Consider the following 57,671-nt stretch of genomic DNA (forward strand, 5'->3'; position numbering starts at 1 on the left):
CGTGCCCGCGGAAAGCATCCGCCCAGAGCGATCCCGGACGGCAGCAGATGCACATATTCCCGGAAATAAATCTAAATTACTTCGCAGTTTACACATATTGCGCTCATAACGACAATTTTGTTCTGGGGACGTGTTCGCAGTCCGAATTTTTTAGAAATGGCCATCACAATGTTTATAAATCTATTTGAAATTCAAATAAATTTTTAATCCAAAAGAAGTAACCGCTCTCCAGGACTAATTGGAGTTTAACGGTTACTTCTTTTGTCTAAACAACTTTTTCATTTTGATCAACCATTGTTAAAGTGGTTTGCAGTGGTTGTTTCTACTCGATATTTTAGTAGATACATGATATATTTTATTTCCAAGTGATGCAGTTAGTAAATAAGGTAATCCTTACGAACCGTCTCGAAAGCTTTCAATTCATCTTTCCATTCCTTCTCCATATCTTTAACGGAATCTCCGTTTTCAATTGCCTCACGAATCCATCCATTGCCGATAAGATTGTCGAAGAAGGATATACCTGCACTGTTTTCTGCCCGGAATTCAAAGTCTTCCGGATACATATCATGGAGTGTTTTTACGATATGCAGCCCCGTCTCGACAGGTTTATAGGACTTTTTGTTTGTCACATGAATTTGGATACCATGACTGAGTGTTCCGGCATGTTTGGAAATGGAAGGTGTGAATGATGCAGCCCGGAATGTCACCCCAGGTAACTCCAAGTCATTTAATGCTGCTGCGAGTTCTGTACTGTTAACAAAAGGTGCACCGATAAACTCGAATGGCTTTGTTGTACCTCGTCCTTCCGATACGTTTGTACCTTCAATTAAAGCTGCACCTGGATATACAAGTGCTGTGTCAAGTGTAGGCATATTTGGTGATGGCAGAACGAATTCCAAATTTGTATCATCATAGTACATATTGCGGTTCCATCCGTCCATTTCCACAACGGTTAAATCTGAATTAATTTCAAACTCTTCATTGAAAAACGTCGCCAGTTCTCCGACAGTCATCCCGTGTCGTAATGGAATAGGATAGTTTCCAACAAAAGAGGCGTATTCCGGTTCAAGCACCGGTCCCTGTACCTTTTGTCCGCCAAGTGGGTTCGGTCGGTCAAGCGCGATAAATTCCTTTCCGTTTTCCTGTGCTGCTTCCATTGCATATGCCATCGTATAAATATACGTATAGAAGCGAGTTCCGACATCCTGAATGTCAAATATCAGTACATCAACTTCTTCCAGCATTTCAGGGGTAGGTTTTCTTGTTTGGCCATATAAGCTGTATACCGGCAATCCTGTTGTCTCATCGATATAAAATTCTACATATTCTCCTGCCTGAGCATCCCCGCGCACCCCATGCTCCGGACCATAAAGGGCGGTCAACTCAACATCTGGATCATTATGAAGCAAATCTACTATACTGTTTAATTCCTGATCGACACCGGTAGGGTTCGTAATTAAACCTACTCGTTTTCCTTCAATAAGGTCTTTCTGCTCGTTCAATAAAACGTCGACACCTAATTGGACTTCTTTACCATTATCTTTTTCCTTGTCATTTCCGTTGTTTCCCTTATCTGCAAATGCTGCAGTAAGGGAGGTTAGAACCATAATGGCTGTTAACAACAGTATTAGCGATTTTTTCATTTCATCCACACTCCTTTTATTTAGTAGGTTAGACCGAAACCAAATTCATACAGTACATCTTCATCTGCGCCTGGAATCGTGACGGGCAGCAATCCTGCAGGGTTATTTTCTCCAAAAATGATTGCGGCTGTTGCCTCAAAGCTGGCTGGTCTGAATCCATATTGTGCAAGATAACCATCTATCTCTGGAAAGGCCATAATATCGTACGGATTTCGGATGCCTACTCCAACAACAGGTGCTTCCACGTGTTCAATAAGCTGATTGATCATACGCATTTGTGTGCTGTCTGATGATCTGCCAGCTACATTAAACGTATAGGAACCGACAAGAACGGCACTTGCATCCTCTAGCTGAGCCAGCTGATCGTCATTTAATGGGCCGGAAGCTACCAAAAGGTCCGTATTTTCATGATAATTAGTTACTGCATCATATAAACTGCTAATAAACGTATTTCCGATAACAACGATTTTTTCTTCGCTGGAAAAATCAAATGGTAAAACGTCATCATTTTTTAGAAGGGTAATGGACTGGTTTGCAGCCTCTGCCTCCACTTGCTTATGTGCATCAGAACCGACAACTTCCTCGGCATTTGCAATGACTTCCTCAATTGGTTGAGGGGTTTCTGATTTTATGATGCCTCGTTCCATTTTTAACGTTAAGATCCTTTCCACCGATTCCTCAATACGTTCTTCCGTTATTTCTCCTGTTTCCACTGCCTCTAGCAATCCTTCAGCAACTTCCTCAAGACCGACAGGCATTAAAATAATATCTGTTCCTGCTTTAACGGAGCGGAGAACTGCGTCGACCGGACCAAAATGTTCAGCAATGGCTGCCATGTTAAGGGCATCGGTGATAATAATACCATCATATTCCATTTCTTCACGCATCAAGCCAGTCAATACTTTATGCGAAAGGGTGGCAGGCAAAGAAATCTCTGTGCCATCTTTTTGGGAAATCACTTTTGTATCATCGATTTTAGGAAAGGTAACATGTGCAGTCATTACTGCGTCAATATCTTCCTCCATTGCTTGTTGGAAAGGGAACAGCTCGACTTCCAACAGACGTTCCTTATCATGTGGCACTTCCGGTAAACCAAGATGCGAATCGACTGCCGTATCGCCATGCCCAGGGAAATGCTTTGCTGTTGCTGCGACACCAGTAGTTTGTAATCCTCTAATGTATGCGGTTCCCATTTCGGCTACAAGTTCCGGTGATTCACCGAAGGAACGAACCCCGATAACCGGATTATCCGGATTATTATTCACATCGAGAACTGGTGCAAGGTTCATGTTGATGCCTAGCGAGTTTAACTCTTCCCCAATTGCTTGTCCGACATTTTCGGCAGTTTCTGCTGAACGAGTTGCACCGAGTGCCATGTTCCCGGGCATATGTGTTCCTGACTGCAGGCGGGTAACAATACCGCCCTCCTGGTCAATTGCCAACAGGAGTCCATATTTTTCACTTGCCTCCTGATAGGCAGCTGCCAATAGAGCTGTCTGTTCCGTCGTAACGACATTTTCGGCAAATAAGATTACACCACCGAGATGATATTGCTCTACAAGCTGTTCAATTTCGGGTAGCATTTCAGTTACATTTTCACCGTTCCACTTTCTGAAATCAGGCATCAGCATTTGGCCGACTTTTTCATTAAGTGTCATGCCTTCGATTGCATTTCCAATGACATCGTAGCGAACGCCTTCTTCCTTAATAACGAGATACTCGGAAGATTTCTTGTGTACGGCGATTTTGTCTGTTGAAATACCGTCAGTAACGGTAATGAAAGCACGGCCGTTCTGTCCCGAAAAAGTGACCACTCCGTCTTGATCAACAGTAGCAACGTTTTTATTTTTTGAGGACCATGTCAATCCTTCAGCTGTCATCTTAAAATGACCATCTGGATAGACATTCATTGCTTGTAAAGCAATTTGAGTATCTTTTATTTCAATTGCAGCTTCGGGAACGTTTTGAAAGATGATTAAATCCTCCGATACATTCTCCGCTGCAACTGCTGATTCTGACATGTTGAAAAGACTCAGTAATAATACAAAAATCGTTGTGATAATAAATGGGACTTTGCGGAAAAACTTCATTAAAATCCTCCTTGTAAAACGATTAGTAGTTACGTTCCATCCATCCATTACTGGTAATATCAAATGGCAGGCTGCCGATAGTTGAATGGCTTAGTTTAAGATTAGTCACGTACCATCCTCGTTCATTGCCGGCAACATCGGTACTGTAACGAAAGCGAATATGAGTCGTATCTGCAGGAATTGTAAGTTCTTCACTAATCCAGTCGCCGCTGCTTCCGGAGTAGGCGTCTTTTACAGTATTCCAGTTATCCCCATCATTTGATACCTCTACATAGCCAAAATCCCAGTAATTTTCAATTCTGTACCATGTATCGTAAGTCAGTATGGCATCTTCTTCCAGGGATACTTCGAGGGTCAAGGAGCGGTTATCCAGATGATCACCATGCCCTGCATACCATGCATCGGTATCCCCCGGAACAGCGACTGGGATTGCATTTGCTGTAAGTCTTGCCAGTTCTCTGCGTGCAATATTGGTTGTTACCGTTTCACGTGTTGGGTGCACACGGTTTGTCAATAAAATAGCGATTGTATCATTTTCCAAATTGACTACGAGTGATGTACCTGTATAACCTGTATGGCCTATGGACGCAGAACCTGATAGTCCATCCATATACCATGCTTGTGAAAGTTCCCATCCTAAACCATGATCATTTCCAGGGAATTCAGGAATTTGGTTTTCGACCAACAATGCAACTGTTTCCGGCTGAAGAATCTGTTTTCCGCCGTAGCCTCCGTCATTAATAAACATATGTGCAAGTTTTCCAAGGTCACTCGCAGTGGAAAAAACTCCTGCGTGTCCCGCCACTCCATCAAGGGACCATGCGCTTTCATCATGCACTTCACCCCAGACAAGACCTCTGTTCGTCCATGGCTGATATTCGGTAGCGGCAATCCTGTCCTTTAATGCCTCTGGTGGGTTGTACATCGTATCGTTCATCTGCAGCGGAACTGTGATATTTTCATATACAAATTCATCAAGACGCTGACCTGATAGTCGTTCAATAAGAGCACCGAGTGTAATCATATTTAAATCACTGTATGTGTATGTAGATCCTGGTGAATTGTCGAGTGGATATTGATAAACGTATTGCAGTCTTTCTTCCCGATTGTCTCCAATCGTGTATAGCGGAATCCATGAGGTGAATCCTGATGTGTGGGTCATAAGTTGTTTAATGGTTACATTTTCTTTTCCATTTTTTGCAAATTCCGGAATATAAGCGGAAACAGGATCATCAAGGTCGAAAAGGCCCTGTTCGTATAAAATCATCGCAGCCGTCGATGTGAATATTTTACTGATGGAAGCAAGGTCGAAAATAGTATCCTCGCTCATTGCAATAGGGTCATCAGTCAGATTACCCTGATCATCTTCGTACAAAAAAGCATTCCCATATGCTTCATGTTGGACAATATGGCCTTTTCTTGCCACGAATGTAACCGCACCCGGAAATGTTCCGTTTTCAATCATCTCTTCCATTAATGGATTAATTTGCTGTAAAGGCTCTTCCATCATTCCAGCACCTTTTGCGGAACCGGGGTGCAATACTGGGGATGCAGGACCTGGGTTACCCCACGAAAAACTAGCATTCAAACCATTTTTGGCAATTGCAGGTACACTTGTAAAGATAATGATAGTAACGACAAGGAAGCCTGTAATACCCATAAAAACAAAGAATTTTTGCATCATTTCCCTCCTTTTTGTTTAATTCTCAGAATTCAGATATTTTATTCTGTGAATACCCTTTCATATTATAAATTATAGCAGTCTATTAAAATTGTCTATCACTCTATATTACTATATTATGAAATTAAATTTTAGAAGATAGTTCTATTTATCTGTGCCAAAAGATACTGGTACATATGGACATGATGATGACTTGTCATATTGCCCATATAAAAACATAACATTATTTATATAGAACTTAATATTTTGATTTAATTAAATTTTCAGGTTTAGACACTTCTGGTTTAGGTAATAGGAAAAAAGAGGCGGTTTGAAAAAATAAAATAGGGGGATTTTAATGAGAGAGTTTATTGTAGACGGTTGGACTTTATTCTGGTTTGCTGTTCCAATGCCGCTATTAGTCGTATGGGCGATTATCACTTTCTTTACCGATAAGGAGAGTGATGAGACATGAATCCTACACTGATTACCTTCATTGCTTATTTGATATTAATGATAACCATCGGAATCATTACCTACAGAATGACAAATACGTTATCGGATTATATTCTTGGCGGTCGTAAGCTGAATAGTTGGGTCACGGCATTTTCTGCATCTGCAAGTGATTTTAGTGGCTGGTTATTAATCGGCTTACCAGGTGCTGCTTATGCTGCAGGTCTTGGACAATGGAGTTTATGGATAGCGGTTGGTCTGGCAGTTGGTGCGATGATCAACTGGCAGTATGTTGCCAAAAGGCTGCGTGTCTATACGGAGTATACGAATGATTCCATTACACTGCCACAGTTTTTTGAAAACCGGTTTCGGGATAACTCGCATCTGTTAAGGGTCATTTCGGCGTTGTTTATTTTGGCCTTCTTCTTATTTTATACAGCATCAGGTCTTGTGGCAGGTGCAAAATTATTCCAGGGGACATTTGGTGTTGATTATCATTTCGCTCTTACAATGGGAGCGGTTATCATTGTAGCCTATACATTTTTAGGTGGCTTTTTGGCAGTTAGTTATACTGACTTTATTCAGGGTGTATTAATGTCGGCAGCCTTACTGTTTACCTCTATTTATGGTCTGATTCAAATTGGTGGATTTGGGGAACTATTTAATCAGTTGGGTTCGATTAACACGAGCCTGATAGATGCTTTTGCTGCTACTACGTATGATCAGGAAGCAGGGATATTATGGGAATCTGCAGGTGCGATTGGAGCTGTGGGTATCATTTCGGCACTTGCCTGGGGGCTTGGTTATTTTGGACAGCCTCATATCCTGGCAAGGTTTATGGCGATACGTTCTCATAAAGAAGTAAGAAAAGCCCGATTGATAAGTGTTTCTTTTGGGTTGGTTATCCCTTTGTATGGAGCTTTGATTGTAGGTATGCTGGGAATTGTGACATTTGATCAGCCTTTGGCGGATTCGGAACAGGTTTTTATTCAGCTCGTTCAGGTTGTATATAACCCGTGGGTTGCAGGGTTCTTGCTTGCTGCAGTATTGGCGGCAATTATGAGTACCGTTGATTCGCAGCTGCTTGTATCTTCCAGTGCCCTATCAGAGGATTTTTACCGCAGATACTTACGCAAAGAGGCAAGCAATAAGGAACTCGTTTGGGTTGGCAGGATTTCCGTTCTTGTTATTGCATTGATTGCATTGATCCTCGCATGGAATGAGTCCAGCTCCGTGCTTGATCTCGTATCCTATGCATGGGCAGGATTTGGTGCTACATTTGGACCGGCCATCTTGTTCTCCCTATTCTGGAGAAAAACAAGCAGAAATGGAGTTTTGGCCGGAATCATTCTCGGTGGGATCACCATATTCGTATGGCCGCTTACAGGCTCCGAGCTGTATGAAATGGTACCGGGCTTTATTTTGTCCAGTATTGCAATCGTTGTTTTTAGTCTCATCGGAAAAGGGCCGACAAAAGAAATGCAGGAAGAATACGATAAAGTTGCAGGTGTTAAATAAACTAGGAGTGATGTGAATATGACAGAGAATTTATATGGAAATACACCTTGCTATTTAGGTGGAAAGAAAGTTAGCCTAAAAGAAAAAAATTACAGTGATAGAGATGTACTCGTTTATGGAGTTCCATGGGAAGGTGCGGTAACCTGGGGTGATTATACAGGCTGTGAGCTAGGTCCAAAAGTCATCCGCCTGAATTCAGCGCGTTACTCCGGTTATTTACCAGAGCTGAATCATATGGATGTGCTTCAGCACTACACGATTGGTGACTTGGGAGATATCGATGTTGTTCCAGCTGACACGTTGGAAACGATGTCTCGTATTGAGGATTTTTCTTCTGAGGTCTGGAAAACCGGAAAATTCCCAGTTGCATTTGGTGGTGACCATGGCATAACCTATCCGATTGTAAAAGCATTAAGCGAAGTAGTTGATGGAAAAGTCGGGATCATTCATCTGGATGCCCATTATGATAACCATCCAGATTATGATGGGGATAAATTTGCACGCAGCACACCATTCCATCGGATTTATGAAAGTGAAAGTGTCCGAAATGAAAGTATTGTACACATGGGAATCCATGGTCCGCGCAACAAACCGGAGACAGGAAAATATGCAGATGAAGTCGGTGCAACGACGGTATCTGTAAGGGAAATCAGAAAAGCAGGAACAGATCTGACAGAGCTTGCAAGAAAAGTATATGATATAGCGAGCGAAGGAACAGAAGCGGTCTACTTAAGTATTTGCAGTGACGTACTGGATTTTGCATTCAATCCAGGCGGGCCGGTAGATGGAAATGGTTTAACGTCCTATGAACTTCTGGAGCTTGTCCATGAATTTGCAAAGCTTGGGATACGTGGGATGGATTATGTAGAAGTGTACCCGCAACAGGATACAAATGATAATTCTTCCCATTTTGTAACCTATGCTGTTCTTTATGCTTTAGCAGGAAATATTTTGAAGGATCAGGCGGAAAATTAGTAAGTTGAGCCGCTTCCATACAGGGAGCGGCTTTTCCATTTCAGAGTAATCGTTATTAAGCAAGATCATTGTAATTTTACAGAACTATTTCTCAGATGTATACAGATAATAAGACCTATAATCTATCTTAATTTCATACTATATACACTTGTGAATTGCTGCACGGTTACACTATTATATGGGTATAGGAGGGGAAGTGTTGACTCAAGAGATAATTGACGAGTTGCTGGAAGCCATCACGTTATTATTGGATGATCTGAAAGATATACAGGAAAACAGCTATCATATGGATGAATTAATTAGTCAGCTGGAATCGCGTGTAAATGATGTGGAAGGTAATATAGTTGGATTGGAACAAAACGCGCAGAGCCTCAATGATAAACTATCTCAAGTATTGGAATGTGTCATGAGCCGGGCAAAAGAAGAGATCACAGATTATAAGGTAATCAGCTAAGCGTGCCATGGCAGGCTTATTTTTTTTGCCTTTTATCCGAATAAATCCAGATGAGATAAGCTGGTTTGAGGTGGGGAGTAGCAATGTCAAATCAAGAATATTCTTTTGTGTGGAATAGGAAATTGCCTTTTCAACATTCCGGTTCAGTGTGGGTACAGAAGCTTTTTTGTTCATTTTATCGCTTTCGAAAATTGGGCTTCCTCCTAAAGAAACGTGGAACATTGATTATAATCGGCTTTCTGCAAAAAGTCATCATAGCCGTCACTATCAAAGCTTAAATAAAAATTCCCCGATTCAGGCTAAACACATCGGGGACAAACCAGATCAGAAGAATAATAGTCCAACAGATATCGGGATAAAGCTGAAGAAAAGCATCATGACACAAAATCCCATTATGTCCCGAACCTTCAGCCCGGCAATTGCCAGAGCAGGCAGCGCCCAAAATGGCTGAATCATATTTGTCCACGCATCTCCCCACGCAACGGCCATCGCGGTTTTTGCTGTATCTGCCCCGATTGCAAGAGCCGCTTCAATCATAATAGGACCCTGTACGGCCCATTGGCCACCACCGGATGGCACAAAAAAGTTGACAATACCAGCACTGATGAAGGAGAAAAGTGGCAGCGTAAATTCAGTAGAAAAGCTGACAAACCATAGGGACATTTGTTCCGAAAGGCCCGAAGCAACCATCATTCCCATAATCCCTGCGTAAAATGGGAATTGGATAATAATTCCCCCTGCATTTTTAACCCCACTACTTACCGTATCAAGAAAACGTCTTGGAGTCTTATGAAGGAGAATACCAAGGAACAGAAGGATGAAGTTTACAATATTGATATTTAGATCAAAGCCATTTAAGACAAAGTGATAGACGATGAATGCAAGCCCCATCATTCCGATAATCAGGGACACAATTCGACTGTTTTCCAGTTTTTCAGCTGGTGTTTCAGGTTGTACCATTTCCGATTCTGTTTCCACATCGTTTTCCGTATTCAATAAGGAAGTATCTGTATTGTTCAGCGGATCTGTACCTATCAATAGGTAACGGTTAAAGAAAGGTAATGTAATAACTAAAATGAGCACAGTAAGAATGTTAAAAGGGCTGAACAATGTTTCAACAACAGGGATTGTTCCCCCTATTGCTTCTTCCAGAAAATGCCCTGGTGTTGCAATAGTCAATGGAATTGAACCAGAAAGGCCACCATGCCAGACAAGCATGCCGCTGTATCCACTGGCAATTAAAAGACGGTAGTCAACGGATGGAACTCGTTTAGCAACATGAATGGCAAAAAGTGCCCCAACTACAAGACCGAATCCGTAGTTGATTAAACATGCAATGACGGCAACGAATGTGACTAACATTACTGCCTGTGCTGGTGTATTTGCGAGTGTGCTGAGTTTTGCCAGAAAGTTTTTGACAAACGGTGTATTTGCTAAAATATACCCGGTAACAACAATCAGAGACATTTGCATCGCAAAAGCGAGTAAATCCCAAAATCCGGTACCCCAGTGTTCAATCATTTGGACAGGTCCACTGTCGGTGAAGACAACACCTAACAGATATACTATAAATGTTAAAATAATGGCAAATAAAAAAGCATCCGGTAAGTATCTTTGAACCATCCTGTCGAAGAAAAAGGTTAAGGCTTTCAAATGAATTCCCCCTTTGTTTTTAATAAGTGTTTGCACATATGTTATCACAAGATTCAATAATATTAAAATTTCAATAGATTGTATGCTTGTCATCAAACAAAAAGAACAGAAAAATAAGTGATCATTCTCTACCACATGTAAAGCTGTACGACAACCACTGATTGAAGTATTACTTTATTAATGGAAATATCTACTAATCTACTATTATTTAAGAGAGTATTTTGAAAAATAGTTAAGTTGTCCGATTGTTTTATCAATTCTGTATTGATAAGCTTTAATAGATAAGTTTGTAATTGAATATAAAAGGAGGAGTAAAATGAGTAAAAGGAACAGAATATGGTTTGAAGATGCTGACAGGAAACTGGATCCTGGCTTAGTGGAACAATTGCGGACCAATCGACAGGTTGATCCTAATGATACGAGCAGCAACGAAATACCAATCATCGTTTATTTGAAGAAAAATTGCGACAACGCAAAAAAAGACGACCTCCTTAAATTCTGCAATTATGACTCCCATAACAAATTGGAAAAAGAACTTTCAAGCATTAACGGCATGAAAGGCTACTTAACCCCTGGAATGATTAAACAGATTAAAGATCATGAAGCTGTAGATCGAATCTTTTACGACAGAATTGTATCTGCCTATCTGGACATTGCAAGCGAACAGATCGGTGCAGTAAATGTCCACACCCAGCATAACCTGACTGGAAATGGAGTTACGATAGCCGTCATTGATACAGGTATACACCCACACGAAGACTTAACCAATCCAACAAACAGAATCGTTGCATTCCGGGATTTCGTCAACGAACAAAACGAGCCATATGATGATAACGGACATGGAACCCATTGTGCTGGTGATGCAGCCGGAAATGGCCATCTATCAAATGGAAGATATATCGGCCCAGCAACAAATGCATCCGTTATCGGAATAAAAGTATTAGATGAACAAGGAAGCGGCAGATTATCAACCATTATAGAAGGCTTGGAATGGTGCATTGCAAATAAAGAAGCATACAATATACGCATTGTCTCCCTTTCTCTTGGAGCACCTGCCTATGAATCTTTTAGGGAAGATCCATTGTCATTGGCTGCTCAGGAAGCATGGCATAAAGGAATTGTCGTATGTGCTGCTGCCGGAAACAGCGGTCCTGCCAAAGCAACAATCAGCACTCCGGCCATCGATCCATTTATCATCACTGTAGGATCTACCGATGATCAGGATACGCTGGATCGTACAGATGATTCTATAGCAGACTACTCCAGCAGAGGCCCGACAATTGATTCGTTTGTCAAACCGGATATTTACGCTCCTGGCACAAATATCATTTCACTATTAGCTTCTGGATCAGCTATTGAGTCACAATTACCGGAGATGATCGTTGATGAAAATTATATTCAATTATCAGGTACATCCATGGCAACGCCAATATGTGCGGGTGTTATTGCCTTAATGCTGGAAGCTAATCCACATCTTAGTCCGAATGATATAAAAAGCATTTTGAAGGCCACTTCCCAGCCAACACTTGATGATCTTTGGGGATATATTGAAGCGGAAAATGCAGTAGAAATGGCAAAGAATTATCAAACGAAGCTTCCTGCTGAAACAGTTCAGGAAAGCTGACAGGGAAGAGGAATGGAGGGAGGACAGATTAGTGTTCTCCCTTTTCCTATGCATTTTTCGTGAGCAGAATGGGCAAGACCCCACAACAAAAAGACGGGGTCACCTTAAGCAGCATATGGCCGTCCCTCCCGATTATAAAAAGCCATCATGTGAAAGGTGGTTTATATGTGTTTAAGGGATGAGGTGAAGGATGAAGAAACCCCCATTGGGTGAAGTTATATAATAGATGAATAATATTGGAAATAACTGATCTGTACAGGAAGCCTGTACATATTCAAGGAAGTGAATAATAGTAAGATTAATAGAAAGGAGTTCTGGCAGGGGTCTCATCCCCCGCTGGAAAGGCGGGGTGTATCCGCTATGAATACGCATCTATCGTATTATGTAGCCGTTCTCTGTTGTAAGAGAACGGAAGTGCGGAAGTAGTTCATGTGAAAACAGAACAAGACTGGGCAGATAACAGAGAATGCAATAAGTGATTTCCTCCCTTATCAAATTTAATACAGATGGTAATTCTCTCCAAGGGAGTGTTATTTTTTTTTATAAGTGATCGGATATTGTTCTTTAATTTTATCTGTAAATTCCCAGAAGCCATATGTCTTGCTAAAGTCATATTTCCGGATGATTTCGATCGTCCTTATTTTCAATTCCTGGTATAAGTCGTCCTGTTCCTGAGGAGAAGTCTGCTGTAAAGAGACTCTGATTTTAGGCTCAAACATGTGAAGAACTATTTCCAAGGATTCGATATCATTCTGCAACTGGACTTTTTTGGTCAAGTCAATAAGTCGTGTCATGAAATATCCCTCCTTAACTCTTTAATAACATCTGTCAGATTTCTTGAATGCTTTTCCAGCTGTTCCATTCTGACTTCATAACGTATTAATAAAAACAAGGTAACTAAAACCGGAAATCCGACATCCTGCAGCAATTGAATAAAATAAGAGAAAGCAGAAATATCATTCATGTTTTCCCTCCTTTTCCAATAAATGCCTTTTTACATTTGATAAAGCTGTTTTTCTTGTTTTGGAAATCGATTGCTGGGAGACACCTTCTTTTGCTGCAATTTCCGTATCCGACATATTGAATAGATACGATAATTCCAAAATATATTTCTGTCTAGGTGTAATGGAACGAATAGCATGATAAAGAGCGGGATTACCAATGTTACTCTCAAGGCGGTAGTCGTTGGCAAATGCTTCCTGGTCAACTGGCAGTGCGTGCTGGTCATAGATAAGATCCATTATTGAAACATTACTATTATCTTCATCCTCCATTGGCTGATCCAAAATTAACAATTGCCTTTTTCTGTCGCGCTTGAATTTTTGATCGAAACGGATGGCATGTCTTCTTAGATCATTGGATAATTGACTGATTAATCTTATTTCAGCAAGGTGTTCCCGAAATGCTTTGTCCAAAGCTTTTTTCGCCTCAGGTGACGAAAAACGAATAGACTGTTCCAACAGAGACCAGTTTTCTTTATTCTGCAGAAAGGACTGAAGCAGGTTGTTGCGGAAAATCAACTCATTATCATTAATATACTTCCTTGCCCAACTGTATTCACATTGGTCCTCGTTTTCAGGAATTGTTTTTTCTTTCATCCTAATTTTCCTCCCTTCTATTTAATAAAGGCAAAATTAATGACTATGACACAACCTGAAAGAACGTCTGTTTCCTACATTATAGTAAATATTTACAGTTTTTTCTATATAATCTGTATTTTGATTTTTAACATAAAGAGGTTGTGATTCGGGATATTTAAGTGCCTTTATATAGAGAATAGGGAACAATGACTGAGTTATCCATACTAATTTAGGGAGGAAAATGAAGAAAACTGTTTTAAAAACAACGGAAGCATACTATTTTAGCAAGAAATAAGGCAAATTGACCATGCTCAAAATACCAGGAAAAATTTACAAAAAAAATTAACAAGTGATAAGAAATGAAGGGATAAAGAACACGCACCAGTTCTTATCCCTCGATTACTTTTACAATATACTTCCTGTTTTTTCTCGGTCCATCAAATTCACAAAAATATACACCCTGCCATGTGCCGAGGACAAGATCGCCGTTAGAGATAATCAGCGTTTGGGCATGACCGACTGTGCTCACCTTCAAATGCGATGCTGTATTTCCTTCCATATGTCGGTCTTTAGGGTGCTCCCACGGATACACCTCATCCAGTCTCATGAGCATATCTTTTTTCACATCAGGATCTGCATTCTCATTTACAGTGATTCCGGCTGTAGTATGCAGGGAGGAAACGACAGCAATCCCGTCAGAAATACCTTGATCGTGTATCCACCTTTCAATTTCTGCAGTGATATCAATCATTTCATCATGACGACTCGTGTTCAGTTGGAATGTTTTTAACATGTTCATCATCCTTTCCCATCTTATTTTACTAGAAGGTTGTGGTGCCTGTCACTCCCCGATATTTGTCGAATTATGTTCCGTTAATAATCAAAATATTCGACATTCCAAATTATGACTACACACCTTATAATTTTAAACCGATAAATATAATAAGCAGTTTTTGATGCGCTACATATATACAACCAGGAGGTAACCTATGGATAAAACATCAATTATCGGATTAATATTAGGGTTTTTAGCTGTCGGAGTGGGAATGGTACTTAAGGGGGTCGGTGTGGGAGCTCTGGTAAACCCGGCTGCAATCTTAATTATACTATTAGGAACAGTAGCAGCTGTGACCATTGCATTCCCGGGCAGCACACTAAAAAAGGTGCCTGCTTTATTTAAAATTCTTTTTACAGAGCAAAGCACGACAAATACAAAAGATTTGATTGAAATGTTCAGTGAATGGGCTGATCAGACAAGAAAAGAAGGCATTCTGACACTTGAGCAGAAAGTGGCTGATGTGAAAGATCCTTTCCTGTCTTCTGGATTGCAGCTTGCGATAGACGGACAGTCCCCAGATTTTATTAAAGATATTATGCTGGAAAAAATCAATGCGATGGAACAGAGACATGAAGAAGGTGCGGCCATTTTCACTCAAGCCGGTACATACGCACCGACACTGGGAGTGCTTGGTGCCGTAATCGGTCTGATTGCTGCGCTTGGAGATATGGCTGATATTGATGCCCTCGGTAAAGCGATTTCTGCTGCATTTATAGCAACATTGCTCGGTATTTTTACCGGTTATGTACTTTGGCATCCATTTGCAAATAAACTTCGCGAAAAATCGAAAAAAGAAGTATTGCAGAAAGAAATTATGGTAGAAGGCATCCTGTCAATCACTACAGGAGATTCCAAAATGATTGTAAGAGAGAAACTTGGTTCACTGCTATCAAGTAAAGAGATGGTAGCATTGAAACAGGAGGATCTTTATGAGTAGAAGAAAGAAGAAAAAGCAATCACATATCGATGAATCTTGGCTGCTCCCCTATTCCGATTTGCTTACACTTCTTGTTGCCCTTTTTATCGTATTATTTGCAATGAGTGATATCAATGTCCAAAAGTATGAACAACTTGCCAGTGTTTTTCGCAGTGAATTTTCAAGCAGTGGTACAGGTATTCTGGACCATAATGAATCTCCGATAGAATCACCTTTGGATCCAGGTGATCAGCAGAAGGAAGAAGAAGAGAATGAGGAAAAAGAAAAAGAAGAGCTGGACGAGAGCGGTGGAGAGGCTGAAGGAGAGCTTATTAAACTGGAGCAGCTGCAATCGATGATTCAGAATTATATTTATGAGAATAATCTTGCAGATAAACTTGGAACGGAATTAACAGATGAAGGTTTACTGATTACCATTGTCAATGATGTGTTCTTTGATTCGGGAAGTGCTCAAGTGAAAGCGGAAGGAGTAGAAGTTGCCGAGGATGTCTCCAATCTGCTGTATACAGAGCCCCCACATCAAATAGTAATCAGTGGGCATGCCGATGATGTTCCGATTGGAACGTCAGAATTCAGCTCCAACTGGGAACTTAGTGTAACTCGTGCCTTGAACTTTATGAGTCTTGTTTTGGAAAATGAAGATTTGGATCCAACGCTTTTCAGTGCAAAGGGATTTGGGGAGTATAAGCCGCTTGTACCAAACACCAGTGATGAAAACCGCGCAAAGAACAGACGCGTGGAAGTACTGATTTTGCCAAACTATGATATAAGTACTTCTGAATAAGATAATGCAGAAATGCCACAAGATAGAGATGTGAACGTTTTGTGATGAAACTCATAAAACGTTCATTTTGGCTGTCATGATCGTGCAAAATGGCATTACAACAGATATTACAGCCCCGACTATGATGCATGGAAATACGACATTGTCCGGATATGAAAAGGCAATTCAATTAACGGCGGTTTTTGAGGGTGCCGGCGATTTGAACATGTTTTTGCTGTTGGATTGAATGGCATCATACTAAAGTTTGCAGCAGAAAACAGGAATGTTCCCGTTTTCTGTTTTTCTTTTGTTCTTCCATCTCCATTATTAGTGCTTCACAATTATCATGCATAAGCCGATATAAAATTTAGGAAATTTAACCTACATATAAAAGGTAAGACTATTGTTCCATATAGATTAATCAGCTATTCTTGACATAGCTTTTTGATCTGCTTAAGAATACAGCGGAAAATCGGAACTGAGAAAGGAAATGCCCTATGGATACGGATCAATACTTGGAAGTGTTTTTGGATGAAAGCCGTGAGCATTTACAGGCGGTAAATGATAATATTCTCAAATTGGAAAAAAAACCTGAGGATCTGAATCTGGTAAATGATATATTTCGTTCAGCACATACATTAAAAGGGATGGCTGCAACAATGGGATATGAAGATATAGCTTCACTAACCCATAAAATGGAAAACGTACTGGACCTGATTCGCAATCAAAAATTGAATGTTACAACCGATATCATAGATACCATCTTTTTGGCAATAGAATATTTGGAGGAGATGGTGAATTCCATCAGTGAAGGAAGTGATGGAAAAAAAGATGTTACAGGTTTGGTTCAACGATTGGATCAAATCGAAAAAGGGGAGCCGGTTTCTGCAGAGTTGCAGGACGAGACTGTGGAGGAAAGCAATTTTATTAATTCAGATGACCTTGATCTGGATGAATTTCAAATTACAATTGTCGATCAGGCAAGAGAGCAAGGTTTTTTCCCTTATCAAATAACGGTTGACCTGACAGATGACTGTATTCTGAAAGGTGCCCGCGCATACATGGTTTTTGAAGCCCTTGAAGGCCGTGGGGAAATGATACGTACAAATCCTTCTGTGGAAGAAATTGAAGAAGGGAATTTCGCTAAACGTTTTTCAATGATTTTTCTGTCTGAAGAAGTTGCAGAGATCATCAAAGAAGTGATAGGCAACGTTTCAGAGGTGGAAAATGTGGAGATTGGTAACCTTGTAACGATTTCAAACGCTGAAAAACAAAAAGAACAGCCGATTACTCCAGCAAATACTGTTGCTGAAGCAAAAGAACAGACAGCATCCACTGTAGAAGGGGCAGCACAAACAGCAAAAGGCGGATCTGCATCCAAAACGATCCGAGTAAATCTTGAAAAAATAGATGATTTGCTGAATCTGTTTGAGGAGGTCGTTATCGATCGGAGCAGATTGGAAGTGATTGCGGAAACTATCGGCAATCAAGACCTTGCGGATACCGTTGAACATATGAGCAGGGTATCCACTGATATGCAAAGTCTTATACTGGCTATGCGAATGGTTCCGATTGAGCAGGTATTCAATCGTTTTCCACGAATGATCCGGGGGCTTGCAAGAGATTTGAATAAGCAAATTAACCTTGAAATCACTGGGGCTGACACCGAATTGGATCGTACGGTTATTGATGAAATCGGCGACCCATTAGTCCATTTAATCCGAAACTCTGTCGATCATGGTATCGAATTGCCAGAAGTTCGTAAACAGGCAGGTAAACCTGAAGAAGGCAATTTAATTTTGAGAGCTTTTCATAGCGGAAATCATGTTTTTATTGAGATAGAAGACGATGGTGCCGGCATAAATCGTGAGAAAGTAAAGGCCAAAGCGATAGAAAGTGGAATAATATCAGTATCTGAAGCCGACTTGCTCCATGATGACCAAGTAGCAAGTCTGATTTTGTCATCAGGATTCAGTACAGCAGACAAAGTTTCGGATATATCTGGCCGCGGAGTAGGACTTGATGTCGTTAAAAATAAAATTGAATCACTTGGCGGACAGATAACAATCGAATCCCAAGCTGGTAAGGGAAGTATATTTTCCATTCAATTACCGTTGACCCTTTCAATTATAGCAACATTACTTGTAAAGGTAGAAAAGGAAACCTATGCGATACCATTATCCTCTATTATTGAAACAGTAATTCTTGAAAAAGAGAACTTAATGTACGCCCACGGTAAAAAAGTTATGGACTTTAGGGGAAAAGTAGTTCCGCTTGTATCCATGGCAGCGGTTTTTGAAGTGCCTACGGAGGAAGTAAATAATGATAAGGGATACTCCGTTGTTATCGTGAAGAAAGGGGACAAGCTTACCGGGTTAATTGTCGATTCCTTTATAGGACAGAAAGAAGTGGTTTTGAAATCACTTGGCAACTATTTGAAGGATGTTTTCGCCATTTCTGGAGCAACTATACTAGGGGATGGAGAAGTAGCTTTAATTATCGATCCGAATGCATTGGTAAAATAAGTTGGAGGTAGGAAAAATGGCAGAAATGACAAAGTTTATTGTCTTTAGATTAAATGATCAATCATTTGGGGTTGACGTACAACAGGTGATTTCCATTGAAAGAGTGCAGAAGATTACCGAAGTACCGAGGACTTCCGAGTTTATAAAAGGAGTAACCGAACTGCGTGGAGAAACTACACCTATCATCGATTTGAAAGAGCGTCTGCTGATCACTGAAGCAGAACCTACAGATGATAGCCGTATCCTTGTCGTTTCGGTAAAGGATATGCAAGTAGGATTGATTGTGGATGCAGCTACAGAAGTAAAAGATATCTCCGGTGACATGATCCAATCGGCACCGAAACTGATTGGGGGTGTCAGAGACACATTCCTTAAAGGGGTAGCAAAAATTGACAGTGAACTCTTAATTTTGCTGGACCTTGGACGTATTGTTGACCTTGAGGAAACAAATGAACTAAGAGAAGTAATTACAGAAGAATAAGTCAAAAAGTTAAATGAAACAAAAGGCAGCTGGAATTTTGAGCTGTCTTTTTTCGGCATAAAAGAAATTAAAAAATTTCGCTAGTACGGAAGCTTCACTTGACTAGAACTATATTTCCTGGGAAATAAGGTAGAGTTGCGTAAAAAATTGTAAAAAATAAACGAAAGGATGAATGAAGTTCCATGTCAAGTGTTCACTACTTCTTTTTATAGCAGAATTTAGTGTGCTATAGTAAAACTACTGAAAGTTTTTATTACTTAATTGCAGGAAGTGTACATGATGGTTGAACAGAAGAAATATAGTATGAAGGATATTAATTTTTGGAAGATCACGCTCAGTTTAGCATTTGCATCATTTCTTGTGTTTGCAAGCATGTATGTAGTACAGCCGTTGCTGCCGTTATTCGTCGAAGAGTTTGATATTTCCGTTTCCGAATCGACATTGGCATTATCCATGACAATTGTCGGGCTGATCATTGGATTAATAATTCTCGGGTTTTTTTCAGATAGGGTTGGAAGGACATCTTTTATCAAGCTCTCATTAATAGGTTCTGTCATTCCCTTTTTTCTCATTCCATTAGCTGATTCATTTTACATGATTGTATTATTACGCTTTATACAGGGATTTGCACTTGCGGGTCTGCCTGCAGCATCACTTGCATACCTCAATGAAGAAATTGATCGACAAAGTGTAGGTGTGGCCACAGCGTTATACATTTCAAGCAATGCCCTTGGTGGAATGGCAGGAAGAGTCGTTACAGGATACATAACAGACCATTACTCATGGGAGGCGGCTTTTTATGTGTTTGCAGTCATTGGATTGTTTATTTTAGTTGCAGTGTTCCTGCTATTGCCTAAATCAAATTTTTTTAAAGCTAGCAGACTACCATTTAAAAAGGATATGGAAGGGACGGTCTTTCATTTGAAAGATCCTTCTATCCTTGTCGTGATTGGAATTGGAATAATACTCCAATTTTCGTTTACTTCAATATGGACTTATTTGCCTTTTCATTTAGAGGCGGAACCCTTCTCACTGTCACTGGAAGCCATTTCCTATACGTTCTTTGCGTATGGACTGGGAGTAATTGGGGCACCACTTGCAGGAAGGCTGGCAGCGAATCTTGGTTTACGGAAAGTACGTATTGCAGGGGTGATCGTTCTCTCGTTGGGAGCAGTTATCACTGTGAGCCAGTCCGTACCGATAATCGTTCTCGGATTATGTGTGTTATGCCTTGGCTTCTTTACAGCGCACGCATTGACGGCAGCATCTGTCACAGAGCAGGCAACCCATCATAAAGGAAGCGCATCCAGCCTGTACTTGGTAGCCTATTATGTTGGGGTAACAATGGGCAGTTCTGCCGCCGGACCAATTTGGAACAGTGCAGGATGGAGCGGAATCGTTTTAATTGCCGGATTATTGCCGCTTGCGTATCTGGCTTTTGTCATCCTGATGCAAATGCGGTTAAGGAAGAAAGGCACATAGGAAAGGAGCTTCCCAATTGGGGAGGAAGCTCCTTTTTACTATTATTTGAATTCTTGTGGGTAACAGGATGATGGCAGCCGCTATTGCTATGATGGCATAACCCATGCGAGGAAAAGAAACAATCATGCAAACGAGATCCCAAAAAGCATCCATTTGGCAAATGAATTTTCGAGGCTTTGTCCATCTTCTTTTGCAATAAATCTGAAAAATTGCATTGACAGATAAGATTGTTTAAAATAAGTTGGTTAACTATTGATGAAGCGAGATGATAGATATGCCTAAACAAATGTGGCTACTGGTAATTGCAACGTCAATTACTGTTACTGGTGGTTCTTTTTTATGGCCTTTAAATACAATATATATACATAATGAGCTTGGTAAAAGTCTTGCATTTGCAGGGATCATCTTAATGTTCAATCAAGGTGCATCAATTGTTGGAAATCTGCTTGGCGGCGCACTTTTTGATAAGTATAGTGCATATAGGACGATTCTTTCTGGAACTTTTATAGCAATGGCTGCTGCAATAATCCTAGCATTCAATCATGAAATCGTAGCCTATTCAATACTTCTGGTCATTATTGGCTTTGCTAATGGAATCACATGGCCAATCATGTTTGCAATGGCTGGTTCATTGTGGCCAGATGGAGGCAGACGTGCATTTAATGCAGTTTATGTAGCACAGAATTTGGGGGTTGCACTAGGAGCCTCAATTGGAGGCTATATTGCCAGTCTATCCTTTGATTATATCTTTCTAGCAAATGCAGCTGTTTTTATAGTGTTTTTTCTTTTTGTTTTATTTACCTTCAAAGACATGGATAAAGCACAGGATCATCAAATGTATACATCAGTAGTCGGTCAGAGTGGCAAAATAAAAAGCAAATCCGCTTTTAAAGCGTTGCTTATTTTATGCAGTGGATTCCTGGTCGTTTGGCTTGCTTACAGCCAATGGGGATCAACCATTGCATCCCATACCCAGACAATCGGTATTCCATTAGAGCAATACAGTTCATTATGGGCAATAAATGGTTTCCTTATCGTTCTGGCTCAACCTCTGTTAAAATGGGTTACAGATAGAATTACTTCGCCAAAAAAGCATATCTATATTGGAACAAGTATTCTGATCTTTTCGTTTGCGATCGGAATGGTTGCAGAGAATTTTACGATGTTCGCTGCTGCAATGGTGATCCTGACGCTTGGTGAAATTCTTGTATGGCCGGCAATACCGACCTTGGCCAGTGAACTGGCTCCGAAAGGCCGGGCTGGTTTTTATCAGGGGATGGTTAACAGTATCGCTGCGGTAGGGAGAATGATTGGTCCGGTTTTTGGTGGATTTATCGTAGATTTTTATAATATGGACCTGTTATTTATCATCGTGCTTGGCTTGCTGTTTATCCCATTTGTAACAACAAAGCTTTACGACAGGAATGTGGAGAAAGAAAAAACAAATAATGTAGGTAAAGGAGCATTATGATGACAACAGAAAATGAAGTTAAACTTATTGCACTGGATATGGATGGTACATTATTAACGGGTGAGCATGACATTACAGAACGTACAAAGATAGCCATTGAGCAGGCTCTTGGTAAAGGAACACATGTAGTCTTAAGTACAGGACGTGGTTTTCAGACATGTTATCCTTGTGCCGAGGAATTAAAATTGCAATCCTACCTCATAACGGCCAATGGCGGGCAGATCTGGACGATGGAGAAAGAATTATTGGATCAGCATTTACTGAAAACCGAGCTCATAGAAAAAATGTACAATCTTGGCACTCAGGTCGGTGTCAACATGTGGATGATTTCAACAAGTGGTGTATTCCGCGCTGAAGCACCGGATGATTTTTATGAGTATGAGTGGCTGAAATTCGGTTGTGAATCGACTGACAAACAAAAATTGGATATTATGGTCCAGGAGCTTTCCCATTATGAAGAACTTGAGCTTACCAACTCATTGCCTACGAATGTGGAAGTAAATCCAAAAGGCGTGAGTAAGGCTAAGGCACTTCATTTCCTCTGTGATAAAATCGGTATTACGATGAACGAAGTCATGGCTGTAGGAGATAGTCTGAACGACATTAAAATGATCCAGGAAGCGGGAATTGGCGTGGCAATGGGAAATGCCCAGGAAGCAATCAAAAAAGTTGCAGACCATACGACAGATACAAATAATAATGACGGTGTGGCAAAAGCAATCGAGCAATTCGCCCTTTGAGGTGCCTGTCACTCCCCGAAATTTGTCGTAAATTGTCGATTGGTATTCTCGGGTGACAACCGATCGGCGGTATAGCAATTCTCATAGGTATACAAAAGAACCGGCTATTACACCGGTTCTTCCATTTTACAAGTCAAAATTATATACCTGCCACCCAGAACATGAGTCCAGACACCAATATCGAAGCAATCAGCATTGCAATCAGCGGCCGCAATGCCTTATTTTTAACATCCTTCAAGCTCACATTCAAACCTAGCCCTACCATTGCGGAAGTCAGTATGAATGTAGTGGCAAAACTGATCAGGTCCATGACGCCTTCCGCTACTGGAATCATATTCCCCAATATATAGCTGCCGAATAGACTCATCGCAATAAATCCAAGTAAAAACATTGGAAACTTCACTTTCGTCTGATCTGTTCCATTTGTTGACTTTCTGTTTTTTACCCAAAAAATCAATATAAAGCATAATGGTACGAGCAGGAAAACCCGACCTAGCTTGGCTAATAACGCCATTGCCAGCGCTTCTTCCCCTGCCGGTTCTGCAGCAAGTGCAACATGGGCCAATTCATGCAGACTAAGGCCAGACCAAACACCGTATTGTACATCTGATATCGGCAGCAGTGGCAATAACAATGCATAAATAATAGAGAATATCGTGCCGACCAATGCAATGATGCCAACACTGATCGCTGTGTCATCGTCCTTTGCTTTAACGATCGGAGCTACGGCTGCTATTGCCGCTGCACCACAAACCCCTGTGCCTACACCTAGCAGTAAAGCAATCTGTGAGTTGGCTTTAAATAACTTTGCCAAATATACCGTTACCAAAATGGCAAATACGATTGTTACGGAGCCTTTGACAAGTAAGCCAAGGCCATCTTGAAAAATCACATCCATATTCAATTTCAAACCGTATAAAATAATTGCAAACCGTAATAAATATTTGGATGAAAATTCTATTCCTTTGCGGAAAAACTCTGGATAGCCGAAAACTTGGCGATAAATGATTGCCAATAGAATAGCACTTGCAAGCGGCCCGACTCTATCGAACCCCGGTACTAGTGAAAGCAAATACCCAAGCAAGGCAAAAATAAAAGTAAAGCCAATCCCCAATAAAAGCTTTTTCCAATGACCGGATCCCTTCGTTAATGTATTCATCGGTCTCCACCTCTTTCTGTCTTGTAGTATTAAGTATAAATTCAGTTTTAGCATAAGAAAAATAAATTATTGTAATACTTATGATAAGATATACTTATAAAGTGGTTCGACAAAATTCGGGGAGTGACAGGCACCAATGGATCAGGAGGGATTATTTAATGGATCAGCATCTTATTGTATTTAAAGAAGTAGCTGCGCGTAAGAGTTTTTCCAGAGCAGCTAAGGAATTGCATATGTCACAGCCGGCAGTCAGTCAGTATATTGCAGCACTGGAAAAAGAGCTTGGCACTCGTCTGCTGGAGAGGACCAATAAGTTCGTCGAATTGAATAAAGCAGGGGAGATTGTCTATCAGCATACATTGGAGATTTTACGAAACTATGAGAAAATGCAGGTCCTTGTCTCAGATTTAAAAAATGAACCAAGAGGTGAGCTGAAAATAGGAGCAAGCTATACAATCGGGGAATATGTACTTCCCGAGCTATTGGCCAGGTTACAGGAAACATATCCTCGCATCCTGCCAGAAGTTTCTATTGGCAATACAGAGGAAATCGGTACAAAACTTTTACATCATGAAATCGACATCGGGCTCATAGAGGGGAATTATTCCCATCAACAGATTTCCGTGGAACAATTTGCGACAGATGAGATGTATATTATAGCAGGAAATCGAACATCCTATACACTAGAGGAACAAATTTCGATAGAGGATTTGAAGAATGAAACATGGATTATCCGTGAGGAAGGTTCCGGTACGCGTAAAGTTGTCGAGGAATTTTTCCAAAAGCATGATCTTACTCCTAAAAGAATTCTTACCTTTGGCAGTACCCAAACAATCAAAGAGGGAGTAGAAGCTGGCCTCGGCATTAGTTTGCTTTCCAAGTTAACATTTGCGAAAGAATCGCAACTGAAGAGGATACAAAAACTTCTTGTTGACGACACACCAATTCAGCGAAAATTTTCCATAATCAAAAATCACTACGAGTTCCAACCGAAGGCGTTGCAAGTATTTGAAAACCTTGTTATGTCCAAAATCAACAACAGTTCATAAGCATGCCCTTACATTGTTGCTGAAAAAGGAGTATAATAAGAAGAGTAGAAGAAAGGGGATGCTATTATGTCATTTTCTCGAGGACCTAAGGAACCGGTTCCTGAAGTGGAAACGAAAGTATGGTCATGCACTAGCGATGATTGTCAGGGCTGGATGAGGGAGTCATACAGTTTCAATGAAGAGCCTGCATGTCCGTTATGCAATTCAACAATGGAACAGGAAGTAAGAGTTATTCCGGAGATGAAGTAGGAAATAGTATCTCTAAAAAGCTGAAGTAAATTAATCGAAATTATAGTACCATTTTCTTTACAATGAAACGTTGGTTATCCAACGTTTTTTTCTTATGGCTTCAGCTTTGAAAAAACCCTGAACAGCCTGATCAGGTTTTTTTGCATTTTTAACTTATTAGAACTCCTGGTTGGATTTCTGTCGGTGGTCCAGAAACGATCGGATTTTTCATTCCATCCACGTCTAGTTTATTAATAATTATTGGAATAGTTAATCATATTCTGTTATAATCTAGACAGAGAGACTACATCATGATTTTCATCCTACAATAATTGTAATCGCTTACAATAGTGAGGAGGAATTCACGAATGAGGTATGAAAGTCCAAACACGGAAGGTTCTCTAGTAAGTTTCAAGGAAAAGTATGACAACTTTATCGGAGGAGAATACCATCCTCCCGTCCAAGGCAAATACTTTGAAAACATCAGCCCTGTTACAGGGAAGGTCTTCTGTGAAGTGGCCAGGTCAAGTAAGGAAGACGTTGAAATTGCTATTGATGCTGCACATTCGGCAAAAGACAGCTGGGGGAAAACATCGGTTGCTGAAAGGTCAAATATTTTAAATAAGATTGCTGATCGTATTGAAGAAAACCTGGAAATGCTCGCTGTGGCGGAAACATGGGATAATGGAAAAGCAGTCAGGGAAACATTGGCAGCAGATCTGCCGTTGGCTGTTGACCATTTTCGCTATTTTGCTGGTGCGATTAGAGCTCAGGAAGGTGGCATCAGTCAAATTGATAATGATACTGTGGCCTACCATTTTCATGAACCGCTTGGGGTAGTGGGGCAAATTATTCCATGGAATTTTCCGATACTAATGGCAACATGGAAATTGGCCCCGGCATTGGCGGCAGGAAACTGTGTCGTCTTAAAGCCTGCTGAACAGACACCTGCATCCATTCATGTACTCATGGATGTGATAAGAGATCTTCTTCCGCCTGGTGTCATTAATATTGTAAACGGATTTGGGGTGGAAGCTGGAAAGCCACTGGCATCGAACAGCCGTATATCAAAAATTGCTTTCACAGGGGAAACGACTACAGGCCGTCTGATCATGCAATATGCATCGGAAAATATTATTCCGGTTACGCTGGAACTGGGTGGAAAATCACCAAATATTTTCTTTGAAGATGTCATGGATGATGATGACGGTTTCCTTGAGAAAGCGATTGAAGGAATGGTTATGTTTGCCCTAAATCAGGGAGAGGTCTGTACCTGTCCATCACGTGCCCTTGTTCATGAGTCAATATATGACAAGTTCATGGAAAAAGCGATTGAAAGGGTAAATCAAATTAAAATCGGACATCCGCTTGATACAGATACAATGATGGGGGCTCAAGCTTCCGAGGAACAGATGGAAAAGATCAAATCCTATCTGGACATCGGCAAGGAAGAAGGAGCAGAAGTCCTTGTAGGCGGAAATGTCAATAAGCTGGATGGTGAACTTGAAGCTGGTTATTATGTGGAACCGACTATTTTTAAAGGGAATAACAAAATGCGTATTTTCCAGGAAGAAATTTTTGGTCCTGTGCTTTCTGTTACAACGTTCAAAGATAAAGAGGAAGCGATGGAAATCGCCAACGATACACTTTACGGTTTAGGAGCGGGAATATGGACAAGAAACATCAATACTGCCTACCGTTTCGGTCGTGGAATTGAAGCGGGGCGTGTCTGGACGAATTGCTATCACCAGTATCCTGCCCATGCAGCGTTTGGTGGATATAAAAAATCCGGAATTGGCCGTGAAAACCATCTTATGATGCTAAGCCATTACCAGCAAACGAAGAATTTGCTGATTAGCTATAGTGAAGGTGCTGCAGGACTATTCTAGGCAAACGAGGAGTATACAATTTTTTATCTGCCCAATTGTTGATAGTATCCGCCTAAAGGCTGCCCCCATGCCAAGAAATCATTAGAGAGGGTGTAGAAAAATGGTCGATCGCGTAATTGCCACCGAAGAAGCTTTACACCTTATTGAACGATTAAAAGAAATTCATGGGCCACTTATGTTTCACCAATCAGGTGGCTGTTGTGATGGCAGTTCACCAATGTGCTATCCACTTGGTGAATTTCGTACGGGCGAATCTGATATATTGTTGGGGGAAATAGGGGAAACACCTTTTTATATATCCAAAGACCAATATGAATATTGGAAACATACACAGCTTATTATCGATGCGGTTAATGGAAGAGGTGGTATGTTTTCACTCGAAGGACCAGAAGGAAAACGTTTCTTATCAAGGTCCCGTTTGTTCACGGAAGAAGAGAATAAAGAATTGGCCGAAAAATAAGTCTGTCGCTAAATCTTCTTTACAAACAGGAGATTTGGCGATTTTCTTACCCACAGCTTAACAAGGGGATAAAATGAATAACTTTCCTCTTGTAATTAACAGAAAATTCATGTAAAATTAATTAACTGAAAATTAAGATTGGCGAGACGCAAGATTAAATCGGGAGGTGGAATAGATGGTAACTGTCAAAATGCTTAAACCGTATTATGTTAAGACAGAAGAAAAATATGTCCGAATCATACTTGCATATCAATATTTTTCAGTCGTGATCAATAAGAAGGTTTATCAATTCATTCCAGTAGAATCCAATGAAATCCGGATTAATCGAAGAACGCAGATGGTAGAAAATACCGAAGCAGTCTTCGCCTTTCAAAACGGTAAGGACATCGTCAACGTCTCAATGTCCAAACTCATCTCCATCCCTGATTTTCTTAACCAGCTGCATTCTATCGCTGAATCGTATTACCACACGGAAGCAAGTTTGCGTAAAACAGACCAGGAAAAAGCTATTCATCTTTTCATTGATGAGCTGGAAAGAGATAATATAAAAAGACTTATAGATATGACGCTTGATTCCCGTGATGAAGAGATGTTCTATTCGTTAACGAAATTATTATAAGCAAAAAATCTACTCCAGATGAACAGGAGTAGATTTTTTTGGCAATCGCCCAAAAGGCTTGGTGCACGCTAAGTTTTCCGAATTTATTTAATTTGGGTTAAAACGTCGGTTACTTTTTTCGTTGCAAGTGCTTTTTCTTTGTCCTGTATTTGCTCTACCATCAGGGCAATGATAATATTCTTGTCGTCAGTCGGATATCCGACGAACCAACCGTTTTCAGCCCCGGATTCATCATCGTTTGTCAGCTTTAATTCGGCAGTTCCAGTCTTACCTGAAATAGGAAAATCAGCTTTCTGTGCATCTCTGGCCGTACCCTCCGTTACCACTTTTCTTAATATATCCTGAATCGCAGCAGCATGCTCAGCTGAGATTAACTCTTCTTTCCATACTTGGGAAGTCTCTTCACTTGCCAGTAAGGTTGGCTTTAACATATTTCCTTCATTCAGGAACGTCGTATACGTTGCTGCAAGATGTAAAGCGCTCATTTCCAGCTCACCCTGACCGTAACTGGTGTTTGCCAGCAATACTTCATCGTCAAGGTTTCCGCTTGATGAAATGGTAGACATCGTGATTGGATATTCATATGGCAGCTCCTCACCAACGCCAAAATCCTGCATACCGTTGACAAGCGCATCAGCTCCCATTTCAACTGCTTTTCTGGCGAAGAAAATGTTATCGGAACGAATGAGTGCATCCTCCAGGTCAACCGGACCATTCGATGTTGAGACCCTTGTGACCTCATAATTGCCCCAGCCTTCACCATTGCTCCATGTGTATCCTTCTATTTCCATTCCTTCACCAAGCTCAATACTTCCGTTGGCCAATCCGATTGCACCAGTAACAGGTTTGATTACAGACCCAGGTGCATAAGTTGATGCAAAGCGGTTAATCAATGGATTTTGCTCATCATTATCAAGTTGCTCCCAATAATTTCCGGAAGTACCGTATAGAATTTCATTAGGGACAAACGAAGGACTGCTGACTAATGCTAGTGTTTCTCCAGTTTTTGGATCAACTGCGGCAGCTGTACCAGCATCTTCGCCATAGGAGCTGAAAAGTTTTTCCTGAACATTCACATCAATGGTTACGGTTATGTTTTCACCGTCCTCTACAGGCGTTTCGGCAAGCAAAATCTCATCCTGTCCTTCTTTGTTAATAACAATTTTGACTCCTCTTTTTCCTTTCAGCTGTTGTTCATAATGCGCCTCAAGGCCACGTGAGCCAATTTTATCGTTCGGTCCATACTCATCCGGATCGACACCTTCCATATCCTCCGCGTTGATATTGCGGATATAACCAACCAAATGGGCGGCTGCCTCACCAGCTGGGTAGACACGGCCTGTAATTTCTCGGTGGTCAACCCCATCGATGGCCATCAGATCTGCAAAAAGTTCTTCATCTGGAAGAATATTTTTTAGTGGGACATAAAGATTATCCTGCACCCAGCCCGCATTGAGAGAAGAATCAATGGACTCTACGCTGATGCCGAGCAATTCAGCAATTTGTTGTTTTGCCTGATCTGGATCAGGGCCCAAATTCCCGGGAACGACGCCAATTTCATATAATTTGTCATTTATTGCGAGTGGCATTTGATTTCGATCAAGAATTTCTCCGCGTTTTGGTGTAGTAGTCTGAATACTGATTTCTCCACCATCTTTCAGATCAGGGAAAATAAATCCTGGGTCCCATTCGACATACCAGTTCAGATTTTCCTCTTCAGGATCTTCCACCTGCTGAACCAGTGTAGCCTCATAATCATAAGAAATATTCCCTGCCATTGAATCCATCGTAACGGAGAAAGGAATGACTGCTGTTCCTTCTTCCATGGCGGATTCAGTTTCCTCTTCATTCAATTCTTCAAATTCTATTTGCAGATCAGATACGTTCAGATCCTCATAAATTTTCTCTGTTCGCTGAGTTGATTGGTCTTGTGGGTAGGACTCTGTTGCAGTTTCAGAGAACATCCCGTACATATTTTCGTAATCCTGTTCACTCCAGTGGGTCACATACTCGTTAAATCGTTCGTTAGGTGTCGCTTGCTCGTCATTGGAACATGCAGCAAGTATAAATGGAATAACAAGTAACAATACGATTCGCTTCATAAAAAATACCCCCAATTTTTATTCTATGTAAAGTATATCATTATCTATTACAAATACTTTACATTTTGTACATAAGAAGAAAAGCCACGCTGTCTCATAATTCACAGGTGACTTTTCTTTTATATACTTAATTTGCTTCCATATGGTCTGTAATTTCGCTCGTAATTCGATTGAACTCAGAATCATCGACTATATAATACCATACACCGTTAATTGTCTGGCCTGAACCATTAATCTCCATGGTAGTAACATTTTTACGTGCTCCAGCATAGTCGGTGAACAGTGTTTGCATTTTTTTCATATCCAAATCGGTCTGAACATTGCCTCCTAGAATATCTAATATTTCACCAAATTTTGTAATGCTTGAAAAACTTGCAGCTTCATTCATAGCAGCCGTAATAACCTTCCGTTGACGATCATTTCGCCCCATGTCCCCACGTGGATCCTCATAGCGCATACGGATATAACTCAGAGCTTGTTCGCCATTTAGATTTATTTGTCCTTCAGGGAATGAATGTCCATCACTGGAGAAAGCTAAGCTGTTGTTGACAGTAACCCCACCTAAAGCATCGATGCCCTGTTTAAACCCTTCCATATTGACTCGTGCGTATGAATGAATTGGGAGGTTAAAGTTTTCCTCCACCGTCTGCACCGACAAGTCTGTTCCACCGAATGCATAGGCATGATTGATCTTATCCTTACCGCGTCCAGGGATATCCACATAAGTATCTCTTGGAATACTCAGCATGATCATCGACTCTGTATCCGGGTTAACAGACAGAAGGATCATCGTATCGGAACGTCCTCTGTCTCCAGAACGTTCATCCACTCCAAGCAGCAGCACATTAATGGAATCTGTTTCCTGGAATCGTTGCTGAATTTCTTTTTGTCTTTCCGGGTCATCATCCCTTGCCAGTGGATTATGCATGGTTTCAATAGTAGCTCCAACCTCATTCCACATGTAAAAAGCAAAACCACCAATAAGTAAAATCAGTACAAGAAATATCCCGCCAACCCAATAGGGCCATTTACGTTTTTTCTTATTTTGTCTCTTCTCAGTTCTTGATAACACTCGTATTCTCCTCTGTAATTAATATCTATCCAATGATGGATTATAAGACTAATTAACCATAAATCTTGTAAAAAATTATCGAATCTTGGGTAAATTATATATTAATTAGCAAATATAGTCTATGAAAATTACAGAAATTAGTAATGATAATTTGGTTTTTTACCGATGTTGCGTGTATGTTGCCTTAATCACAATGCAAATATAAACGGGGTGAAAAATTAATTATTTTTCACCCCCACAGATTAAAACCTTGTTAAATATTATAGTAGTAAAGACAGCTGATTACAATTTATCTTCTTTATCAAAAACGGGCATTGCTGTAATTATATAACGGTCAGGTGCATTGCCAATGAAAGAAAAAGGATAGCATGTTGTAAGTGTAAGTACTTCTTCATCATGTGGAACAATAATCGTACGGTCATCTGCATCGACAATCTGAGTTTTGGTAATTTCATAGGAAAAGTCACCATACGGTAATTGAATCGTTAAAATGTCTCCGATTTCCAGTTCTCCCATCCTGCGAAAGACGGTGTCACGATGACCCGACAATACGATTTGTTCGTTTTGCAATGGATATGCAGTACCTGCGTAGTGCCCAACCCCTTTTGCCAGCTCATCTTCGTGTGTACCTTCCACAATGGGGAGGTCGGATTCCAGTTTAGGGATATGCAGCAGGCCGACTGTCTCGCCGGTTTCGGGAATGAAATCCTCTGGCGGCTCTTGTATAACTGAATCGATTTCGCTCGTTCCGGGAGTCTTATCATTTAGTAAAGACTGCGCCTCAGCCATGGTTTCTTTCTGTGCATTTTCTGTTTCATACCATTGAAATCCACCATAAGCCAATATCGCCAATCCAACAGTAATTAGCAAAAAAGATAAGCTTTTCATAGGACATGCTCCTCATGTTCTTAATAAGGATTAGTATATTAAAAAAAATTAAAAGTGGAAAGGGATAATCAAGAAAAGTCTATATATTTTCAGAAAGTGCATGATTAAAGGGATTTGTCGTTCTTTATAAAGTTTATTAAATCGTTAAAATAATTGAAAATATAAGTAAATCAAAGTAAATAGGAGTATTATCAAGAGTGTTGTTCTTAATAACATAAAAATGGCTGTTTTTGAGGTTTTTCATTCTAGGAAAAATAACCTATACTTCAATTAATCGTTCGTTATAACAAACAATAATCATGTTTATAAAGAACGAAACATTATGAGTGAGATACATAAGAAAGGAGGACCATCGCTGTGGCAAGTCTAGTTCGTTAACAATCTACTTCTATTGTACTGGAATAAATGTCAACAGTACAGAGAAACACACACCAGCATTTCCAAACAGCGAAGATCAAAAGCAAAAGAAGTTTCGTGCATTACTAAAAAATTATAAATCAATTGGAGGAATTTGAAGATGAGTCTTAAGAAAAAATTAGGTATGGGTGTAGCAACAGCAGTATTGGGATTGGGATTAATCGGTGGAGGAACGTTTGCTTATTTTAGTGATACAGAGGAAACGAATAACACGTTTGCTGCTGGAACACTGGATTTAGCAGTTGATCCAACAACAATTATTGATATTGATAACTTAAAGCCTGGAGATGTTATGATTCGTGAGTTTGTATTGGAAAATGAAGGTAGCTTAGATATTTCTACGATCGATTTATCAACTGTATATGAAGTAATTGATGTAAATAATGACAATGGGGATGACTTTGGTAAGCATATTAAAGTTCTATTCCTTGAAAATGCAGACAAAACTGGGGATGGTTGGCGTATTGGAGATCATAATGATGTAATTTCTCAAACAACTTTATATGATCTTCAACATATGACTCCAGACGCGGTTGAAAGTGTTCAAAGTTTCTGGGCTTATTGTTTAGGATTGAATGGTGAAGATAGCGGCCTGCCAGCAGGTACCAGTGACCAGATGTACGTAGCATTCGAATTTAATGATAATGGTGAAGATCAAAATGAATTCCAGGGTGATTCATTAGAGCTTCAATGGACATTCGATGCTCATCAAACAGAAGGCGAACATAGATAATTTAAGAGCGGAGGAGAACGTCCCTCCTCCTACATAAGCATCATAAAAAATACCATAATCATAAATGTAATCTAGTTTAACTAGTAAAACCTTGGGAGGGAATTTCATTGAGCATTAAAAGGAGTTTAATCATCAGCTTCATCACTGCTGCATTAGGAATCAGCTTAGTAACGGGTGGCACTTTTGCCTACTTTAGTGATACAGAGGAGGCAGGAAGTACCTTTGCAGCTGGACTGTTGGACTTGGGGCTAAACAAGGAAACGATTATTGAAATTACAAATCTTGTGCCAGGAGATACGGTCAATGGAGAATTTGAACTTACAAATGATGGAACAGTTGACATGAAGGAAGTGAATTTATACTCGTCCTATGAAGTTATTGATGAGGGTCTGAATAATGGCGGTGATGATCTAGGTAATCATATATTTGTGGAGTTTGTACATTATGAGAATGGTGAAGAGAATGTGTTGTTCAAAAAGCGACTTTCCGAATTAACGGATGACCCGACCAAGATTCTAGAAAATTTTGAGGCGGAAAGTAACCCAAGGACGTTCTCGGTTCGGTTTAGTTTTGAGGATAATGATAAGAATCAGAATCATTTTCAAGAGGATTCCTTAAAATTGAAATGGGAATTTGAAGCAATTCAAGGAGATGGAAAAGAGAATCTTCAATAAATTATAATGCTTGTTTAAAACTTCCGTGCCTCTACAGGTATCAAAATTGATGAAAAGGATGATCAATATCCTGGAAGTAACCTGGAGCAGAGGGAGAGTGTACATACTCCTACTCCCTCTGTAATTTATATCTATTCAAAAGCATATAACAAGTAGTTCTTTACTTTTGAATAAGTATAAAAATGCAGACATTCAGAAAGGCGGAGATATGCTTGAGAAGCAGCCGTTTAAATAAATTCAAACAAAAGAATCAATTGTTTTTATTGCTATTAAAAGCTTCATTCGTTTGGTATATTTTACTTTTTTCGAGTGGTTATTTAGCAACAGATACTGCAGCATATTTTACTGCGTATCAGGAAACATCCGGTATGGTGTCAGTTGGTAAATGGGAAAGTCCTGAAGAGAACAGCACCTTGCGTTTTGTAACCAAAGGGAATAAAAACATAAAAGCCTGCGAACCTGTAATTATTGCTGCAGAATTGAAAAATGATGGGCCAGGAGATATGAAGGAAAATGGTTCATATGACGTGTATTATATCGAAAACGGAAACCCGGAAAAACATGGAGAAAAGCTAGACCTTCATGAAGAGGAAGGGATAATTAGCTCAGTTAGGAATGGAGAAACAGTTACACTTACGCATGAAGCAAGTAAGCCAGGCGTCTATGTTTTTTCAACGAAAGAGATCGCAAGTGATACCGACAGCAAAATTATTTGGAGTAAGTGGACAATTGTAAACTGTCCTTCGTCAAACAGTGCTAAAGAAGAGCAGAGCAGTGAGGGCTCTAGTTCAGTACCTAATGAAGCAAATGAAGCAGAAGAATCAGAAATACAAGAAAAAGAGGAAGATAACAGCGTAGAACAAGTCGAATCAACAGACATAAATGAATCTACTGAGTCATCGGCGGACGAACAAGAAAGTGCGGAAGAAGACACGACAGATATGAATCAAACGGAAGAGAAAGTTGAAGCAGCGGTCGAAAGTGATGTGCCAAGTGTTGAAGAGCAAACAAATCAAAAAGATGAAGATACGACAAATGAACAGGACGGTGGGGAAGAATGAAAATTAGGAAGGCCTTAAAGTGGGCAAACCGAATTGTTACTAGTGTTCTTATGATTTTATTGATAGGGGTAGCTGCTATTGTACTATCAAACAAACTGTCAGGCGGGGATCCTGAAGTGCTTGGATATCAATTGAAGACGGTGCTTTCCGGGTCAATGGAACCTGGTATTCAAACCGGATCCATCATTGCTGTAAAGTCACTGACAGAGGAAGAGAAAGCTAGTTTTGCAAATGGCGATGTAATCACGTTTATGGAAGAAGACAACAAGCTAATTACCCATAGAATAACAGAGGTTACCACAACAGAGAATGGCGTTCTATATACAACAAAAGGGGATAATAATAATGCAGCGGATAAGACCCCTGTTATAGCAGAAAATGTTGTAGGATCATATAACGGATTCACAATCCCTTACGTCGGCTACTTAATAAATTTTTCGCAATCTCCAAATGGAAGCATAGTATTTATGATCATTCCTGGGTTTCTGATGTTAGCATACTCAGGGGTCACCATTTGGAAAACAATAAGACAACTTGATGAAAAAGATAAAATAGCAGATGCTAAATAAGCATCATGGCACTAAGCGAGGAAGGTGACTCATGAAAATAAGGGGAATTGTAACATCGCTTCTGTTTGGGATTAGCATTATTTATATGGGTATCGCAACGCATTCCACTGTTTCTGCCGAAGGAGAAATCACCATTGAGATTTTACCTGAGGAAGTATTATTCAATATTGATAATATGAAACCTGGTGATTGGGCTCCAAGGTCTGTCGTCATTCAAAATAATGGATCATTAGATTTTGCTTATGATGTCTCGGCGAAGCCTTCTGGTGATACATTGAAACTATATAACGAACTGTTGCTGGAAATCAAAGATTCAGAGGGAGTGTTATTCAATGGGACATTGAAGGATTTTCAAGCATTATCACCTCGCATTCTGAAAAGTTCCAATGAAGAAACACTGGATTTCACGATTCGTTTTCCGGAACATCTCGGTAATGACTTTCAAGGGCTAGACGCTAACTTCTCGTTATTTTTTACAGCAGAAGGTGAAAATAACGAAAGAGACGAGCAGTATATTGCTGGTGTAATCAGCAGCGGAGGCGGGTCAATCGGTGGTGGTTCTCCACTGCCAGAAACAGCAACAAGTATATTTAGCTTTATCTTAATTGGTATTGTAATAATGTTAAGCGGAGGAATATTACTATTATTCACCAGGAAAAAGACAGCCGAATAAATGAAGTATATGCACCTCCAAAACTAGTGCCCAACTGACAAAACAAGTCACACAATTAATGTGAATTGTATAGTATGATAGTCTTACAAAATACTGATATCCCCAGAAAAAGGCAAACTTATTGAAAAATAAGGACGCAAAGTCACAGGTCTAAAGCACGATGTCAGGATGGCTGGATTATCTGGATAATAAGATGGGGGACTTAATTCTTGGAAAAAATGATGGAGAACGTGGCTGTTGATGAAGAATGGGTGGCTTTAATAATAGATGCTAAAAAAATGGGGATACCGCTTGAGGAGATTAGACAGTTTCTGACTAGTTCAGGACAAAAGGCGTAAATTTCATGAATTACCGTACTTTATATAGAACTTTCCATTGTGAATATGGTATAATTCGCAGTGAAAGTAGGTGAAGGACTTGATCGGTGAAAAAATAAAGAAATTACGCCAGGAAAAACGAATGTCTATTTCGGAATTAGCTGAAAAAGCGGGAGTAGCGAAGTCTTATTTAAGTTCGATTGAACGAAACCTCCAATCCAATCCATCGATCCAGTTTATTGAAAAAATCAGTGCTGTCCTAGGTGTATCTGTAAACGATGTAATTAATGAAAATGACCCAAAAGATATAACAGAACTTGACAGCGAATGGATGCAAATTGTGCAGGAGGCTATGGAATCCGGAGTTTCCAAAGAACAGTTCAAGGAATATCTGGAATTTAATAAATGGAGACAGAAACAGGATAATTAAAGATTTCTAACCGTCGGGCTGAAGAGATTAACGGTTTTTTTGGCAGGTATATAAACTTGCCAGCCTGTAAGTGCGACTAAAGCATGTTGAAAGCCAAAAAAAATTAGAAAGTATATAATTTTTCCCTGCCACGGTGACCTTCACTGTGGTATTTTTTAAGTTCTGTTAGGTTCATGAAAACATCATTAGGGTTGAAAGCATGAGCAGATGTAAAAAAACAGAGTGGAATTTTTTCAGTAAACGGATATACTATTATAGTAGCTTTAGTTTGCAAATGACACGGCCGGTTTTTTTCTAATATTCAGTAATGAAAGTTTGGGAAATTTTTATGAGAAAATTTATAGTTTGGCTGCTGCCAATAGGGTGGATGAGTATTATCTTTTATTCTTCAGCAACTCCGTATGAGGAGCAGGATATCAAACCCTTTTTAGGCACAATTGTTGATTTCAGTTTTCTGGAACCTTTTGTTGACTGGATTTCTTTCACTTATAACCAGTCTATTGTTAGTGTAGAAGAGTTGGGTATTCATGGATTTATAGAATTTTTCATACGAAAAGGTGCCCATATTGCCGTATTTTTTCTGCTGACTTGCTTTTTCTGCTTCGCTTTCAGAAAAACGACAATGATCAGAGAAAGAATGATTTTCATATTTTCATTTGTACTGACCGTTATTTATGCCGTTTTAGATGAACTGCATCAGGGTATTACCCCTAATAGGACACCATATGCTGGTGATGTTCTGCTTGACAGTTTCGGTGCCTTTATCGCGGTTATATGTATGATACTCCTTAATCGTTATCGAAAAATAGGAGCCTGAACCCGACAAAAGTAAAATATTTTATCGAAGGATATAGTAAAGAAAACAAAACATTTTTATTTTCTGCAAGATTCGACACATATCGATCCAAATTTGTGTTACAGTTCTTTTAAACTAAAATGTGATAAGTAACTTTAATACTAGTAAAAGGCGGTAATGAAATGGTAGAGCAAGAAAAGTATAAAAATATGCTGCAAAGAATAATTGAAGAAACAGAGAATCAAAACATTCGTTCCTCCGAACAATTAATAAAAATGCTAATCAGTGAACTGTCCAATAATGAAAGCCTGGAAAAATATACGCACTCGGTGGCAAAAAAAAGAACTGCATTCTGATTGAATACAGTTCTTTTTTTAGTCGCTTTCTGCCGAGGTGGCATCCCTTTCAACATATTTCGATGGCACTGTGTTCATTTCAGCCTGGTCATTTGTCAGGTCAATAATCCAGTCTTTAAATGCATTTGCTTCTTCGTCTTCCACAAATACAATAAACTCGACGTTTTCAAGGTAATTAATTGTTTCCAGAATGTGTTCCGAGTTTCTAAGCACATTTTCCAATTTTCCAAGCAAACCATAATCGACTGTAATCGAAAAACCTTGCATTAGCTGTCTCTTTACCACGCCGGTAGTTTTAATGGCCTGGGAGGTTGTACTCCCATAAGCACGAATCAATCCTCCTGCACCCAATTTGATTCCACCAAAATATCTTGTTACAACGACTGCAGTATCTTTCAGGTTTTGTTTTTTTAGAACTTCCAATATTGGTACGCCTGCGGTTCCGCTTGGCTCCCCGTCATCATTTGCTTTTTGGATTTGGTCATTCTCACCTATAATATATGCAGAACAATTATGTGTAGCATCACTATGTTTTTTCTTTATTTCCTGGATGAACTCCTGGGCTTCCGTTTCCGTTTCCACTCTTTTAACATAACCGATAAACCTAGATTTTTGAATGATAAGTTGATCGTTTCCTTCTTTTTTTACGGTAAAATAGTTTTTCAGCATATTGATTTTCCCACCTTGTAAGCACATGATATTAAAAGCACACGATGTTAACAAATAAATTGCATCATATGATAAAATTTAATAGAAATAGTGATTTTAGATTAATTTTTGCAAAATATAGGGACAAGACCCTATAAAAAAAAGAACTATATACGTATAACTATAACATAGGTTGGTGGAAAACTATGGCTGTTAAAGCAAGTGAAAAGGCTTTGGACCATGTCATTGATGAGATGATCGAGGTCGTTGAGAACAGTAAGGATGAAATTTTCAATATTAGTGAAGAGGCTCGGAAGGAACATGAGCATCTTGTTAGAGAGCTTAGAGATACGAAAGAAAAAGTACAGCGACATATTGAAAATGGAGATCAGCTTGAAGAGAGAGTTCGTTTTTCACGTCAGCGCCTGGCTGAAGTAAGCAAGCATTTTGAACGTTACACAGAAGATGAAATACGCGAGGTATATGAAAGTACACATTTAATGCAGACAAACCTTGCCATGCTGCGTCAGGAAGAAAGGGTACTACGGACAAAGCGCGATGAACTGGAAAGAAGATTAATCACTTTATCCCACACCATCAACCGGGCCGAAGGGTTAGCTGGAAAAATTTCAGTAATACTTAATTACCTGCAAGATGATTTCAGACAAGTGAATGAAATGATTGAAAATGCGAAAGAAAAACAGGAATTTGGGCTGAAAATTATTGAAGCCCAGGAAGATGAGCGCAGGAAAATATCAAGAGAAATCCATGATGGACCTGCACAAATGCTTGCGAATATATTGCTGCGTTCTGAACTTATGGAGCGAACAATCCGTGATGGTACAGCAGAACAGGCAATAAATGAAATACGTAGTGTAAAAGAGATGGTTCGGTCTTCGTTATATGAAGTCAGAAGAATCATTTATGACCTCAGACCGATGGCATTGGATGATCTGGGACTTGTGCCCACAATTAAAAAGTATGTGGACAATATATCGGATTACAACAAGATAACCATCGAGTTCAGTGTGCTTGGAGAAGAAAAACGTCTTAATCAAAAATATGAAATAGCGTTCTTCCGACTGATGCAGGAATCGCTTCAAAATGCAATCAAACACAGTGAAGCAACCCTGATTCAAGTGAAACTGGAAATACTTAGAGACAGCCTGACGATGCTTATAAAAGACAATGGCAAGGGGTTTGATATGAGTGTCAAAAGAGATAAATCATTTGGGCTGATAGGTATGAGAGAAAGAGTTGAAATGCTGGAAGGTCAGCTTAAAATTCAGTCTGCAATTGGAAAAGGAACAACAATTATCATAAAAGTTCCATATTCCAAACCATAAGTATATAATAGTTTCAAAAGATCATACCTAAAAGAGAGAAAATGTATATCCATCATATAATATGTAATAGATCAAATAGAAGAAACGGTATGTGGGAGGAAATTTAATAAATGAATAAAGAAAAAGAAATTCGAATTGTTTTAATCGATGATCATAAATTATTTCGCGAGGGTGTAAAGCGGATACTGGAATTCGAACCATCATTCAATGTGGTGGCAGAGGGCGATGATGGTACGGTCGCATCAAAGCTGGTAAAGGAAAATAACCCGGATGTTGTATTGATGGATATTAACATGCCAGAAATAAATGGCGTGCAGGCTACTGCCGATTTAGTCAGATACTTTCCAAACTCCAAAGTAATCATCCTTTCTATTCATGATGATGAAAGCTATGTGACACATGCTTTGAAGACAGGCGCACAGGGTTATTTACTTAAAGAAATGGATTCCGATTCTTTGATTGAAGCAATTAAAGTTGTCAGCGAAGGCGGCTCTTATTTGCATCCAAAGGTAACACATAATCTAGTAAAAGAATATCGTCGACTTGCAAAGGAAAATTCATCGAGCATTTCGGACAAGGGTATTGAATACCGGAAGCCTCTCCACTTGCTGACGAAGCGTGAGTGTCAGGTTTTGCAGCTGCTTGCAGATGGTAAAAGCAATCGTGCAGTAGCAGAAACACTGTATATCAGCGAAAAGACAGTTAAAAACCATGTGAGCAACATTCTGCAAAAAATGAATGTCAATGACCGCACCCAGGCGGTTGTATCAGCAATCCGCAAAGGCTGGGTGGAAGTAATCTGAATTACGCAATTACATAAAAAATCTCCTGCGTTTTATTCTGCCAGGGGATTTTTTTGGGGCTAATAACCGTGTCTGAAGAGCAAATAAAATATTCTTATTTGCAAACGAGTACTGACACTCACCTAAAACTCTGGCAAGCGCGAGGTTCTCTAGTAGGCAAGGGAAATTTTAGGTGATTTTTCCATAGGTTTCATGTAAAATATAATGACGTAGAGTTCATCTTGCGGTAGAGGAGAAGATAGAAATGAAGCTTGCTGTAATGACTGATAGCACAGCGTACATACCCTCTGACGAGAGAGAAAAACTTACGATTCATATGGTTCCGCTCACTGTTACTTTTGATGAAATATCCTATGAGGAAGAGATAGATATTACGGCAGAAGAATTTTATGAAAAAGTGAAAGCGTCAAAGGAACTGCCTACAACGTCACAGCCCTCTATCGGTTATATAACCACGAAGCTGGAGGAGCTTGCAAAAGACTATGATGCCGTGATTTCTGTTCACCTATCCAGTGGGATAAGTGGCACATACCAGGCTGTAGTTACTGCAGGGGAGATGGTGGAAGGAATTGATGTATATGCCTATGATTCTGAGATGAGCTGTATGGTACAGGGATTTTATACTTTGGAAGCTGCCGAAATGGCAAAGCAAGGGAAGAACCCCAAAGAAATACTGGAACGCTTGGATGCGATGAAAGCAACTATGAGAGCTTACTTTATGGTTGACAATCTGGAAAACCTACATCGCGGTGGACGTTTAAACGGTGCTCAGGCACTGGTTGGAAGTCTTCTGCAAGTAAAGCCTATCCTTCACTTCTCGGATAAGAAAATTGTTCCGTTCGAAAAAATACGTACGCGCAAAAAAGCAATCAGCAGAATTGTGGAGATGCTTGAAGCTGACGCTGAAAAAGGAAGAGACCTTCGCATTGCATTTATTCATGGTAATGATGAAGCAACTGCTATCGAATTACGGAATGAATTCGGACGGAAATATCCCTCCATGCAAACATCGATCAGCTATTTTGGACCTGTCATCGGTACCCATCTCGGGGAAGGTGCCGTTGGAATAGGATGGTATGTGAAGTAGTGTGACTTCAGGAAATTGCCAGGCTGTACATGGATGGCAATTTCTTGAGTATATTTAGAAAGTGAGTGATGTGAGTGAAGCAGAATCATGCAATACCTTCCCTTAAAGACCTTACTGAACAATTCTCCGGCAAACTCCTTCTCAGAGAAGAAATTCCACTTGAAACGCATGCATTTCAACAACTCTTATCCTCTAAATTGCTGACAGCAAAGAAATCCATTCTTCGAAAACAATTCAATTTTCAATGTCAACGCTGCGGAAATCAAAAAACGCATCTATTTGCAAAAATTCCTTGCCAAAAATGTAGTCGCAGACACGTGTATTGCCGCAAGTGTATTGAAATGGGAAGAACGAGCGAATGCGAGATGCTTTATTACTGGACAGGCCCTGAGTCTCAATGGACCAAACATGACGATCCATGCTCATGGCAGGGGGAGCTTACATCCGTGCAGCAAAAAGCTGCAGAACGAATTGTGGCTGCAATTCAAACAATAGAACAGGAGCTGCTTGTTTGGGCTGTTTGCGGAGCGGGAAAAACGGAGATGCTTTTTCCGGGAATTACAGATGCATTAAAACACGGCAAGCGTATCTGTATAGCGACACCTAGGGCTGATGTTGTCCAGGAACTGCTTCCCAGGCTGCAGAGGGCTTTTACAAAAGTATCTATTCAAGCGTTGTATGGGGGAAGTAATGATAAACAGGGAACCGCACAATTAATGATTGCCACCACACATCAGCTGCTTCGCTACCAGGCTGCATTTGATGTCATGATTATTGATGAAATTGATGCTTTTCCATACCATGCAGATGAATCATTGTCTTTTGCGGCCAGACGTGCCAAAAAAAACCAGAGTACAACAATCTATTTGACCGCCACCCCACGTAAGCAACATAAGGCCTTGATCAACCGAAAAAAACTTCCGCATGTTTTTGTTCCGGTCCGTTTTCATGGTCAACCCCTGCCGGTACCGAGAAAAAAGATGTGCTTTGGCTTAAAAAGAGACCTCCACAAAAATTTTCCCCCATCCCCATTTTTCAAATGGATGAACAGCAGACAAAATCCCGACAGGCAACTTCTTATATTTGTACCAACCATATCACTCGCAGAAAAATTGAAGGATAATGTCTTTAAAATCCTGCAGCAGGAAGGTCAGATACATTCAAAGGAAAAACTGCAATATGTACATGCCGCTGACCCTGACAGGGAGAACAAAGTACAGGATTTCAGAGAAAGGAAGATTTCTGTCTTGATTACAACAACGATTCTTGAAAGAGGGGTGACCTTTCCATCTGTAGACGTCGCAGTTTTTGATGCAGGCCATGAAGTATTTGATGAAGCCGCACTTGTCCAGATAGCGGGGAGAGCCGGAAGAAGTCCAGATGATCCAACCGGGGAAGTGATGTTTTTTCACGATGGGAAAACAGAGAATATGGTGCAGGCAATCGAATCAATAAAATCGATGAATAAGAGGGGAGGTTTCGCTCGTTGAATTGCCTTTGGTGCTACAAGGAAATTATCCCTGAAATAACGTGGTCAAATCTATTTCAGATGGACAGGCCGAAGCCTTTATGTGCTGGCTGTGAAGAGAAATTAGTGTTGCTTGAAGGTCCACGCTGCAGCAAGTGCAGTCGTCAAACGGATGATAAGATATGTGCTGACTGTCTTTGGTGGAAAGGTAACGACCAACTTGATCCAATTGAATTCAATTATTCGATATTTCCCTACAACAGTTTGATGCAAGAGATTATAGCCAAATGGAAATATCGCGGTGATTATATCCTTGGCGAAATTTTTAAAACATACATGGTCGATGCATTTCAAGAGAAGTTTTCCAAAATCAAAAAGGAAGCGTATGCAGTACCAATCCCTTTAAGTGAAGAACGGGCAAAAGAAAGAGGGTTTAACCAGGCGGCAGTATTGGCGAAATATCTTCCAGTAAGAAATGCTGACATTCTATCAAGGAAACACGGAGAAAAGCAATCGAAGAAAAAGCGAATGGATCGAATTTATACGGAGAACCCCTTTTTTATGGAAACGACTATTAACAAACTGGTGATTCTTGTCGATGATATATATACAACCGGAACAACTTTACGCCATGCAGCATCTATGCTGAAAAGCCACGGATGCCAGAAGGTTTACGCTTTCACATTGGTTCGTGGTTAGAACTAGTTATGCTATAATTAATGGAAAGAGGGAATACGAAAATGGCTGAATTAGCAAATTGCACCCGTTGTGAAGCAGTTTTTGTAAAAAATTTACGGGATATATGTCCAAACTGTTATAAAAAAGAGGAAGAAGCATTTCAGAAAGTCTATAAATTTTTAAGAATAAGAAAAAATAGAGAAGCAACATTAATAGAGATTGTGGAAGCAACTGGAGTGGAAGAGACTTTGATCACTAAATTCGTGAAAGAGAAACGTCTTCATGCTGCAGATTTTCCTAAACTTGCTTACCCTTGTGAAAACTGCGGGGCAAATATTGTTTCAGGAAAACTTTGCATCTCCTGTGCCGAAGAATTAAAAAAAGAGTTGGCAGCATTTGAAGAAACTGAAAAAATAACGGAAGAAGTGCGCATTAGAGAAGCTTCAGGCAAGAGTACCTATTATGCGATGGAAAAACATAAGAAATAAATACACTAAACTATTTGTGTAACGAGCCGATAATAGAAGTAAGATCAATTGTCCGCAGATTATTTTGAACAGGGAGAGGTGGAGCTCAAATGAAAATTAATGGACCAAATCATACGAACTTCAATCCATATAAACAGCAAATACAAAAACAGACAGAAGTGAAAAAGGATATTCAATCGAAAGACCAGATTGAAATATCTAGTCAGGCAAAACAGCTACAGGAGAATGAAAAAGTAAGTGAAGAGCGCGCAGCCTATGTACAGGAGATAAAACAAGCAGTTGATTCAGGCGAATATAGCGTAAATCCGGAAAAAACCGCACAAAAAATGCTTGAATTCTGGTCGAAATAGCTTTTTTTGCAATGCATAGGAGGAGGGCTTCATATTGTCCGTTCAATTAATCATACAGTCAATGGAGGAGCTCGTGAAAATACATGAGGACTTATTATCCGTTTCCACTGAAAAAACAAGTACAGTCAAAGAAGGTTCAATTACTAACCTGCAGGCTCTATTAGTAAAGGAACGCAAAATCATCCGAATTTCCGAGCAAACAGAAAAGAAAAGGCAGGCTGCAGTGGAATCTTGGTGCAAAGAGAACAAGGCGAAGGCAGAAGAAGCGACAATAACCAATATTCTTCAAAAAGTCCAGGACCAATCAGAACAAGTGAGACTTGAAAATGCCGCGATAAAACTGACAGAGGTTATTACAAAGCTGAAGCAGCAGGAACAGTTGAATCATGTACTCATTAGTCAGTCCATGCAATTTGTTCAACTGTCCATGGATTTAATGAGTCCTACTTTAAAAAATATGAATTATGGAGTCAATAAAGAAACGAACGTCTCAAGCCGATCTGTTTTTGATTCCAAGGCTTAGATTATCGAGTAGAAGGAGCAAGGCAAATGAGTACTTTTCACGGTTTGGAGATGGCAAGACAAGCATTGTCCACACAACAGTCCGCATTATATACAACTGGTCATAATATAGCTAACGCCAACACGGAAGGCTATACAAGGCAACGGGTTAATTTTGAAACCTCTTCAGCATATCCGGCAGCATCACGTAATCGTCCCGAAATTCCAGGACAGATGGGGACAGGGGTAGAGGCAGGAACTGTTCAGCGTATCCGCGATCAGTTTTTGGATTCTCAATTTCGCAGTGAAAATAGTACTTCAGGATATTGGACGACCAGATCTGAAGCACTTAGCCGGATGGAGACACTTCTTAATGAACCATCGGAAACTGGGTTATCCACAACAATCGATCAATTCTGGCAATCGCTGCAGGACCTTGCCGTCAATCCGGAAAACTCAGGTGCACGGTCTGTCGTGCTTCAACGAGGACAAGCATTGGGAGAGACGTTTAACTATTTCTCTGAATCACTGACAACGATTCGTAAGGATTTGGAAGCTCAAATTGAAGTAACCGTTAATGATGCCAATACTTTACTTGAAGGAATTGATGAACTCAATAATCAGATCAAAAATCTGGAAACACATGGTTATGCCGCAAATGATTTGTATGACCGCAGGGATACAATGATAGACCAGTTATCAGAAATAGTCAGTATCAATGTCGAATATGATACGAGTCATATTCCAGACAAAAAATCGGGTGATGGCGTTGCTACAATCAGTATTGTTAATGATACAGGGACTGTTATGACAGAGATGCTCAATGGAGTGACCGGAGAAGTGAAACTCTTTGAATCAGTCTATACAGATGCAGAATCATTATCGGTTATTGATAAGATTACCGCTGATGGTGCTGATGCTGGAATCATGTCTACAAATGGCTCCCTTAAAGGGCTGATAGATGCTTATGGCTATACGGATGGATCGAGTGCTGCCGGAGATTACCCCGAGATGATCCGTCAGCTGGATGAAATGGCATATGAAGTAGCGACAGCCTTCAATGCACAACATCAGGAAGGACAAATAGGTTCTGGGGCGGATGCAGCCGATGGGGATTTATTCTTTACTGATTTTGGCGATGGGGAAAATGCACATATTGGTGCAGCAGCTGCAATTTCTGTATTGCTCTCTGACGGAAGCCAGATTGCAACAAGTTTAAATGGAGATTCCGGAAACGGTGATAACGCGTTGAAGCTTGCAGCAGTATTCGATAATCCGGCCACCAACCTGGACGGTGCGTCCATTAAAGACTTTTACGAATCACTTATCGGTGATCTTGGGGTGACTGCAGAGCATGCAAACCGCATGACGGCCAACACCGGCACACTGCTGGATCAGGTGGAGAATCAGCGTCTGTCAGTAAGTGCAGTATCGCTTGATGAAGAGATGACTAATATGATTAAGTTCCAGCATGCATATAATGCAGCTGCCAGAAACCTGACAGCGGTAGATGAGATGCTAGATCGAATCATAAATAATATGGGATTAGTAGGAAGGTAGGCGATCACAATGCGTGTAACTCAAGGAATGTTATCAAATAATATGCTTCGGAATTTAAATAACAGTAATTCAAAAATGAGTTCGTATATGGATCAATTAAATACCGGGAAGAAGATATCCCGTCCTTCCGAAGATCCTGTGGTTGCCATGAAAGGCATGGGCTATCGTACAGAATTGGTAAGAGTGGAACAATTCCAGAGAAATACGAACGAAGTGCATAACTGGATGGATAATACCGACTCGGCACTGGATCAGGCTACTTCTGCAATGCAGCGTATCCGGGAACTTGCCGTACAGGCAAGCAATGGAACATATGACAAGGAAGAGCTTGCAAACATAAGTGAAGAAGTCAATCAGCTAAAAGAACATCTCGGTGAAATAGCTAACACAAATGTAAATGACAAATATATTTTTAATGGAACAAAAACAGATACACCACCGATAGACCCGGAAACAGGTGCTGTAGACTTTGCAACTTCAGAAGTGCTTATTGAAGTGTCAAGCGGTACCACATTAAAAGCAAATGTCAGTGGAGAAGATGTCTTCGGTGGGGAACCAGGAATATTTAATGCAATCGATGGATTTATAGATCGCTTAGACACTGGTGAAGAAATTGATTCAAGTATTGCAGAAATTGATGCAGGGATTAATAACATTATTAATTCTCGTGCTGAATTGGGTGCAAGGATGAATCGTCTGGAGCTTGTTGAAAACCGTTTGGGTCAACAGGAAGTCATCGCGACACAGACAATGTCGAATAATGAAGACGTTGATTATTCAGAAGCAATTATGCATTTGATTACACAGGAGAGTCTTCACCGTGCTGCATTATCTGCTGGATCAAGAATTATTCAGCCTACCTTGGTCGACTTTTTGAGATAAGCAATCAATAAACCCTGGCCCAAAATAGGGGCGAGGGTTTGTGTTTTTTCAGCAGGGAAACCATCATTGCAGCGAAGGCGCTCGCTCTACGGCGTACGCAAATTCCTTCGTTTTCTAAAAGACAAGCATATGGATTACGGATAGGAAAATGAATTTTCTGAAGGGAGTTTGAAGGATGAAATTACCTCAAATCCGAATGCAATCACAAATGGCCCAAATACAGATACAAAAAACGGAAGGACAGCAGCAAATTTCACAGCCGCATGCAGAGCTTACAATCCGGCAACCAAATGCACAGGTTTCTATTCGAACTAACCCAGGAAAACTGCACATTGATCAGACACAAGCATGGGAAGACATGAACCTGATGCATATTACGAAGCGAAACAAGAAATTTGCTCAGGAAGGTGTCAATTCGCTGATGCAAGGAATTGCAAGAAGGGCAAGACAGGGTAATGAGCTGATGCGGATAGAAAATGGTGGTAATCCGCTTGTAAGTCAGGCAGCGCAAAATAGCTCTACCCCGATGAAATCACTTGGTATACAGTTCATTCCTTCGCACTTTTCGGTCAAAACAAGCTATCAACCTGCAGAAGTACAGATAGATGTGCAAACGAATAAACCTGTTATCGAAGCAAATGCAAGAAAACCGGAGTTCAATTATCAAAGAGGCACAGTGGAAACCAGCTTAAAACAGCATCAGGAATTGGAAATAAGTTTTACCAATCTTCTCGTATAGGAAAGGATGATTAACAGTGAACATACAAACGAAATACTTAAGTGAAGTGGAAATTGAAGAAAATAAATTAATTCATTTTCCTTTTGGGCTGCCTGGTTTTGCCGAAGAGACCGAATTTGTGTTATTGGATTTACCGGAAAACCCGGTCTTTCAGATTTTACAGTCTGTTAAGTCTGCAGAAATAGCGTTTATTGTGACAAATCCATATCAGCTGTATCAAAAGTATACTTTCCATCTCGAGGAAAGCCTTCTTGAAAATTTACATATTAATGATGAAAAGGAGGTAGCGGTTCTGTCTATCGTTACTTTGAAAAATCCGTTCCACACAAGCACGTTAAATTTAAAGGCGCCGATTATCATTAATTCCAATCTAAAACAGGGAAAGCAATATATTCTTAATACGGAGGAGTATTCATCCCAAGCTCCCATTGTTCCTCCCATTCCCGAAGGAGAGGTAAAATAATGCTAGTACTTACAAGGAAGAAAAATGAAGCGATACAGCTTGGAGAAGATATCGAGATCACCGTTCTTGCCATAGAGGGTGATCAAGTGAAAATCGGGATTAATGCACCAAAGTCGGTTGACATTTATCGCAAGGAAATCTATGTGGATGTCCAGCAGCAAAATAACGAAGCAGCGAATGTGCCGCTTGACATACTTGAACTACTGAAAGAAAGAAAAAATAAATAAAATCTTCTTCATATATCTTCTTTCTCATCCGATATAAAAATAAAAGTTGAGGAGTGTTACGGGATGAAAGTGGAAGGGACAGTGTCCGGAACCCAAACTTTAATGAGCAGTGATTACACCATGAAATCGATAACTCCAGTCACTCGTAGTGAAGATGCAATCCAAATTAAACAGGGAAACGAACAACCAAAGACCGAATCGGTTACAAATAAAGCTGATCTGGAAACAGCAATTTCCAAATTGAATGATTTTATCGAACCATTGAGACGGAATCTTAAATTTGAGCTTCATGACAAGCTGGAAAAATATTATGTCACAGTGATAGATTCCAATACAAAAGAAGTAATTAAAGAAATTCCTCCGAAGAAAATGCTTGATATGTATGCTGAAATGGCAGATTTCATGGGATTTCTGATCGATAAAAAAATATAAGGAGCGATAGTATGAGCATGAGAATTGGCGGTCTTGCCAGTGGTATAGACACGGACTCCATCATCAAGGACCTGATGAAAGCGGAACGGATGCCATTGGATAAGATGGAACAGGACAGAATAAAACTGGAATGGCAGCGGGATGCTTTTCGTGACATTAATAAAACATTGCTTGAACTGGATAATATGATGCTCGATATGAAAATGAGCAATACCTATAATTCCAAGCAAGTAACTTCCACCATGGAAGGAGCAGTATCAGCAACCGCGACATCGAGTTCAACGAATGGGACGTATAACATAAAAGTTACAGAACTAGCTTCTTCTGCGATTAATGTTAGTACTGCAGAAATTGGTTTTGGGGCTGATGAAAGGTTGTTGAACCATGTTACTACTGAAAATACCATTTCATTTGTTACCTACGATGCAGAAGGAAAAGCCAATACACCGCATGTTTATGAAATAGGCGAAAATGATACATTAAACGATATCATTAAACGGATTAATGATGATCCGGAGAACAATGTGCGGATGACCTTTGATAATAACACAAAAAAGGTAATCATGGAGACTACCAGAACTGGCAAATATAATACAGATGGGGTACAGGAAATTGAATTTGAAGGTGAATTTTTTACTGCATTAAAACTAGAACAAGGGAAAGAAGATGGCGGCAAAAATGCCTTATTCACATATAATGATAACTACACAGTTGAATCCAAAGAAAACAGCTATACCCTAAACGGGATCACATTCCAGTTTAATAATAAGACAACTGAGAATGCAACCCTGACAGTGAACAATGATGTCGATGCCTCCTTCGATAAAATTATGGCATTTGTGGACAAGTACAATGAAGTGGTTGAAACATTAAATGGTTCACAGCAGGAAGAGCGTTATAGAGATTATCATCCATTGACGAAGGAACAAATGGAAGAAATGTCTGATAAGGAAATAGAACTATGGGATGAGAAGGCAAAAAGCGGACTGCTGAAAAGTGAAAGTGCCATTACAAGCGGATTATTCGATATGCGCCAAAGCTGGTATTCGACAGTGAATACTGCTGCCAGCGGTGGACAGTATTCTTCACTTACCCAAATAGGAATATCTACTTCAAGTGACTATTTGGATGGCGGTAAACTTATTGTGGACGAAGAAAAGCTGAGAACTTCTCTCCAGCAGGACCCTGCAAGTGTGCAAAAATTATTATCCAATAGTAGTACCGGGGCTGAACGCGGGCTGGTAAACAGACTGGAGGATGCAGTCGAAAGCACAATGAAAAAGATTAACCAGCGTGCAGGAAAAGGTACAGATACATTGGAAAATTACACATTAGGCAAACGAATGAAGGACCTTAATGCCAGAATTGGTGCTTTTGAAGATAGGCTTGTCCAGGTTGAGAACCGCTACTGGAAGCAGTTTAACGCGATGGAGCAGGCGATTTCCATGATGAACCAGCAATCAGCTATGCTCATGTCCAATTTCGGAGGCTACTAAATTGACAAGTAAGGAGTGGATGAAGTAAATGGCAGCAAATAAAGCTTATCAAACCTACCAGAACAATTCGGTAAATACCGCTTCAGGCGGCGAACTGACATTAATGCTGTACAATGGATGCATGAAGTTCATTAAACAGGCGATCAAAGATATGGATGAGAAAAACTATGAAGCGAAAAATAGAAATATCCAAAAAGCCCAAAACATTATTCAGGAATTGATGATTACGTTAGATCCTAACGTAGAAATTTCAAAGCAGATTCTTCCTTTATATGAATTTATGAAATATCAGCTAAAGGAAGCAAATATAAAAAATGATTCTGCAAAACTCCAAGAAGTCTTAGTATTTGTCACAGATTTCCGAGATACATGGAAGCAGGTAATCATTAAGAACAGGCAACAGCAATTCTCGCAAGGTGCCCACGTTTAATGAATAGGGCAGAGCCGATATATGAAATTACGATGAAAATCCGGGAATTATTGAATCAGCCTATAACTCCTCAATCAAGAGAATCTGTAATCGAGCAGTTGAACGGCCTTGTAAGCGACAGAGGGAAGCTTATGGATAGTCTAACTCCCCCCTATACAGAGGATGAAAAAAGGATCGGATCAAAACTTGTTCAGTTTAACGATGAAATCCAAAACAGAATGCAGATTTTGTTTGCAGATTTGAAGATGGAAATGAAACAAGTCAAGAAACAGAAAAAGTCAAACCAGTCCTATACGAATCCCTATAAGAGTGTCCAAGTAATGGATGGGATGTTTATGGACAGTAAAAAATGATAGAAAGCTACTGATTAATTTCAGGGCTTTTTTTTCTGAATCTAAATTTCACAGTAATTAAATAAGTTCAGCCATTTTAAAGGGTTAAACCTTGGACAGTCCCTATTAATCTCTTCACCAATCATGGCAGTGGTAAAACGTGGCTTCCGGATTGCTGGCAACTTTATAATGTTCATTGTTTGGGTAAACTCCGAACTAACTTAAGTTTATTCTTGGAGATAAGTGCTCTTACCACCGTCCGGGATCGCTCTGGGCGGATGCTTTCCGCGGGCACGGCCTCAGCCCCGAAGAGAAAACCACTCTTCAGGTCTTCGGACACGTGCTTTTCCTGCAGGAGTCACCGCCCGCCGCTCACCCGAACTGATGAAGCTGCATAATTATATTTTTATTACGGATGCAGTTTTTTAGCAGCAATCTCAACCAGCTCGGGGAAATACACGGAGACTCCAACGGGAGGAAAGGCATAGGTGAGACACTGAAATGCGTAGCATGAAGGGGCTCACCAGCCGCCCGTGGAAAGCGCAGTGTATTTCCCCGAGCGGTCGCCGAAGATACCTATCGCGTGTCACAGCTTATTCAAATCAATTATAATTAATTAAGTTACTTCGCATTTAATATCCAATCCGCTGATAAAATAAGCAAAATGAACGAAAAGAGCCTTGTACCAGACTGCTTCTACCAATAGTTTATCCAAAGCCACTTTAAAAGTTTATTTACAGACCTCCTAATCCCACCTAGATTTTTGCCATTTCACTGTTCAAAAGTAAAATGTTAAAGTTTTATTTTAGAATTGTAAAAAATATTAATTAATTGTAAAGCCTATAATCGTTGACAGGGCGCGGTTTCTCGTAGATTACTAGAATTATATCCGTTTTATTGACACGTTTATGAAGGAATAGTCAGTGGTAAAGTAGTATAATAAATATATAAAGAAAAAAGGAGGACACTTTCATGAAATTTAACATTCGTGGTGAAAATCTCGAGGTCACTGGGGCAATTAAGGAATATGTGGAAAAAAAGATCAGCAAGCTTGAAAGATATTTTGACACACCTCCCACGGCCGATGTACATGTGAATTTAAGTGTCTATAATGATGAACAGCGAATTGAAGTTACCATCCCAATGACAAATTTATTATTGCGCGGTGAAGTGCAGCATGTGGATTTATATGCAGCGGTAGATCTGGTTGTTGACAAGCTGGAAAGACAGATTCGCAAGCATAAAACGAAAATCAATCGTAAGTTCAGACAGAATGGTTCTCCTAAACACGCTTTTGCCGAAATGGAAAAGCAAAATAGTAACGTGGCAATAGAAGAGGATACAGATGAAATAGAAATAGTCAGAACAAAACGATTCAACTTAAAACCGATGGATTCTGAAGAAGCAATACTTCAAATGGATATGCTCGGTCATGCGTTCTTTGTATTCACAAATGATCAATCTGGTGAAACAAACGTCGTTTATCGTCGCAGAGACGGGAAGTACGGATTAATCGAACCAAATGCTTTTTAATATATAGAACAAACCAGGCGATTCCAATTTTGGGATCGCCTATTCAAATGGAGTTCAATGTGTATGTCGAAAATTGTAGAACGAAATAATAAATTTAAAATTCTTAGCTAAAAAGGTCCGTAAAAGACGAAATAGAGTCAGATTTACATATCCATATTTCATTTTATATGGATAATTGCTTCTGATTTCTTTCTGAAAATCGAAAAATTGCTTTTGGATTTTGAAAGACTATCATGATATAAATAAGACTATAGAACCAGGAGGTGAGTCTGTGAATGAAAATGATCGGCAGTCATTAAATGAACTTGCTGTAAAAATCCAGCAGCATGAGAAAGCGATCGCTCAAATACTGGAGATATTGGCAGCTACAAACCGAAAAATTACAGAATTATCCTCAAACCAAACAGAAAGAGATTATTTTTATTCCCAGGTTTAGGAGTGATTATTTCCCCTAACCTTCCTCGATTTTCCCCACTCAAGAGAGCAGTCTATCCCCAGATTGCTCTCTGTTTATTTTCCTGAGCTTCCCTGTCTGACTGTGCTCCAGTTGTCATAGTTTATTGGAAAGTGTTATGATAATACTGGATTATATTAAAGGTGCACAAGTATTTGATTTTTTGGCAAGTAAGATAGTATAAACTTTCTTACTTGCATAAGTGCAACTAAGGCATTTGCCGAAAAGGCTTGGCGCACGCCAAGTTTTCTAAAGGAGCGTTTACGATATGGCTGGATTATTAACAAAAATTTTTGGTGATGGTAACCAAAAACAATTAAATCGACTACAGAAACAGGTTGATAAGATAGAAGCTATGGAAACTGACATTGAAAAACTTACGGACTTGGAATTACAGAATAAAACGCAGGAATTCAAAGGGCGCTATTCAAATGGCGAAAGTCTTGATGAATTGCTTGCTGAAGCTTATGCAGTCGTCCGCGAGGCTTCGAAAAGGATACTCGGCATGCGCCCTTTCTCCACCCAGCTGATGGGAGCTGTAGCACTGCATGAAGGTAACATAGCAGAAATGAAAACAGGGGAAGGTAAAACGCTTGCTTCCACGATGCCGGCATACTTGAATGCTTTGTCAGGAAAAGGTGTTCACATCATCACTGTCAATGAATATTTGGCTGAGCGTGATGCAAGTGAAATGGGAAAACTTTATGATTTTCTTGGACTGGCTGTCGGATTGAATGGGAATGATCTGACAAAAGATCAGAAAAGAGACGCATACGCGGCAGATATAACATATGGTACCAATAATGAATTCGGCTTCGATTATCTCCGTGATAATATGGTTCTATATAAAAATCAAATGGTACAGCGTCCACTGAATTTCGCAATCATCGATGAGGTGGATTCCATCCTGATTGACGAAGCAAGGACTCCGTTGATTATCTCAGGTTCTGCAAAGAAATCCGCTGCACTTTATCAGCAGGCAGACGGTTTTGTAAACACGCTGAATGGAGAAACGGATTATACGTACGATGAGAAAACGAAAGGTGTTCAGCTGACTGAGGAAGGAATCAACAAAGCGGAACGCTATTTTTCAATAGAAAATTTATTTGACCTGGACCATGTCTCTTTGACGCATCATATTAATCAGGCCTTAAAGGCGCATGTATCCATGCACCGCGATGATGATTATATGGTCGAAGAGGGGGAGGTTATTATCATTGACCAGTTTACTGGTCGTAAAATGAAAGGTCGCCGCTACAGTGATGGGCTTCATCAGGCGATAGAGGCGAAAGAAGGATTGCAGATTCAAAATGAAAGTATGACACTTGCGTCCATTACTTTCCAAAACTTCTTCCGAATGTATAACAAGCTTGCCGGTATGACAGGTACAGCCAAAACAGAGGAAGAAGAATTCAGAAACATTTATAATATGGATGTCATTGCCATCCCTACGAATAAACCTATCGCAAGAGATGACCGTGCTGATTTGATATATAAATCAATGGAAGGTAAATTCCGTGCAGTTGTAGAAAACATTAAGGAAAGACATCAAAATGGACAACCTGTTCTCGTTGGGACAGTTGCGGTTGAAACCTCTGAGCTTATTTCCAAAATGCTTAAAAGAGCCGGGGTCAAGCATGAAGTCCTTAATGCTAAGAATCATTATAGAGAAGCAGAAATCATTGAAAGTGCAGGCCAAAGAGGCGCTGTTACCATAGCAACCAATATGGCAGGACGCGGTACGGATATCAAACTGGGTGAAGGTGTTAAAGAACTGGGCGGGCTTGCTGTTATCGGTACGGAAAGACATGAGTCGCGACGGATAGATAATCAGCTTCGTGGACGTTCCGGTCGTCAAGGTGATCCAGGTATAACTCAATTTTATTTATCCATGGAAGATGAGTTGATGAGACGCTTCGGTTCTGACAATCTGAAAACAATGATGGAACGGCTTGGTATGGATGATACACAGCCAATCGAGAGCAAAATGGTTTCACGAGCAGTCGAATCAGCCCAAAAACGAGTGGAGGGCAATAACTTTGATGCCCGTAAAACAATTCTTTCCTATGATGATGTATTACGTGAGCAACGTGAAATTATTTATAAACAACGTTTCGAAGTGATTGATGCAGATGAAAACTTACGTGAAATCATAGAAAATATGATTATCTCTTCCATTGACAGAGTAGTAGCAACACATACACAGGACGATGATGAAGAGAATTGGGATCTGAAAGCGATCGTAGAATATGCACATGGAAACTTAATGGATCCGGAAGAACTGTCTGAAGATGATCTGAAAGGAAAAGAAGCGGATGAAATTTCAGAATTGCTTATGGAAAAAGTCCGGGGCCGTTATGATCAGAAAGAATCTGAGTTGACTCCTGAGCAGTTCAGGGAATTTGAGAAAGTAATTTTGCTTCGGACTGTCGATTCCAAATGGATGGACCACATAGATCAGATGGATCAATTGCGTCAGGGAATCCATCTTCGGGCATATGGACAAAATGACCCTCTAAGAGAGTACCAAATGGAAGGTTACGCAATGTTCGAAGAGATGGTTGCGGGTATTGAAGATGAAGTAGCGAAATATGTAATGAAAGCACAGATTCGCGAAAACCTGCAGCGACAGGAAGTAGTGAAGAATACGCAGGCTGTCTCTGGGGGGCAGGAACAAAAGAAGAAAACCCGTAAGCCTATTGTGAAGAATCAGACTATAGGCCGAAACGATCCATGTCCATGCGGCAGTGGCAAAAAATTTAAAAATTGCCATGGTAAATAAGCTGTAAAAAAATCCTCTAAGGATGTTATAGAGGAAGAAGTAAATATGAGGTGATAGATATGGAACTAGCAGAAATAAAGAATGAATTGGAAAAAATAGCTTCACGTGTTGAAGATTTTAGGGGATCTCTTTGACTTAGATGCCAAAAAAGCAAGGATTGCTGAATTGGACATGCAGATGTCAGACCCAGATTTTTGGAACAGTCAGGAAAGTGCACAGAAAGTAATAAATGAAGCAAACGGATTGAAAAGCTATGTGAACAGCTTTCAAGCTATGGAGGAACGTCTGGAAAACCTGGAGGTCTCCTATGAGCTCGTTAAAGAAGAAAACGATGCAGAACTATATGAGGATATGCAGGAAGAGCTGGATTCCTTCATGAAAGATGTCAATGATTTTGAATTGCAAATGCTTCTTAGTGAGCCATACGATTCCAATAATGCCATTTTAGAGCTCCATCCGGGGGCAGGTGGAACAGAGTCACAGGATTGGGCCAGTATGCTGCTTAGAATGTACCAGCGCTGGGCAGAAGATCGCGATTTTAAAGTGGAGACACTCGATTACCTTCCTGGCGACGAGGCTGGGGTGAAGAGTGT

General features: G+C 40.1%; 60 protein-coding genes and 1 riboswitch (1 of these 61 running past the window's edge). Of the genes, 47 read left to right on the forward strand and 13 right to left on the reverse strand.

All coding sequences use genetic code 11. The features are described from left to right. Positions 1-374: 374 nt before the first annotated feature. The 3 genes from A4245_RS07230 to A4245_RS07240 are packed head-to-tail and all read right to left on the reverse strand — an operon-like array spanning position 375 to position 5,417. The gene (locus A4245_RS07230; protein WP_067727051.1) at positions 375-1,643 is read right to left on the reverse strand and encodes an exo-beta-N-acetylmuramidase NamZ family protein; all 1,269 of its coding nucleotides are present in this window, start codon (positions 1,641-1,643) and stop codon (positions 375-377) included. Between the two features lie 20 nt (positions 1,644-1,663). Beyond that, entirely contained in the window at positions 1,664-3,733 is a 2,070-nt protein-coding gene (locus tag A4245_RS07235; protein WP_067727052.1) for a glycoside hydrolase family 3 protein, read from the reverse strand. Between the two features lie 22 nt (positions 3,734-3,755). Beyond that, on the reverse strand, positions 3,756-5,417 hold the full coding sequence (locus A4245_RS07240) for a serine hydrolase domain-containing protein (protein WP_084268721.1): 1,662 nt from the start codon (positions 5,415-5,417) through the stop codon (positions 3,756-3,758). 447 nt (positions 5,418-5,864) lie between these two features. On the opposite strand from A4245_RS07240, the gene putP reads away from it, so the two are divergent. The 3 genes from putP to A4245_RS07255 all read left to right on the forward strand — a co-directional run bounded on the left by putP (position 5,865) and on the right by A4245_RS07255 (position 8,793). Beyond that, positions 5,865-7,364 carry a sodium/proline symporter PutP gene (putP, locus tag A4245_RS07245; protein WP_067727053.1) on the forward strand — a complete coding sequence of 500 codons (1,500 nt, stop codon included), beginning with the start codon at positions 5,865-5,867 and terminating at the stop codon, positions 7,362-7,364. Between the two features lie 18 nt (positions 7,365-7,382). Continuing rightward, complete coding sequence (locus A4245_RS07250) at positions 7,383-8,339, forward strand: agmatinase family protein (protein WP_067727054.1); 957 nt, start codon at positions 7,383-7,385, stop codon at positions 8,337-8,339. A gap of 199 nt (positions 8,340-8,538) precedes the next feature. Next, positions 8,539-8,793, forward strand: a complete 255-nt coding sequence (locus tag A4245_RS07255; RefSeq protein WP_067727055.1) for a hypothetical protein — start codon at positions 8,539-8,541, stop codon at positions 8,791-8,793. Positions 8,794-9,117: 324 nt separating this feature from the next. Here the strand turns inward: A4245_RS07255 and A4245_RS07265 are convergent, their stop codons facing one another. Further along, complete coding sequence (locus A4245_RS07265; RefSeq protein WP_067727057.1) at positions 9,118-10,446, reverse strand: short-chain fatty acid transporter; 1,329 nt, start codon at positions 10,444-10,446, stop codon at positions 9,118-9,120. Positions 10,447-10,762: 316 nt separating this feature from the next. On the opposite strand from A4245_RS07265, the gene A4245_RS07270 reads away from it, so the two are divergent. Then, positions 10,763-12,070, forward strand: a complete 1,308-nt coding sequence (locus tag A4245_RS07270) for a S8 family peptidase (RefSeq protein ID WP_067727058.1) — start codon at positions 10,763-10,765, stop codon at positions 12,068-12,070. Positions 12,071-12,600: 530 nt separating this feature from the next. On the opposite strand, the gene A4245_RS07275 is transcribed toward A4245_RS07270, so the two are convergent. From A4245_RS07275 to A4245_RS07285, 4 genes are all read right to left on the reverse strand, one after another. Further along, positions 12,601-12,864 carry a helix-turn-helix domain-containing protein gene (locus tag A4245_RS07275; protein ID WP_067727059.1) on the reverse strand — a complete coding sequence of 88 codons (264 nt, stop codon included), beginning with the start codon at positions 12,862-12,864 and terminating at the stop codon, positions 12,601-12,603. Beyond that, positions 12,861-13,034: a YvrJ family protein gene (locus A4245_RS19650; protein ID WP_084268722.1), complete on the reverse strand. Its 174-nt coding sequence runs from the start codon at positions 13,032-13,034 to the stop codon at positions 12,861-12,863. Before A4245_RS19650 ends, A4245_RS07275 begins: the two co-directional genes overlap by 4 nt. Next, positions 13,027-13,668: an RNA polymerase sigma factor gene (locus A4245_RS07280; protein ID WP_067727060.1), complete on the reverse strand. Its 642-nt coding sequence runs from the start codon at positions 13,666-13,668 to the stop codon at positions 13,027-13,029. Before A4245_RS07280 ends, A4245_RS19650 begins: the two co-directional genes overlap by 8 nt. 370 nt (positions 13,669-14,038) lie before the next feature. Next, positions 14,039-14,443 carry a secondary thiamine-phosphate synthase enzyme YjbQ gene (locus A4245_RS07285; RefSeq protein WP_067727061.1) on the reverse strand — a complete coding sequence of 135 codons (405 nt, stop codon included), beginning with the start codon at positions 14,441-14,443 and terminating at the stop codon, positions 14,039-14,041. A 196-nt stretch (positions 14,444-14,639) separates the two neighbouring features. On the opposite strand from A4245_RS07285, the gene motA reads away from it, so the two are divergent. From motA to A4245_RS07320, 8 genes are all read left to right on the forward strand, one after another. Continuing rightward, entirely contained in the window at positions 14,640-15,425 is a 786-nt protein-coding gene (motA, locus tag A4245_RS07290; protein ID WP_067727062.1) for a flagellar motor stator protein MotA, read from the forward strand. Next, a complete protein-coding gene (motB, locus tag A4245_RS07295; RefSeq protein ID WP_067727063.1) occupies positions 15,418-16,209 on the forward strand; it encodes a flagellar motor protein MotB in 792 nt (263 codons plus the stop codon). The genes motA and motB overlap by 8 nt, the downstream gene beginning before the upstream one ends. 82 nt (positions 16,210-16,291) lie before the next feature. Further along, positions 16,292-16,435 carry a hypothetical protein gene (locus A4245_RS20050; RefSeq protein ID WP_157087677.1) on the forward strand — a complete coding sequence of 48 codons (144 nt, stop codon included), beginning with the start codon at positions 16,292-16,294 and terminating at the stop codon, positions 16,433-16,435. Between the two features lie 250 nt (positions 16,436-16,685). Beyond that, on the forward strand, positions 16,686-18,713 hold the full coding sequence (locus A4245_RS07300) for a chemotaxis protein CheA (protein ID WP_067727064.1): 2,028 nt from the start codon (positions 16,686-16,688) through the stop codon (positions 18,711-18,713). 16 nt (positions 18,714-18,729) lie between these two features. Further along, positions 18,730-19,194 (forward strand): chemotaxis protein CheW, encoded by a 465-nt coding sequence (locus tag A4245_RS07305; RefSeq protein WP_067727065.1) that lies wholly within the window; start codon positions 18,730-18,732, stop codon positions 19,192-19,194. Between the two features lie 279 nt (positions 19,195-19,473). After that, a complete protein-coding gene (locus A4245_RS07310) occupies positions 19,474-20,676 on the forward strand; it encodes an MFS transporter (RefSeq protein WP_067727066.1) in 1,203 nt (400 codons plus the stop codon). 274 nt (positions 20,677-20,950) lie between these two features. After that, complete coding sequence (locus tag A4245_RS07315; RefSeq protein ID WP_067727067.1) at positions 20,951-22,147, forward strand: MDR family MFS transporter; 1,197 nt, start codon at positions 20,951-20,953, stop codon at positions 22,145-22,147. Next, positions 22,147-22,887 (forward strand): Cof-type HAD-IIB family hydrolase, encoded by a 741-nt coding sequence (locus A4245_RS07320; protein ID WP_067727068.1) that lies wholly within the window; start codon positions 22,147-22,149, stop codon positions 22,885-22,887. Before A4245_RS07315 ends, A4245_RS07320 begins: the two co-directional genes overlap by 1 nt. A 139-nt stretch (positions 22,888-23,026) precedes the next feature. On the opposite strand, the gene A4245_RS07325 is transcribed toward A4245_RS07320, so the two are convergent. Then, positions 23,027-24,046, reverse strand: coding sequence for a YeiH family protein (locus tag A4245_RS07325; protein WP_067727069.1), 1,020 nt, complete (start codon positions 24,044-24,046; stop codon positions 23,027-23,029). 158 nt (positions 24,047-24,204) lie between these two features. Here A4245_RS07325 and A4245_RS07330 point away from each other — a divergent pair, with 158 nt between their 5' ends. The 5 genes from A4245_RS07330 to A4245_RS07350 all read left to right on the forward strand — a co-directional run bounded on the left by A4245_RS07330 (position 24,205) and on the right by A4245_RS07350 (position 28,291). Further along, positions 24,205-25,095: a LysR family transcriptional regulator gene (locus tag A4245_RS07330; RefSeq protein ID WP_067727070.1), complete on the forward strand. Its 891-nt coding sequence runs from the start codon at positions 24,205-24,207 to the stop codon at positions 25,093-25,095. Between the two features lie 66 nt (positions 25,096-25,161). After that, positions 25,162-25,344: a cold-shock protein gene (locus tag A4245_RS07335; RefSeq protein ID WP_067727071.1), complete on the forward strand. Its 183-nt coding sequence runs from the start codon at positions 25,162-25,164 to the stop codon at positions 25,342-25,344. A 347-nt stretch (positions 25,345-25,691) separates the two neighbouring features. Then, positions 25,692-27,212: an aldehyde dehydrogenase gene (gene adh, locus A4245_RS07340; protein WP_067727072.1), complete on the forward strand. Its 1,521-nt coding sequence runs from the start codon at positions 25,692-25,694 to the stop codon at positions 27,210-27,212. Positions 27,213-27,312: 100 nt separating this feature from the next. Next, the gene (locus A4245_RS07345) at positions 27,313-27,672 is read left to right on the forward strand and encodes a DUF779 domain-containing protein (protein ID WP_067727073.1); all 360 of its coding nucleotides are present in this window, start codon (positions 27,313-27,315) and stop codon (positions 27,670-27,672) included. Between the two features lie 175 nt (positions 27,673-27,847). Next, on the forward strand, positions 27,848-28,291 hold the full coding sequence (locus A4245_RS07350) for an IDEAL domain-containing protein (protein ID WP_067727074.1): 444 nt from the start codon (positions 27,848-27,850) through the stop codon (positions 28,289-28,291). Positions 28,292-28,374: 83 nt separating this feature from the next. On the opposite strand, the gene A4245_RS07355 is transcribed toward A4245_RS07350, so the two are convergent. The 3 genes from A4245_RS07355 to A4245_RS07365 form a co-directional block, all read right to left on the reverse strand. Then, positions 28,375-30,393 (reverse strand): penicillin-binding transpeptidase domain-containing protein, encoded by a 2,019-nt coding sequence (locus tag A4245_RS07355; RefSeq protein WP_067727075.1) that lies wholly within the window; start codon positions 30,391-30,393, stop codon positions 28,375-28,377. 127 nt (positions 30,394-30,520) lie between these two features. Continuing rightward, the gene (locus tag A4245_RS07360) at positions 30,521-31,465 is read right to left on the reverse strand and encodes an LCP family glycopolymer transferase (RefSeq protein ID WP_067727076.1); all 945 of its coding nucleotides are present in this window, start codon (positions 31,463-31,465) and stop codon (positions 30,521-30,523) included. Between the two features lie 282 nt (positions 31,466-31,747). Then, positions 31,748-32,353: a class D sortase gene (locus tag A4245_RS07365; protein ID WP_067727077.1), complete on the reverse strand. Its 606-nt coding sequence runs from the start codon at positions 32,351-32,353 to the stop codon at positions 31,748-31,750. Positions 32,354-32,870: 517 nt separating this feature from the next. Here A4245_RS07365 and A4245_RS07370 point away from each other — a divergent pair. From A4245_RS07370 to A4245_RS20340, 9 genes are all read left to right on the forward strand, one after another. Next, positions 32,871-33,503 carry a TasA family protein gene (locus A4245_RS07370; protein ID WP_067727078.1) on the forward strand — a complete coding sequence of 211 codons (633 nt, stop codon included), beginning with the start codon at positions 32,871-32,873 and terminating at the stop codon, positions 33,501-33,503. Between the two features lie 107 nt (positions 33,504-33,610). Further along, the gene (locus tag A4245_RS07375; RefSeq protein WP_067727079.1) at positions 33,611-34,177 is read left to right on the forward strand and encodes a TasA family protein; all 567 of its coding nucleotides are present in this window, start codon (positions 33,611-33,613) and stop codon (positions 34,175-34,177) included. A 212-nt stretch (positions 34,178-34,389) separates the two neighbouring features. Then, on the forward strand, positions 34,390-35,238 hold the full coding sequence (gene tapA, locus A4245_RS07380; RefSeq protein ID WP_067727080.1) for an amyloid fiber anchoring/assembly protein TapA: 849 nt from the start codon (positions 34,390-34,392) through the stop codon (positions 35,236-35,238). Next, entirely contained in the window at positions 35,235-35,807 is a 573-nt protein-coding gene (sipW, locus tag A4245_RS07385) for a signal peptidase I SipW (protein WP_067727081.1), read from the forward strand. Before tapA ends, sipW begins: the two co-directional genes overlap by 4 nt. 31 nt (positions 35,808-35,838) lie before the next feature. Beyond that, positions 35,839-36,480 carry a TasA family protein gene (locus tag A4245_RS07390; RefSeq protein WP_067727082.1) on the forward strand — a complete coding sequence of 214 codons (642 nt, stop codon included), beginning with the start codon at positions 35,839-35,841 and terminating at the stop codon, positions 36,478-36,480. A 101-nt stretch (positions 36,481-36,581) separates the two neighbouring features. Further along, positions 36,582-36,665: riboswitch (cyclic di-GMP riboswitch) on the forward strand. A 33-nt stretch (positions 36,666-36,698) separates the two neighbouring features. After that, positions 36,699-36,818, forward strand: a complete 120-nt coding sequence (locus A4245_RS19655) for an anti-repressor SinI family protein (RefSeq protein ID WP_157087682.1) — start codon at positions 36,699-36,701, stop codon at positions 36,816-36,818. Positions 36,819-36,897: 79 nt separating this feature from the next. Further along, entirely contained in the window at positions 36,898-37,227 is a 330-nt protein-coding gene (locus A4245_RS07395) for a helix-turn-helix domain-containing protein (RefSeq protein ID WP_067727083.1), read from the forward strand. Between the two features lie 328 nt (positions 37,228-37,555). After that, positions 37,556-38,044 carry a VanZ family protein gene (locus A4245_RS07400; protein WP_067727084.1) on the forward strand — a complete coding sequence of 163 codons (489 nt, stop codon included), beginning with the start codon at positions 37,556-37,558 and terminating at the stop codon, positions 38,042-38,044. Positions 38,045-38,205: 161 nt separating this feature from the next. Further along, a complete protein-coding gene (locus A4245_RS20340) occupies positions 38,206-38,379 on the forward strand; it encodes a hypothetical protein (protein WP_199860660.1) in 174 nt (57 codons plus the stop codon). A gap of 18 nt (positions 38,380-38,397) precedes the next feature. Here the strand turns inward: A4245_RS20340 and A4245_RS07405 are convergent, their stop codons facing one another. Next, positions 38,398-39,048 carry a YigZ family protein gene (locus tag A4245_RS07405; RefSeq protein WP_067727085.1) on the reverse strand — a complete coding sequence of 217 codons (651 nt, stop codon included), beginning with the start codon at positions 39,046-39,048 and terminating at the stop codon, positions 38,398-38,400. A 185-nt stretch (positions 39,049-39,233) separates the two neighbouring features. Between A4245_RS07405 and A4245_RS07410 the strand changes: the two genes are divergently transcribed. The 21 genes from A4245_RS07410 to prfB form a co-directional block, all read left to right on the forward strand. Beyond that, positions 39,234-40,373, forward strand: a complete 1,140-nt coding sequence (locus A4245_RS07410) for a sensor histidine kinase (RefSeq protein WP_067727086.1) — start codon at positions 39,234-39,236, stop codon at positions 40,371-40,373. A gap of 110 nt (positions 40,374-40,483) precedes the next feature. Continuing rightward, positions 40,484-41,176, forward strand: a complete 693-nt coding sequence (locus A4245_RS07415; RefSeq protein WP_067727087.1) for a response regulator — start codon at positions 40,484-40,486, stop codon at positions 41,174-41,176. Positions 41,177-41,420: 244 nt separating this feature from the next. Beyond that, positions 41,421-42,263: a DegV family protein gene (locus A4245_RS07420; RefSeq protein WP_067727088.1), complete on the forward strand. Its 843-nt coding sequence runs from the start codon at positions 41,421-41,423 to the stop codon at positions 42,261-42,263. Positions 42,264-42,709: 446 nt separating this feature from the next. Next, entirely contained in the window at positions 42,710-43,753 is a 1,044-nt protein-coding gene (locus A4245_RS07425) for an ATP-dependent helicase ComFA (RefSeq protein ID WP_324609844.1), read from the forward strand. After that, positions 43,750-44,430 (forward strand): ComF family protein, encoded by a 681-nt coding sequence (locus tag A4245_RS07430; protein WP_067727090.1) that lies wholly within the window; start codon positions 43,750-43,752, stop codon positions 44,428-44,430. Before A4245_RS07425 ends, A4245_RS07430 begins: the two co-directional genes overlap by 4 nt. A 41-nt stretch (positions 44,431-44,471) precedes the next feature. Continuing rightward, positions 44,472-44,897: a TIGR03826 family flagellar region protein gene (locus tag A4245_RS07435; RefSeq protein WP_067727091.1), complete on the forward strand. Its 426-nt coding sequence runs from the start codon at positions 44,472-44,474 to the stop codon at positions 44,895-44,897. 89 nt (positions 44,898-44,986) lie between these two features. Further along, positions 44,987-45,247, forward strand: a complete 261-nt coding sequence (gene flgM, locus A4245_RS07440) for a flagellar biosynthesis anti-sigma factor FlgM (RefSeq protein ID WP_067727092.1) — start codon at positions 44,987-44,989, stop codon at positions 45,245-45,247. 34 nt (positions 45,248-45,281) lie between these two features. Further along, a complete protein-coding gene (locus A4245_RS07445) occupies positions 45,282-45,770 on the forward strand; it encodes a flagellar protein FlgN (RefSeq protein ID WP_084268726.1) in 489 nt (162 codons plus the stop codon). Between the two features lie 26 nt (positions 45,771-45,796). Continuing rightward, a complete protein-coding gene (gene flgK, locus A4245_RS07450; protein ID WP_067727093.1) occupies positions 45,797-47,308 on the forward strand; it encodes a flagellar hook-associated protein FlgK in 1,512 nt (503 codons plus the stop codon). Between the two features lie 9 nt (positions 47,309-47,317). Then, a complete protein-coding gene (gene flgL, locus A4245_RS07455; protein ID WP_067727094.1) occupies positions 47,318-48,190 on the forward strand; it encodes a flagellar hook-associated protein FlgL in 873 nt (290 codons plus the stop codon). 175 nt (positions 48,191-48,365) lie between these two features. Further along, positions 48,366-48,929: a DUF6470 family protein gene (locus A4245_RS07460; protein ID WP_067727095.1), complete on the forward strand. Its 564-nt coding sequence runs from the start codon at positions 48,366-48,368 to the stop codon at positions 48,927-48,929. Between the two features lie 16 nt (positions 48,930-48,945). Beyond that, on the forward strand, positions 48,946-49,392 hold the full coding sequence (gene fliW, locus A4245_RS07465; protein ID WP_067727096.1) for a flagellar assembly protein FliW: 447 nt from the start codon (positions 48,946-48,948) through the stop codon (positions 49,390-49,392). Beyond that, positions 49,392-49,619, forward strand: coding sequence for a carbon storage regulator CsrA (gene csrA, locus A4245_RS07470; RefSeq protein WP_067727097.1), 228 nt, complete (start codon positions 49,392-49,394; stop codon positions 49,617-49,619). The genes fliW and csrA overlap by 1 nt, the downstream gene beginning before the upstream one ends. Before the next feature lie 63 nt (positions 49,620-49,682). Beyond that, the gene (gene flaG, locus A4245_RS07475) at positions 49,683-50,051 is read left to right on the forward strand and encodes a flagellar protein FlaG (protein ID WP_067727098.1); all 369 of its coding nucleotides are present in this window, start codon (positions 49,683-49,685) and stop codon (positions 50,049-50,051) included. 11 nt (positions 50,052-50,062) lie between these two features. Then, positions 50,063-51,547 (forward strand): flagellar hook-associated protein 2, encoded by a 1,485-nt coding sequence (locus A4245_RS07480; protein WP_324609845.1) that lies wholly within the window; start codon positions 50,063-50,065, stop codon positions 51,545-51,547. Positions 51,548-51,575: 28 nt separating this feature from the next. After that, positions 51,576-51,977, forward strand: a complete 402-nt coding sequence (fliS, locus tag A4245_RS07485) for a flagellar export chaperone FliS (RefSeq protein WP_067727099.1) — start codon at positions 51,576-51,578, stop codon at positions 51,975-51,977. Then, positions 51,977-52,330 (forward strand): flagellar protein FliT, encoded by a 354-nt coding sequence (locus A4245_RS07490; RefSeq protein WP_067727100.1) that lies wholly within the window; start codon positions 51,977-51,979, stop codon positions 52,328-52,330. The genes fliS and A4245_RS07490 overlap by 1 nt, the downstream gene beginning before the upstream one ends. A 951-nt stretch (positions 52,331-53,281) precedes the next feature. After that, positions 53,282-53,842 carry a ribosome hibernation-promoting factor, HPF/YfiA family gene (gene hpf, locus A4245_RS07495; protein WP_067727101.1) on the forward strand — a complete coding sequence of 187 codons (561 nt, stop codon included), beginning with the start codon at positions 53,282-53,284 and terminating at the stop codon, positions 53,840-53,842. Positions 53,843-54,113: 271 nt separating this feature from the next. After that, positions 54,114-54,278: a hypothetical protein gene (locus tag A4245_RS20055; protein ID WP_157087678.1), complete on the forward strand. Its 165-nt coding sequence runs from the start codon at positions 54,114-54,116 to the stop codon at positions 54,276-54,278. A gap of 286 nt (positions 54,279-54,564) precedes the next feature. Continuing rightward, a complete protein-coding gene (gene secA, locus A4245_RS07500; protein WP_067727102.1) occupies positions 54,565-57,078 on the forward strand; it encodes a preprotein translocase subunit SecA in 2,514 nt (837 codons plus the stop codon). Between the two features lie 59 nt (positions 57,079-57,137). Next, positions 57,138-57,671, forward strand: a protein-coding gene (gene prfB / locus A4245_RS07505) for a peptide chain release factor 2 (RefSeq protein ID WP_157087679.1) whose coding sequence is annotated in 2 segments (ribosomal slippage) — positions 57,138-57,209 and positions 57,211-57,671 — 1,101 coding nt in all; it runs 568 nt beyond the window's last position. Because the reading frame shifts where the segments join, the coding sequence is not laid out codon by codon here.

This window comes from Oceanobacillus damuensis (assembly GCF_001618145.1).
Taxonomy (GTDB): Bacteria; Bacillota; Bacilli; order Bacillales; family Amphibacillaceae; genus Oceanobacillus; species Oceanobacillus damuensis.

What these genes read in the sequence shown, in the direction of transcription:
- putP (WP_067727053.1), top strand. Translation starts at nt 5,865, where the DNA reads ATGAATCCTACACTGATTACCTTCATTGCTTATTTGATATTAATGATA.
- csrA (WP_067727097.1), top strand. Translation starts at nt 49,392, where the DNA reads ATGCTAGTACTTACAAGGAAGAAAAATGAAGCGATACAGCTTGGAGAA.
- adh (WP_067727072.1), top strand. Translation starts at nt 25,692, where the DNA reads ATGAGGTATGAAAGTCCAAACACGGAAGGTTCTCTAGTAAGTTTCAAG.
- A4245_RS19650 (WP_084268722.1), bottom strand. Translation starts at nt 13,034, where the DNA reads ATGAATGATATTTCTGCTTTCTCTTATTTTATTCAATTGCTGCAGGAT.
- flgM (WP_067727092.1), top strand. Translation starts at nt 44,987, where the DNA reads ATGAAAATTAATGGACCAAATCATACGAACTTCAATCCATATAAACAG.
- A4245_RS07335 (WP_067727071.1), top strand. Translation starts at nt 25,162, where the DNA reads ATGTCATTTTCTCGAGGACCTAAGGAACCGGTTCCTGAAGTGGAAACG.
- A4245_RS07400 (WP_067727084.1), top strand. Translation starts at nt 37,556, where the DNA reads ATGAGAAAATTTATAGTTTGGCTGCTGCCAATAGGGTGGATGAGTATT.
- A4245_RS07420 (WP_067727088.1), top strand. Translation starts at nt 41,421, where the DNA reads ATGAAGCTTGCTGTAATGACTGATAGCACAGCGTACATACCCTCTGAC.
- A4245_RS07355 (WP_067727075.1), bottom strand. Translation starts at nt 30,393, where the DNA reads ATGAAGCGAATCGTATTGTTACTTGTTATTCCATTTATACTTGCTGCA.
- A4245_RS07270 (WP_067727058.1), top strand. Translation starts at nt 10,763, where the DNA reads ATGAGTAAAAGGAACAGAATATGGTTTGAAGATGCTGACAGGAAACTG.
- A4245_RS07280 (WP_067727060.1), bottom strand. Translation starts at nt 13,668, where the DNA reads ATGAAAGAAAAAACAATTCCTGAAAACGAGGACCAATGTGAATACAGT.
- fliS (WP_067727099.1), top strand. Translation starts at nt 51,576, where the DNA reads ATGGCAGCAAATAAAGCTTATCAAACCTACCAGAACAATTCGGTAAAT.
- A4245_RS07230 (WP_067727051.1), bottom strand. Translation starts at nt 1,643, where the DNA reads ATGAAAAAATCGCTAATACTGTTGTTAACAGCCATTATGGTTCTAACC.
- A4245_RS07345 (WP_067727073.1), top strand. Translation starts at nt 27,313, where the DNA reads ATGGTCGATCGCGTAATTGCCACCGAAGAAGCTTTACACCTTATTGAA.
- A4245_RS07365 (WP_067727077.1), bottom strand. Translation starts at nt 32,353, where the DNA reads ATGAAAAGCTTATCTTTTTTGCTAATTACTGTTGGATTGGCGATATTG.
- hpf (WP_067727101.1), top strand. Translation starts at nt 53,282, where the DNA reads ATGAAATTTAACATTCGTGGTGAAAATCTCGAGGTCACTGGGGCAATT.
- A4245_RS07300 (WP_067727064.1), top strand. Translation starts at nt 16,686, where the DNA reads ATGGATACGGATCAATACTTGGAAGTGTTTTTGGATGAAAGCCGTGAG.
- flaG (WP_067727098.1), top strand. Translation starts at nt 49,683, where the DNA reads ATGAAAGTGGAAGGGACAGTGTCCGGAACCCAAACTTTAATGAGCAGT.
- A4245_RS07315 (WP_067727067.1), top strand. Translation starts at nt 20,951, where the DNA reads ATGCCTAAACAAATGTGGCTACTGGTAATTGCAACGTCAATTACTGTT.
- A4245_RS07325 (WP_067727069.1), bottom strand. Translation starts at nt 24,046, where the DNA reads ATGAATACATTAACGAAGGGATCCGGTCATTGGAAAAAGCTTTTATTG.
- A4245_RS07370 (WP_067727078.1), top strand. Translation starts at nt 32,871, where the DNA reads ATGAGTCTTAAGAAAAAATTAGGTATGGGTGTAGCAACAGCAGTATTG.
- A4245_RS07490 (WP_067727100.1), top strand. Translation starts at nt 51,977, where the DNA reads ATGAATAGGGCAGAGCCGATATATGAAATTACGATGAAAATCCGGGAA.
- sipW (WP_067727081.1), top strand. Translation starts at nt 35,235, where the DNA reads ATGAAAATTAGGAAGGCCTTAAAGTGGGCAAACCGAATTGTTACTAGT.
- A4245_RS20340 (WP_199860660.1), top strand. Translation starts at nt 38,206, where the DNA reads ATGGTAGAGCAAGAAAAGTATAAAAATATGCTGCAAAGAATAATTGAA.
- flgL (WP_067727094.1), top strand. Translation starts at nt 47,318, where the DNA reads ATGCGTGTAACTCAAGGAATGTTATCAAATAATATGCTTCGGAATTTA.
- A4245_RS07390 (WP_067727082.1), top strand. Translation starts at nt 35,839, where the DNA reads ATGAAAATAAGGGGAATTGTAACATCGCTTCTGTTTGGGATTAGCATT.
- A4245_RS07415 (WP_067727087.1), top strand. Translation starts at nt 40,484, where the DNA reads ATGAATAAAGAAAAAGAAATTCGAATTGTTTTAATCGATGATCATAAA.
- A4245_RS07305 (WP_067727065.1), top strand. Translation starts at nt 18,730, where the DNA reads ATGGCAGAAATGACAAAGTTTATTGTCTTTAGATTAAATGATCAATCA.
- flgK (WP_067727093.1), top strand. Translation starts at nt 45,797, where the DNA reads ATGAGTACTTTTCACGGTTTGGAGATGGCAAGACAAGCATTGTCCACA.
- A4245_RS07275 (WP_067727059.1), bottom strand. Translation starts at nt 12,864, where the DNA reads ATGACACGACTTATTGACTTGACCAAAAAAGTCCAGTTGCAGAATGAT.
- A4245_RS07410 (WP_067727086.1), top strand. Translation starts at nt 39,234, where the DNA reads ATGGCTGTTAAAGCAAGTGAAAAGGCTTTGGACCATGTCATTGATGAG.
- A4245_RS07320 (WP_067727068.1), top strand. Translation starts at nt 22,147, where the DNA reads ATGACAACAGAAAATGAAGTTAAACTTATTGCACTGGATATGGATGGT.
- A4245_RS07350 (WP_067727074.1), top strand. Translation starts at nt 27,848, where the DNA reads ATGGTAACTGTCAAAATGCTTAAACCGTATTATGTTAAGACAGAAGAA.
- A4245_RS07285 (WP_067727061.1), bottom strand. Translation starts at nt 14,443, where the DNA reads ATGTTAAAAACATTCCAACTGAACACGAGTCGTCATGATGAAATGATT.
- A4245_RS07435 (WP_067727091.1), top strand. Translation starts at nt 44,472, where the DNA reads ATGGCTGAATTAGCAAATTGCACCCGTTGTGAAGCAGTTTTTGTAAAA.
- A4245_RS07460 (WP_067727095.1), top strand. Translation starts at nt 48,366, where the DNA reads ATGAAATTACCTCAAATCCGAATGCAATCACAAATGGCCCAAATACAG.
- secA (WP_067727102.1), top strand. Translation starts at nt 54,565, where the DNA reads ATGGCTGGATTATTAACAAAAATTTTTGGTGATGGTAACCAAAAACAA.
- A4245_RS19655 (WP_157087682.1), top strand. Translation starts at nt 36,699, where the DNA reads ATGATGGAGAACGTGGCTGTTGATGAAGAATGGGTGGCTTTAATAATA.
- A4245_RS07310 (WP_067727066.1), top strand. Translation starts at nt 19,474, where the DNA reads ATGGTTGAACAGAAGAAATATAGTATGAAGGATATTAATTTTTGGAAG.
- A4245_RS07235 (WP_067727052.1), bottom strand. Translation starts at nt 3,733, where the DNA reads ATGAAGTTTTTCCGCAAAGTCCCATTTATTATCACAACGATTTTTGTA.
- A4245_RS07250 (WP_067727054.1), top strand. Translation starts at nt 7,383, where the DNA reads ATGACAGAGAATTTATATGGAAATACACCTTGCTATTTAGGTGGAAAG.
- motB (WP_067727063.1), top strand. Translation starts at nt 15,418, where the DNA reads ATGAGTAGAAGAAAGAAGAAAAAGCAATCACATATCGATGAATCTTGG.
- A4245_RS07240 (WP_084268721.1), bottom strand. Translation starts at nt 5,417, where the DNA reads ATGATGCAAAAATTCTTTGTTTTTATGGGTATTACAGGCTTCCTTGTC.
- A4245_RS07405 (WP_067727085.1), bottom strand. Translation starts at nt 39,048, where the DNA reads ATGCTGAAAAACTATTTTACCGTAAAAAAAGAAGGAAACGATCAACTT.
- A4245_RS07480 (WP_324609845.1), top strand. Translation starts at nt 50,063, where the DNA reads ATGAGCATGAGAATTGGCGGTCTTGCCAGTGGTATAGACACGGACTCC.
- A4245_RS07330 (WP_067727070.1), top strand. Translation starts at nt 24,205, where the DNA reads ATGGATCAGCATCTTATTGTATTTAAAGAAGTAGCTGCGCGTAAGAGT.
- motA (WP_067727062.1), top strand. Translation starts at nt 14,640, where the DNA reads ATGGATAAAACATCAATTATCGGATTAATATTAGGGTTTTTAGCTGTC.